58 protein-coding genes and 8 pseudogenes (1 of these 66 cut by a window edge) are annotated in these 57,671 nt (G+C 36.3%); 43 read left to right on the forward strand and 23 right to left on the reverse strand.

From position 1 onward, the window contains the following. The 11 genes from HMPREF0819_RS01925 to HMPREF0819_RS01970 all read left to right on the forward strand — a co-directional run. On the forward strand, window positions 1-1,440 hold a 1,440-nt coding region (locus HMPREF0819_RS01925; protein ID WP_004231552.1), incomplete at its 5' end, for an alpha/beta hydrolase family protein. After that, window positions 1,430-1,879, forward strand: coding sequence for a LytTR family DNA-binding domain-containing protein (locus HMPREF0819_RS01930; protein WP_004231556.1), 450 nt, complete (start codon window positions 1,430-1,432; stop codon window positions 1,877-1,879). The genes HMPREF0819_RS01925 and HMPREF0819_RS01930, both read left to right, overlap by 11 nt. Beyond that, window positions 1,876-2,322: a DUF3021 family protein gene (locus HMPREF0819_RS01935; RefSeq protein ID WP_004231559.1), complete on the forward strand. Its 447-nt coding sequence runs from the start codon at window positions 1,876-1,878 to the stop codon at window positions 2,320-2,322. Before HMPREF0819_RS01930 ends, HMPREF0819_RS01935 begins: the two co-directional genes overlap by 4 nt. A 287-nt stretch (window positions 2,323-2,609) precedes the next feature. Continuing rightward, window positions 2,610-3,443, forward strand: coding sequence for a 4Fe-4S binding protein (locus HMPREF0819_RS01940; RefSeq protein ID WP_004231572.1), 834 nt, complete (start codon window positions 2,610-2,612; stop codon window positions 3,441-3,443). A gap of 34 nt (window positions 3,444-3,477) precedes the next feature. Further along, window positions 3,478-4,146, forward strand: a complete 669-nt coding sequence (locus HMPREF0819_RS01945) for a DUF6796 family protein (protein WP_115264958.1) — start codon at window positions 3,478-3,480, stop codon at window positions 4,144-4,146. A 550-nt stretch (window positions 4,147-4,696) separates the two neighbouring features. Continuing rightward, window positions 4,697-4,882, forward strand: a complete 186-nt coding sequence (locus HMPREF0819_RS08595; RefSeq protein ID WP_211204373.1) for a helix-turn-helix domain-containing protein — start codon at window positions 4,697-4,699, stop codon at window positions 4,880-4,882. A 21-nt stretch (window positions 4,883-4,903) separates the two neighbouring features. Beyond that, complete coding sequence (locus HMPREF0819_RS01950) at window positions 4,904-5,608, forward strand: zinc ribbon domain-containing protein (protein ID WP_004231578.1); 705 nt, start codon at window positions 4,904-4,906, stop codon at window positions 5,606-5,608. 38 nt (window positions 5,609-5,646) lie between these two features. After that, window positions 5,647-6,966 carry an SPFH domain-containing protein gene (locus HMPREF0819_RS01955; RefSeq protein WP_044023270.1) on the forward strand — a complete coding sequence of 440 codons (1,320 nt, stop codon included), beginning with the start codon at window positions 5,647-5,649 and terminating at the stop codon, window positions 6,964-6,966. Window positions 6,967-6,968: 2 nt separating this feature from the next. Then, window positions 6,969-7,676 (forward strand): hypothetical protein, encoded by a 708-nt coding sequence (locus HMPREF0819_RS01960; RefSeq protein WP_004231587.1) that lies wholly within the window; start codon window positions 6,969-6,971, stop codon window positions 7,674-7,676. Between the two features lie 641 nt (window positions 7,677-8,317). Next, window positions 8,318-8,749 (forward strand): NUDIX hydrolase, encoded by a 432-nt coding sequence (locus HMPREF0819_RS01965; protein ID WP_004231588.1) that lies wholly within the window; start codon window positions 8,318-8,320, stop codon window positions 8,747-8,749. Between the two features lie 22 nt (window positions 8,750-8,771). Then, on the forward strand, window positions 8,772-9,278 hold the full coding sequence (locus tag HMPREF0819_RS01970) for a GNAT family N-acetyltransferase (RefSeq protein ID WP_004231589.1): 507 nt from the start codon (window positions 8,772-8,774) through the stop codon (window positions 9,276-9,278). On the opposite strand, the pseudogene HMPREF0819_RS01975 reads toward HMPREF0819_RS01970, so the two are convergent. Continuing rightward, window positions 9,271-9,543: pseudogene (locus tag HMPREF0819_RS01975) on the reverse strand (IS3 family transposase); the annotation flags it as partial. The gene HMPREF0819_RS01970 and the pseudogene HMPREF0819_RS01975 sit on opposite strands and share 8 nt — an antisense overlap. Window positions 9,544-9,718: 175 nt before the next feature. Here HMPREF0819_RS01975 and HMPREF0819_RS01980 point away from each other — a divergent pair. From HMPREF0819_RS01980 to HMPREF0819_RS02100, 27 genes and pseudogenes are all read left to right on the forward strand, one after another. Beyond that, window positions 9,719-9,925: a hypothetical protein gene (locus HMPREF0819_RS01980; protein ID WP_004231593.1), complete on the forward strand. Its 207-nt coding sequence runs from the start codon at window positions 9,719-9,721 to the stop codon at window positions 9,923-9,925. A 50-nt stretch (window positions 9,926-9,975) separates the two neighbouring features. Beyond that, window positions 9,976-10,647, forward strand: a complete 672-nt coding sequence (locus HMPREF0819_RS01985; RefSeq protein WP_004231594.1) for a methyltransferase family protein — start codon at window positions 9,976-9,978, stop codon at window positions 10,645-10,647. A gap of 168 nt (window positions 10,648-10,815) precedes the next feature. Further along, window positions 10,816-11,088 (forward strand): helix-turn-helix domain-containing protein, encoded by a 273-nt coding sequence (locus HMPREF0819_RS09015; protein ID WP_169308676.1) that lies wholly within the window; start codon window positions 10,816-10,818, stop codon window positions 11,086-11,088. Between the two features lie 2 nt (window positions 11,089-11,090). Next, entirely contained in the window at window positions 11,091-11,267 is a 177-nt protein-coding gene (locus HMPREF0819_RS09230) for a hypothetical protein (RefSeq protein WP_237393038.1), read from the forward strand. Between the two features lie 24 nt (window positions 11,268-11,291). Further along, entirely contained in the window at window positions 11,292-11,918 is a 627-nt protein-coding gene (locus HMPREF0819_RS01995) for an N-acetylmuramoyl-L-alanine amidase family protein (RefSeq protein ID WP_004231598.1), read from the forward strand. After that, window positions 11,896-12,048: a hypothetical protein gene (locus tag HMPREF0819_RS09235; RefSeq protein WP_004231599.1), complete on the forward strand. Its 153-nt coding sequence runs from the start codon at window positions 11,896-11,898 to the stop codon at window positions 12,046-12,048. Before HMPREF0819_RS01995 ends, HMPREF0819_RS09235 begins: the two co-directional genes overlap by 23 nt. A 198-nt stretch (window positions 12,049-12,246) precedes the next feature. Further along, window positions 12,247-12,693, forward strand: a complete 447-nt coding sequence (locus tag HMPREF0819_RS08870) for a hypothetical protein (RefSeq protein ID WP_004231601.1) — start codon at window positions 12,247-12,249, stop codon at window positions 12,691-12,693. A 2-nt stretch (window positions 12,694-12,695) separates the two neighbouring features. After that, window positions 12,696-12,878: a CPBP family glutamic-type intramembrane protease gene (locus HMPREF0819_RS09240; protein WP_004231603.1), complete on the forward strand. Its 183-nt coding sequence runs from the start codon at window positions 12,696-12,698 to the stop codon at window positions 12,876-12,878. Window positions 12,879-13,015: 137 nt separating this feature from the next. Next, window positions 13,016-14,341 (forward strand): MATE family efflux transporter, encoded by a 1,326-nt coding sequence (locus HMPREF0819_RS02005; protein ID WP_004231605.1) that lies wholly within the window; start codon window positions 13,016-13,018, stop codon window positions 14,339-14,341. 169 nt (window positions 14,342-14,510) lie between these two features. After that, window positions 14,511-15,013, forward strand: a pseudogene (locus tag HMPREF0819_RS09535) (DAK2 domain-containing protein). Between the two features lie 62 nt (window positions 15,014-15,075). Beyond that, window positions 15,076-15,438, forward strand: a complete 363-nt coding sequence (gene dhaM, locus HMPREF0819_RS02020; protein ID WP_115264959.1) for a dihydroxyacetone kinase phosphoryl donor subunit DhaM — start codon at window positions 15,076-15,078, stop codon at window positions 15,436-15,438. A gap of 124 nt (window positions 15,439-15,562) precedes the next feature. Continuing rightward, entirely contained in the window at window positions 15,563-16,249 is a 687-nt protein-coding gene (locus HMPREF0819_RS02025) for a LexA family transcriptional regulator (RefSeq protein ID WP_004231609.1), read from the forward strand. A 1-nt stretch (window position 16,250) separates the two neighbouring features. Next, entirely contained in the window at window positions 16,251-16,454 is a 204-nt protein-coding gene (locus HMPREF0819_RS02030) for a hypothetical protein (protein ID WP_004231610.1), read from the forward strand. Further along, on the forward strand, window positions 16,455-17,870 hold the full coding sequence (locus tag HMPREF0819_RS02035) for a Y-family DNA polymerase (protein ID WP_004231611.1): 1,416 nt from the start codon (window positions 16,455-16,457) through the stop codon (window positions 17,868-17,870). Between the two features lies 1 nt (window position 17,871). Next, entirely contained in the window at window positions 17,872-18,234 is a 363-nt protein-coding gene (locus HMPREF0819_RS02040) for a hypothetical protein (protein ID WP_004231612.1), read from the forward strand. Window positions 18,235-18,267: 33 nt separating this feature from the next. Beyond that, window positions 18,268-18,612: an AbiH family protein gene (locus HMPREF0819_RS02045; protein WP_004231613.1), complete on the forward strand. Its 345-nt coding sequence runs from the start codon at window positions 18,268-18,270 to the stop codon at window positions 18,610-18,612. 207 nt (window positions 18,613-18,819) lie between these two features. Then, window positions 18,820-19,047, forward strand: coding sequence for a hypothetical protein (locus tag HMPREF0819_RS08535; RefSeq protein ID WP_004231619.1), 228 nt, complete (start codon window positions 18,820-18,822; stop codon window positions 19,045-19,047). A 377-nt stretch (window positions 19,048-19,424) separates the two neighbouring features. Continuing rightward, window positions 19,425-22,102, forward strand: a pseudogene (locus HMPREF0819_RS02060) (DNA methyltransferase). Further along, the gene (locus HMPREF0819_RS02065; RefSeq protein WP_004231623.1) at window positions 22,095-24,062 is read left to right on the forward strand and encodes a DEAD/DEAH box helicase; all 1,968 of its coding nucleotides are present in this window, start codon (window positions 22,095-22,097) and stop codon (window positions 24,060-24,062) included. Before HMPREF0819_RS02060 ends, HMPREF0819_RS02065 begins: the two are co-directional and overlap by 8 nt. Next, entirely contained in the window at window positions 24,043-25,245 is a 1,203-nt protein-coding gene (locus HMPREF0819_RS02070) for a GIY-YIG nuclease family protein (RefSeq protein WP_004231625.1), read from the forward strand. The genes HMPREF0819_RS02065 and HMPREF0819_RS02070 overlap by 20 nt, the downstream gene beginning before the upstream one ends. Window positions 25,246-25,483: 238 nt before the next feature. Further along, the gene (locus tag HMPREF0819_RS02075; RefSeq protein WP_004231627.1) at window positions 25,484-26,182 is read left to right on the forward strand and encodes a GntR family transcriptional regulator; all 699 of its coding nucleotides are present in this window, start codon (window positions 25,484-25,486) and stop codon (window positions 26,180-26,182) included. Window positions 26,183-26,482: 300 nt separating this feature from the next. After that, window positions 26,483-26,815, forward strand: a complete 333-nt coding sequence (locus HMPREF0819_RS02080) for a putative DNA-binding protein (RefSeq protein WP_004231629.1) — start codon at window positions 26,483-26,485, stop codon at window positions 26,813-26,815. Window positions 26,816-26,861: 46 nt separating this feature from the next. After that, window positions 26,862-28,427, forward strand: a complete 1,566-nt coding sequence (gene ffh / locus HMPREF0819_RS02085; RefSeq protein ID WP_004231630.1) for a signal recognition particle protein — start codon at window positions 26,862-26,864, stop codon at window positions 28,425-28,427. A gap of 9 nt (window positions 28,428-28,436) precedes the next feature. Further along, window positions 28,437-28,580 (forward strand): annotated as a pseudogene (locus HMPREF0819_RS09540) (DUF3307 domain-containing protein); the annotation flags it as partial. 123 nt (window positions 28,581-28,703) lie between these two features. Then, window positions 28,704-28,925: pseudogene (locus HMPREF0819_RS09545) on the forward strand (DUF3307 domain-containing protein); the annotation flags it as partial. A gap of 251 nt (window positions 28,926-29,176) precedes the next feature. Beyond that, window positions 29,177-29,719 (forward strand): YqeG family HAD IIIA-type phosphatase, encoded by a 543-nt coding sequence (locus tag HMPREF0819_RS02095; protein ID WP_004231635.1) that lies wholly within the window; start codon window positions 29,177-29,179, stop codon window positions 29,717-29,719. A gap of 4 nt (window positions 29,720-29,723) precedes the next feature. Further along, on the forward strand, window positions 29,724-30,560 hold the full coding sequence (locus HMPREF0819_RS02100) for a VanW family protein (RefSeq protein ID WP_004231637.1): 837 nt from the start codon (window positions 29,724-29,726) through the stop codon (window positions 30,558-30,560). A gap of 103 nt (window positions 30,561-30,663) precedes the next feature. Here HMPREF0819_RS02100 and HMPREF0819_RS02105 read toward each other — a convergent pair whose 3' ends face one another. After that, window positions 30,664-31,350 (reverse strand): beta/alpha barrel domain-containing protein, encoded by a 687-nt coding sequence (locus HMPREF0819_RS02105; RefSeq protein WP_237393039.1) that lies wholly within the window; start codon window positions 31,348-31,350, stop codon window positions 30,664-30,666. 303 nt (window positions 31,351-31,653) lie between these two features. Then, window positions 31,654-31,791 carry a helix-turn-helix domain-containing protein gene (locus HMPREF0819_RS09245; RefSeq protein WP_237393040.1) on the reverse strand — a complete coding sequence of 46 codons (138 nt, stop codon included), beginning with the start codon at window positions 31,789-31,791 and terminating at the stop codon, window positions 31,654-31,656. A 351-nt stretch (window positions 31,792-32,142) separates the two neighbouring features. Here HMPREF0819_RS09245 and HMPREF0819_RS08890 point away from each other — a divergent pair, with 351 nt between their 5' ends. From HMPREF0819_RS08890 to xerS, 3 genes are all read left to right on the forward strand, one after another. After that, the gene (locus HMPREF0819_RS08890; RefSeq protein ID WP_004231642.1) at window positions 32,143-32,316 is read left to right on the forward strand and encodes a hypothetical protein; all 174 of its coding nucleotides are present in this window, start codon (window positions 32,143-32,145) and stop codon (window positions 32,314-32,316) included. Between the two features lie 22 nt (window positions 32,317-32,338). Beyond that, complete coding sequence (locus HMPREF0819_RS09445; RefSeq protein ID WP_004231643.1) at window positions 32,339-32,467, forward strand: hypothetical protein; 129 nt, start codon at window positions 32,339-32,341, stop codon at window positions 32,465-32,467. 704 nt (window positions 32,468-33,171) lie between these two features. Further along, window positions 33,172-34,242, forward strand: coding sequence for a tyrosine recombinase XerS (gene xerS / locus HMPREF0819_RS02115; RefSeq protein WP_004231646.1), 1,071 nt, complete (start codon window positions 33,172-33,174; stop codon window positions 34,240-34,242). Window positions 34,243-34,403: 161 nt separating this feature from the next. Here the strand turns inward: xerS and HMPREF0819_RS02120 are convergent, their stop codons facing one another. The 13 genes and pseudogenes from HMPREF0819_RS02120 to ylqF all read right to left on the reverse strand — a co-directional run bounded on the left by HMPREF0819_RS02120 (window position 34,404) and on the right by ylqF (window position 48,606). Beyond that, window positions 34,404-35,348, reverse strand: coding sequence for a sensor histidine kinase (locus HMPREF0819_RS02120; RefSeq protein ID WP_004231647.1), 945 nt, complete (start codon window positions 35,346-35,348; stop codon window positions 34,404-34,406). After that, window positions 35,345-36,007, reverse strand: coding sequence for a DNA-binding response regulator (locus tag HMPREF0819_RS02125; protein ID WP_004231649.1), 663 nt, complete (start codon window positions 36,005-36,007; stop codon window positions 35,345-35,347). The genes HMPREF0819_RS02120 and HMPREF0819_RS02125 overlap by 4 nt, the downstream gene beginning before the upstream one ends. A gap of 99 nt (window positions 36,008-36,106) precedes the next feature. Beyond that, window positions 36,107-38,092 (reverse strand): FtsX-like permease family protein, encoded by a 1,986-nt coding sequence (locus tag HMPREF0819_RS02130; protein ID WP_044023272.1) that lies wholly within the window; start codon window positions 38,090-38,092, stop codon window positions 36,107-36,109. A 1-nt stretch (window position 38,093) separates the two neighbouring features. Beyond that, window positions 38,094-38,846 (reverse strand): ABC transporter ATP-binding protein, encoded by a 753-nt coding sequence (locus HMPREF0819_RS02135; protein WP_004231653.1) that lies wholly within the window; start codon window positions 38,844-38,846, stop codon window positions 38,094-38,096. A gap of 432 nt (window positions 38,847-39,278) precedes the next feature. Beyond that, a complete protein-coding gene (locus HMPREF0819_RS02145) occupies window positions 39,279-40,103 on the reverse strand; it encodes a TIM barrel protein (RefSeq protein ID WP_004231655.1) in 825 nt (274 codons plus the stop codon). Window positions 40,104-40,130: 27 nt separating this feature from the next. Beyond that, a complete protein-coding gene (trmFO, locus tag HMPREF0819_RS02150; RefSeq protein ID WP_004231656.1) occupies window positions 40,131-41,468 on the reverse strand; it encodes a methylenetetrahydrofolate--tRNA-(uracil(54)-C(5))-methyltransferase (FADH(2)-oxidizing) TrmFO in 1,338 nt (445 codons plus the stop codon). A 185-nt stretch (window positions 41,469-41,653) separates the two neighbouring features. Further along, a pseudogene (locus HMPREF0819_RS02155) lies at window positions 41,654-42,376 on the reverse strand (DUF3307 domain-containing protein). Window positions 42,377-42,390: 14 nt separating this feature from the next. Continuing rightward, a pseudogene (locus HMPREF0819_RS02160) lies at window positions 42,391-43,040 on the reverse strand (SatD family protein). Window positions 43,041-43,179: 139 nt separating this feature from the next. After that, window positions 43,180-45,318 (reverse strand): type I DNA topoisomerase, encoded by a 2,139-nt coding sequence (topA, locus tag HMPREF0819_RS02165; protein ID WP_004231665.1) that lies wholly within the window; start codon window positions 45,316-45,318, stop codon window positions 43,180-43,182. A 204-nt stretch (window positions 45,319-45,522) separates the two neighbouring features. Then, a complete protein-coding gene (dprA, locus tag HMPREF0819_RS02170; RefSeq protein ID WP_004231667.1) occupies window positions 45,523-46,365 on the reverse strand; it encodes a DNA-processing protein DprA in 843 nt (280 codons plus the stop codon). Window positions 46,366-46,434: 69 nt separating this feature from the next. Next, complete coding sequence (locus tag HMPREF0819_RS02175) at window positions 46,435-46,986, reverse strand: sugar O-acetyltransferase (protein WP_004231676.1); 552 nt, start codon at window positions 46,984-46,986, stop codon at window positions 46,435-46,437. Next, complete coding sequence (locus HMPREF0819_RS02180) at window positions 46,986-47,765, reverse strand: ribonuclease HII (RefSeq protein WP_004231679.1); 780 nt, start codon at window positions 47,763-47,765, stop codon at window positions 46,986-46,988. Before HMPREF0819_RS02180 ends, HMPREF0819_RS02175 begins: the two co-directional genes overlap by 1 nt. Further along, window positions 47,752-48,606, reverse strand: a complete 855-nt coding sequence (ylqF, locus tag HMPREF0819_RS02185) for a ribosome biogenesis GTPase YlqF (protein ID WP_004231681.1) — start codon at window positions 48,604-48,606, stop codon at window positions 47,752-47,754. Before ylqF ends, HMPREF0819_RS02180 begins: the two co-directional genes overlap by 14 nt. A gap of 213 nt (window positions 48,607-48,819) precedes the next feature. On the opposite strand from ylqF, the gene HMPREF0819_RS02190 reads away from it, so the two are divergent. Beyond that, the gene (locus HMPREF0819_RS02190) at window positions 48,820-49,227 is read left to right on the forward strand and encodes a DUF4231 domain-containing protein (protein WP_004231682.1); all 408 of its coding nucleotides are present in this window, start codon (window positions 48,820-48,822) and stop codon (window positions 49,225-49,227) included. 206 nt (window positions 49,228-49,433) lie between these two features. On the opposite strand, the pseudogene HMPREF0819_RS02200 reads toward HMPREF0819_RS02190, so the two are convergent. The 4 genes and pseudogenes from HMPREF0819_RS02200 to HMPREF0819_RS02215 form a co-directional block, all read right to left on the reverse strand. Beyond that, a pseudogene (locus tag HMPREF0819_RS02200) lies at window positions 49,434-49,755 on the reverse strand (hypothetical protein). A gap of 276 nt (window positions 49,756-50,031) precedes the next feature. Further along, the gene (locus HMPREF0819_RS02205; RefSeq protein ID WP_004231688.1) at window positions 50,032-51,570 is read right to left on the reverse strand and encodes an ABC-F family ATP-binding cassette domain-containing protein; all 1,539 of its coding nucleotides are present in this window, start codon (window positions 51,568-51,570) and stop codon (window positions 50,032-50,034) included. A gap of 159 nt (window positions 51,571-51,729) precedes the next feature. Next, window positions 51,730-52,287: an ECF transporter S component gene (locus HMPREF0819_RS02210; protein ID WP_004231690.1), complete on the reverse strand. Its 558-nt coding sequence runs from the start codon at window positions 52,285-52,287 to the stop codon at window positions 51,730-51,732. After that, window positions 52,284-53,144 (reverse strand): pyridoxamine kinase, encoded by an 861-nt coding sequence (locus HMPREF0819_RS02215; RefSeq protein WP_044023274.1) that lies wholly within the window; start codon window positions 53,142-53,144, stop codon window positions 52,284-52,286. Before HMPREF0819_RS02215 ends, HMPREF0819_RS02210 begins: the two co-directional genes overlap by 4 nt. Before the next feature lie 137 nt (window positions 53,145-53,281). Here HMPREF0819_RS02215 and HMPREF0819_RS02220 point away from each other — a divergent pair, with 137 nt between their 5' ends. After that, the gene (locus tag HMPREF0819_RS02220; protein WP_004231693.1) at window positions 53,282-54,547 is read left to right on the forward strand and encodes an aminotransferase-like domain-containing protein; all 1,266 of its coding nucleotides are present in this window, start codon (window positions 53,282-53,284) and stop codon (window positions 54,545-54,547) included. A gap of 42 nt (window positions 54,548-54,589) precedes the next feature. On the opposite strand, the gene dapA is transcribed toward HMPREF0819_RS02220, so the two are convergent. The 3 genes from dapA to cls form a co-directional block, all read right to left on the reverse strand. Beyond that, the gene (gene dapA, locus HMPREF0819_RS02225) at window positions 54,590-55,525 is read right to left on the reverse strand and encodes a 4-hydroxy-tetrahydrodipicolinate synthase (RefSeq protein WP_004231695.1); all 936 of its coding nucleotides are present in this window, start codon (window positions 55,523-55,525) and stop codon (window positions 54,590-54,592) included. A gap of 85 nt (window positions 55,526-55,610) precedes the next feature. Next, window positions 55,611-56,687, reverse strand: coding sequence for an aspartate-semialdehyde dehydrogenase (locus HMPREF0819_RS02230; RefSeq protein ID WP_004231696.1), 1,077 nt, complete (start codon window positions 56,685-56,687; stop codon window positions 55,611-55,613). Window positions 56,688-57,051: 364 nt separating this feature from the next. Continuing rightward, window positions 57,052-57,671 carry the 3' portion of a cardiolipin synthase gene (gene cls, locus HMPREF0819_RS02235; protein WP_004231698.1) on the reverse strand. 979 nt of this gene lie beyond the right edge of the window, so 620 of the gene's 1,599 nt are visible here — the last part of the coding sequence; its start codon lies beyond the right edge, outside the window; its stop codon occupies window positions 57,052-57,054.

Consider the following 57,671-nt stretch of genomic DNA (forward strand, 5'->3'; position numbering starts at 1 on the left):
TTAATAAATCTCAAAGGAAAAATAACAGGAGAAAATGGTATGAATATCTTATTATTAATTGCATTTTTGCTAACAGAAATCGGACTTGTAACATTTACATTGACAGAGCAAAGACAGAAAAAACAGTGGCATTTTAATCGCCTTTATGCGAATGTACTGGAACTTTCACTTTACCTAGTATTTGCCTGTTTTCCAGGGATAGATTTTAGTTTTCGTTATAAGGGCTTACTGATTATCTTATTGGTGCGAATTCTTATAAAAGCGATTTTCACTTTTATAAATCGTAACAAGACAGGACGAAAAAGTATTGCCTCTACAGTGATCAGTGCATTACTTGCCATGTGTCTTCTTGGCACAGCGATGCTGCCTGCCTTTTTGTTCGCAGATTACAAAGGAAGAGAAGTCACCGGGTCCTATAAGATTGCTCAGACGGAAGCGATTCTCGTAGACGAATCCAGAGAAGAGACATTCGAAAATGACGGATCGAAAAGAGAAGTTCCAGTACATTTTTATTACCCGGAAGATGCCGGGGATGGAGAAACATTTCCGCTTGTGATTTTTTCCCATGGGGCATTTGGATACTATCAGAGCAACAGTTCTACTTACATGGAGCTGGCGTCCCATGGATATGTGGTTGTTAGTCTGGATCATCCTTACCATTCATTTTTCTGTAAGGATACGGATGGAAAGATTATCACCGTGAATCAGGAATTTATGAATGATGTCATGAAGGTAAATGAAGACGCAATTCCTGAATCAGAAATTATTAGTCTTTCTAGTACATGGCTGAAACTTCGCACGGAAGATATTTCCTTCGTCATTGACTCGATTGAACATTATAATAAAGATGGAAAACTGGATGAATCATGGTTTGTAAAAGTTAATCAGGACATGATCCTTAAGGCTCTTGATATGGTTGATACAGATAAGATTGGACTTATGGGTCATTCTCTTGGAGGAGCATCTTCCGTAGAGCTTGGCCGTGTAAGAGATGATATCGATGCTGTTATCGATCTTGATGGAACCATGCTTAGTGAACAGAAAGGCGTCGTAGAATGTGAACCCTACGAATTTGAGGGTATCAGGTATCATGAGAAGTACATTTTAGACGAAACGCCGTATCCGGTTCCATTATTTGCCATGGATAGTGTTCTTCACCATGAGTCGAGAGTTGGTGCGAAAGCCATTGATATGCCTTATGCGAATAACACTGTTCTTGAGAATGCCGTAGAAGGATATGAAACCTATATTGTAGATACCGCCCATATGAACTTTACAGATCTTCCTTTATTCGCACCATTTCTTGGAAAGATGTTAGGAACAGGAACGATCGATGCGGGAAAATGTGTTGACATCATGAATGATTTAGTCCTTAAATTCTATGATGCAAAGTTAAAAGATATGGGGACATTTGAAGTAAAGGATTGTTATGGAAATTAAAATAAGCAGAATACCGGAAAATGAACCGGAACATCTCTATATTATGTGTCACGAGGTGACAAGCGAAGTGAGAGAAATCATACATTTTGTAAAGTCCCTGCAAGGGACCATAACAGGAGATCTGGAAGATAAACAGTACGAGATCCAGGTGCCGGATATCCTGTACGTAGAAGCTGTAGATAACCGAACTTATATATATACATCAAAGCATGTGTATTCCAGTCGATTAAAACTTTATGAGCTGGAAAACCTTCTTCAGGACAGATCCTTTTCTAGGATCTCCAAGTCAGTTATCGTAAATTTATTGAAGATCCGCTCTATGAAACCGGCACTTAATGGACGTTTCTGTGCTACTTTGATGAATGGAGAAGACGTGATCATTTCAAGAAAATACGTGCAAGAGTTTAAAGAGAAGATTCGAGGGGGTGGAAAAAGATGAGTTTGAAAGAGTTTGCACTGGATCGGATCAAAGAATTTTTTATCATTACTACTTTGGTTAATATCGTAATGTTCGTATTAGGAACAATCTATCAGCGCGGACAGCTTTTTTCATACGAGGTTCTTTTACTGCCGCCACTTTATGGATTCTTCGGAACCTTACCGTCCTGGATTACTTACTCCAGGCGCGAATTGCAGGCAAAGCAGCTTTTCATCCGAAAGATTTTTCAGGTTCTGGCATTGGAGATTCTAATGATCCTCATCATTTTCCCTGGAGAGATGTTGTGTAAAGAAAATCTGGGTATGATTCTGTCTTTAGCTATAAGTATCATGGTTGTATATTTTCTGGTACTCTTGATTTCCTGGCTGCTGGACAAAAAACGTGCGGATCAGATGATGAAAGATTTGGAAATGTATCAGCATCTTGCGGAGGATAATAGTTAAATATGGATATTGCAATTAGAAGGGTCCAAAAAGAAGATCTGAAGGGGTGTGTATCAGCACTAGAAAATTCAACTCTTTCAGATGCATACTTTCAAACGGAAGAAAGCAGGGTAAATGCGGTGTAAGAAGCAATTGATATAAGATTACGGTAAAGTCAAAGAATGAGGATTCAAAAGTTCCGGTATGTCCTCCGGAAAAAGAAATGGCAATTATGGATGCATTGAAGCACTTTGGAATAATTTGATGGTGAGATAAATTCTGATATATACAGCTTAGGAGAATAATCAATGAGAGCGAAGATTCGTAAATATATAGTGCCAATAATAATGCTTATCATATTTGAAACGGTAGCAATATCATTGTGGCTTTCAAAAGATAATATTTTTTATTTGTTTAATTTTAGCTATATAGGTATTTCAATTGCTTTAGGAATAGGTCTGATGACAGCTAAAAACAAATATGGAAGGCGTGTAACACAGCTTCTAGTTGGAATGTATATGCTTATATATTTGGGCGTTATCAGTAACGAAAATATGCAAATAGAAGGATTTTGGCATTATCTATTTACGGGTGTTTTCGAGGCAGCAACTATTCATTATGCTGTTGCTAAGATTTTCGGTCCTCTTGTATTCGGAAGAGGTTGGTGTGGTTATGCTTGCTGGACAGCAATGATACTTGATTTTCTTCCTTATAAACAACCTATTAGTCATGAGAGAAAGAAAATAGGGTGGTTAAGATATGTTATGTTTGCCATTTCTCTCATATTTGTGTCTACATTATTTTTAGCAAATGTAGAAAATATAGAGAGAATAATGTTTGTGGCTTTTATTGTTGGCAATGTATTGTATTACGTATCTGGAATTGTATTGGCAGTTGTTTTCAAAGATAATCGTGCTTTCTGCAAATACTTGTGCCCAATTACAGTATTTTTAAAGCCAATGAGTTATTTTGCACTGTTCAGAGTTAAGTGTAATAAAGATAAATGCATTTCCTGTGGTAAATGTAAAAAAGTATGTCCAATGGATGTTGATGTTACGGATAATTCACGAAAGCGTAAAAATGGAACAGAATGTATTTTATGCTTAGAGTGCAAGAAAAGTTGTCCTAAAGGTGCACTATAAAATTTGAATTTGTATGAATGGAGATGATTTTTCTATGATAGAAAAAGATTTATCAAATAAGAGATTACTATTGATTGGTCTTATTGCTGCTATTATTACTGTGCTAGGCGGTGAACTGCCAATCGGGTGGTATAAAATGCCCGAAACTGACGGTACGCTAATGGCTCAATTGGGTGGCTATGGAAATGTATCTACATTTCAGCTTGCCTGTGGCGTTTTTTTTGGTGGAATAGGGATAGCACTTCAGTCATTTGGATTCGAGGCATTATCACATATCATAGGTAAAGACGGTCAAAATCCTAAAACAAGCAAAATGATTCATATCGGAGCATTGGCTTGCGGTTTTTTAGGTCCGGTAGTACATATACTCTGCATTGCACTTATGTATGTGTGCAGAGGAAATGATATAGATGAAATAATGAACTTTGCATTGTTTATTGTTGCGCCTATCTGTATAGTATTTATGCCTGTTTATATGGCTATGATGGTTGTTATGTTTATTGCTATTTTCAGAAAAAAGACGGTTTTGCCAAGGTGTGCGGCGTTTCTAAATCCGGCAATAATAATGATGGCTGTAAATATTATTACATTTTTCGGCGGAAATAATGAAATTGCTCATTCGTTACAAATGGCTAATATGGGGCTTGGCTCAGTAATTACATTCGGCGGATTTTTTCTGTTGTGTAAAAAACAGATTCAATAATTAAACTGACAAATCCCAGTTTAATCGCTCATCCGGATCAAATCGGAGGTTGAGATTTACCCTCTGGATGCTATAATACACCCAAGCCAATTGATATTATCCGCAGGGGACAATCCCGTGTTATCACGGCTGATAACATTTTGATAACAATAGTCGTGATACTTGGGATAATATGAATACCACAAATAATCAGAAGAACAGGAATACATATCTTCTAAACAAAACTGTTTAAGAAATGAGTCCTGTTGTAGAGATGGAGTAATTGAATACTATATCCAGTTATTATTTAATGGCGGACAGCTGCTTGAGCTGTCTGCCATTCTCTTTATTGTTCGTACTATTCGTTTTTTGATGACGGATGCATGGCGGCAGGGATTTCTCCCCGTCGCCGTTTTCTGTTTCATGTTTTTTCGCAAGAAATTGCGAACTATTGATTACAATTTGTCAAAAATTATTGATATATAGCGCATGATGTGATATGATATTTTTGTAAAATATTATGTAAACGGAGGGTTGACTTCTGAAGATCAGTTATAAAAAATTGTGGATATTGTTAATCAAAAAAGAAATCTCTCCCGTTACAATGAGGCGAGACCTTAGTATTGCAACAGGAACTATGACAAAATTGCGCAAAAACGAGGAAGTTGCATTATCCGTACTTTTGCGTATATGTGAATATTTAGATTGCAACATCGGCGATATATGCGATGCTGTCAGAGTAGAAAATAATATTTGATTTAGATAGAGAGGTAAGAGTATGGCGTTTTGCATGAATTGCGGTCAACAACTACCAGAAGGTGCAAAATTCTGCTCTAATTGTGGAACTGCGACGGGAGAGGCTAAATCCGAGACAGCACAGCGAAAAACTGTATATGACGGAGAATTACATAAATGCCCGAATTGTGGTGAGCTCATTAACGCTTTTGTTACCATTTGTCCCGCTTGTAATTATGAACTTCGAGGGGCCAAGGCATCTTCCATTGTGAAAGAATTTGCTGATAAATTGGAGCAAATCGAGCAAACGAGAGAATCGCAAAAATCACATTCGTTTATTGGCAAGCTATATGGTAGTGATGGGCAGTTGAATAAAACCGATGAACAAAAGATTAGTTTGATACGGAGTTTTTCAATCCCCAACACCAAAGAAGATATTTTTGAGTTTATGATTTTAGCAGCTTCAAACCTTGATTTGAAATTATACGGTCTTGGTGACAAGGGAGTTATTACAGCTTCACAGAGAGCTGTATCTGATGCTTGGTTGGCAAAGTTTGAGCAGGCATATGCGAAAGCGAGTTTTGCATTTGCAGCCTCTCCTGACTTTTTAGGAATAAAAGATATTTATGACAAAAAAATCAAGCAATTAAAAAGAAAGAAATTGGAATTTCCTATGTTGATACTTGGAATGCTTGCTCTTGCTTTTTTACCTTGGTTGCTGTTAGTTCTAATTCTCCGATTGCTCTAATTCTCCGATAATCTGTGTATATAAAAGGAGCAAAAGACATGGCTTTATTTAATAAAAACAATTACAGAGGCGGTTTTATGGACGCGATACGCTGTGATGAGCCATCCTATCTTATTTGGAAATGGCATCCTGTTGGATCTCAGGGCGGAAATAACAACCGGGAAAACGCAATTCGTTGGGGCTCGTCTCTGCGTGTAAAAGATGGTGAAGTCGCCGTGTTTGTTTACAAGCAGAAAGACGGTACTATGCAGGATTTTATTGTAGGTCCGTTTGATGAAATTATTAAAACGAAGAACTTTCCTATTTTGGCAAGCATTGTAGGTCTTGCATACGAAGGCGGTACGCCTTTTCAGGCGGAAGTATATTTTATTAACCTTGCTCGTATTATTCAGGTAAAATTTGGCGTGCCTTTCTTTAATGTGTATGATCCAAGATTTTCTGATTTTGGTGTGCCTGTTGCAGTTAGAGGAACAATAAGTTTTAACATCAAAGATTACCTTGAATTTATCAAGTTACATAGGCTAAATTCTTTTAATCTTGATGATTTTCAAAAGCAGATTCGTGATGCTACTATACGGTATGTTAAAGATGCCGTTGCTAATGCCCCTGCAGCTCACAACATTCCTCTTGTGCAGATCGAAACAAAAACTGCGCAGATTAATGATGCCATTGAATATGATCTCAGCGAGCGATTGAATGAAGATTTCGGTGTAAATGTTTCTGGCGTTGATATCGGTGCCATTGAAGTTGACAAGTCTAGTGAAAGTTACCGCCAGCTTATGGCTGTCACAAAGGATATTGCCGCCGCAAAAGTCAAAGCAGAGACTGAAGATTACGTTGAAAGAATGCGTATCCAACGTGAAGAAGGTCAGTATGCGATGCACAAGCAGACACAATCTGCAAACATCGGAGCATTTCAGGTTGAAAAGCAGACCGAAGTTGGCATTGCCGGTGCTGAGGCTCTTGGGCATATGGGCGAGAACGGAGCTGGCGGCATTGAGCTCGGTGGAAACGGCGGCGGTTTCAATCCTGCTGCAATGATGGCGGGAATGGCACTCGGTGGAGCTGTCGGTCAGAGTATCGCAGGAACAATGAATAATGCTATGGCGGGAATGAATCAACCGCAAAGTGGCGTTACTCCGCCTCCGATTCCTACGGTGGCATATCATGTTGCAATAAATGGGCAGGCTGCTGGACCATTTGACGTGAATGCTCTTGCGCAAATGGCATCCGTAGGGCAATTCAACGCTGATAGTCTGGTTTGGAAAGCCGGTATGGCAGAGTGGGTTAAAGCCGGAACTGTTGATGAACTGAAAAATGTTTTGGCAAGTATTCCTCCTGTGATACCCGCTGAGTAAACATGAACATTCATACCGACTTGATAAAAAGTAAGCGTTTTACATCGTCGATTGAACCAAGTGTTCTTAAGCATTCTCAAGAGTATAGGGTACTTGCAACACTGCGTTATCTGTTTCCGACACAATTCGAATCAATGAATATTGGCGAAACTCCTGACCTTCAAGATTTGGAGAATAGCGTAGGCATTGAAGTTACCTCTGCTGTAAAAGAGGATGATATGATAGCATCTCGTATCTTTTCTGAATTGTGTCAAGGTGAGCCGGAGGAAATAGAGAAACGCAAAGAAATAATCAAGAAATGTGGTTATTCGTGCTCTTTGCTAAAAGGCGAAAAGTATGCAATCAGTTCGTCTGGAACATCTGATGAAGAAAAACTCTTTTTTCAGGATAGCATACGAAAAAAAGTTAAAAAACTTCCTCGGTACCGAACAAAATTTACGACAGTTGGTCTTGCGATTCTTTTGCCGGAAATTCCAACATCTTACGTAGAAGCGCATTTATCTAAATGGATTTCTGATTCGTTCAAAGGCATTGGAAACTCTTTTGATTTCATTTATGTGATTTCTCATCGCTTTTGTATATATTACGATGTACAGACAAATGGCATAGAGAAGCATACACTCACGCAGGACGAAAGCAACCTTCTTTCCACGATAGGCAGAATGACTGCAGAAGGAGAACTGTCCTTAATGGACAAAGAATGGTTGTAAACATTTGGGTTTATAAAAGTCGTAGGGAAATTACTATTAATGTGGTGATAGCAATACGGTGATAGCAAAATGATAGCAGAAGTTAGGATACCCTATGTATATAGGATAATCTGAAACAATGCGAGTCAAATCGAGTCACATTCCCTAAACAAAGTCGTTTAAGGTCGGCTTTGTGTTTGCGAGTGGGAGTAGTACTAGATTTTTAGCGACAAAGTCGCAATAAAAATCTTTAGTACTACCCCTGCGATAGCTGTCTCATCGCAAGGAGCAAAAGCAACGATGTAATGAAGTAACAGCGAACCGCTGGAGGTAAAGAAAGCTAGTCAGATTAGACTAGCTTTTTTAGTTTTAAAATCCAAGTACAAGAGTGTTGATGCATTCCCTCTGCAATAGTGGCCTAAGAGCAAGGAGTGGAAACGACGCAGCGATTAGCTAGCCACGAACTACTGGGAGTTTAAATGATGCAACCACTTAGAAGTAAAACTTCTAGGTGGTTTTTATGTTTTCCACTGCAGGAAAATTTCTTGTATGATATAATGTTTTAACGATTTTGTATTGTTTATTTTCGCTTTTTAAAGGAGGGTTGAGATGGAACTGTGGGATGCTTATGATGCGCATCTGAATAATATCGATGTCAAACTTTGGTTCGTGGAGAGAAGATTCCAAAAGGGCTTTATCATTTGGTTAGTGAGATTATCGTTAGACACCAAGATGGGATGTATCTGCTGACGCAAAGGGATGAACGGAAAAATTTTGGTGGCATGTGGGAAGCAACTGTAGGTGGTTCAGCCCTCAAAGGCGAAAGTCCTCTGGACTGTGCAAAGCGAGAATTATATGAAGAAACGGGTATTTCATCAGAAGATTTCATTGAAGTCGGTCGAATTTTACACAAAGACTATCAGACTTATTACGTTGAGTATCTATGCTTAACAAACATTGATAAGACTGATATTGTTTTACAAGATGGTGAAACCTCGGCTTTCAAATGGCTTACCTCTGATGAATTACGTCAGATGCCTAGAGACGAATTAACCACGCAGCGAATACAAAATTTTATTGAGGATTTGCGATAAAACTTTATCACATGGAGGAAAGATGATAATACGAAAAACAGAAGAAAAAGATTTGCCACGTCTTATGGAATTGTATGCTCGTGCAAGAGAATTTATGGCTAAAAATGGAAATCCCAATCAGTGGGGTCTGACCAATTGGCCACCAAAGGATTTAATCTGTGATGATATAAAAACTGGTAGAAGTTACGTTTGTGTAAACGATGAGGAACGAGTTGTAGGAACCTTTGTTTACGTTTATGGGGAAGACATTGAACCAACTTATCAAGTCATTTCAGATGGACAGTGGATTGGAGATAACACATATGGTGTTATTCACCGATTAGCTGGTGATGGTTCGGAAAGAGGTATCGGTGCTTTCTGTATTAATTGGGCACTTAATCAAGATGAGCATCTTCGTATTGACACCCACCAAGATAATGTTATCATGCAAAGACTTTTGCAGAAATTAGGATTTTCACATTGTGGCACGATTTTTATAGGAGATAATCGTGATTCAGATTCACGTTTAGCCTACGAAAAACTTATTTAACAAACAAGCAGGCTCGTTGTACTGACCCCAAAAAGTTGGACAACTGAAAGGATTTAGTTCTGTACTGCACAGGGCTAAGTCCTTTTAGTTTGACTTTAATTCGTTTGTTATTGTAATAGTTAATGCAAGTAATAATAGCTTGTTTTAGCTCATCGAGTGACTTAAATGTCTTTTCAAAACCATAAAACATTTCTGATTTTAAGATTCCAAAAAAAGATTCCATCATGCCATTATCTGAGCTATTTTCCTTACGGGACATGGATGGACAAATTCATTTGAATCCCTTGTCAATTTTTAATATTTGCCTTGTCTTTTTATCGATTTGCGCAGTGAATGTCACTTTTGAACGATTTCCAAATGGCGCTTTGAAATGGTTTAAAGAAGTTTCAAAAAGGGCATTTTAAATCGATGCAATCTGCCGTGCTTGTTGCCACTACGATTTGCATGTTTTGACAGATGAACAACAAGCAAAACTTCATTTAGAGTATGGCGAAAAAGATTTTGATTTAGGTATTTCGAAAAAAGCTTTTAAAAAATATTTGCCAAAAGTTGATGTGATTATCCGAAAAGGGTATCCTCATTGTGGTTATTTTTCAGCTAATACTAAGGCTTACATTGAAGAGTTAGAAGCATTTATGAGCGATTAAATCATGCTATAATGATACTGTAATAATAACTGTAAAAAAGGAGTTGTCAGATGTCAAAAAAACTCTTTATTCAAGCTATTGCGAAATTTTTATTAGGATTTTTACTGGTCTTTTTACTTTTATTTTTGCCTGCTGGAACCCTAAAGTATTGGAACGCTTGGCTATTATTGGCGATTCTTTTTATTCCGATGTTCTTGGTAGGGCTTGTTATGATGATTGTGAATCCAGTTTTACTTCAAAAACGTTTAGATGCCAAGGAAAGTGAGAAAGAGCAGCAGCAGGTAATTAAGTTCAGTGCGTTGATGTTTATAGCGGCTTTCTTGTCAGCTGGCTTTAGTTTTCGTTTTCATTGGCTACGCTTATCACCTAGTATCAGTTATATTGCAGCAGTTATTTTTCTATTAGCTTATTGCATATATGCTGAGGTTTTACGTGAAAATACTTATCTAGCTCGAACAATCGGTGTAGATGAGGGGCAAAAGGTGATTGATACAGGATTATATGGTGTGATTCGTCACCCGATGTACACGGCAACTATACTTTTGTTTTTATCAATGGGATTGGTTTTAGGCTCACTACTTTCTTTTATTATTTTGCTCTGCTATTTTCCGCTAATCATCAAGCGCATTCGCAATGAAGAAGCAGTACTAGAAAAAGATTTAGAAGGCTATTTGGCATATGAGAAGAAAGTCCAGTACAGATTATTTCCATTTATTTGGTAAGTCATTTCTTTTGAAATGGCTTTTTTAATAAGCAAAAGTCGTTTGATTAATCAAAGTAAGACTTTGCAAAGCTGCAAATTCCGAAAAATAGCCAAAAATTACTTTCCACACTTCAAAAAATGGAGTCATATGGTTACTGTTCTATTTTTTATGGGAAAGGGATACAACATGGAAAATCATTTAGGAAAATGCTTTAACCTTTTGAGGGAGTCAAAAGGTTTATCACAAAAGGAAATAGCCGGGGAAGTTATTTCGATTGCACAATTATCACGCTTTGAGCGTGCTGTCAGCAACATAAACACTGATACACTTTATCATTGTTTAGAGAATATGAATGTTTCTATTGCCGAATTTCAATGCGTTTGTCTCAATTATTCGCAAAATCAAAGACTACTTTTTCAGGATGAAGTGGCTAAAGCTTATCTTGAAAAAATATATTGACCTTGAAACATTACTTGGTTAAATGTAATCAGCAAGAAAAGGTTGCTAAAAAAGATGTTCAATTTTTGGTTGACTATCTGTTTTCTGTTGATGAACGGGGGCGTTATGAAGGTGTTCACTATTATGCCTTTGATTCAACTGAAACAGTTGATGGTGTGACTAAGAAAGTTACTAACTAGCGTTACTTTGGTAAAGACGGCGTCATGGCGCGTGGTCTTGTCAAAATTGGTGAAGATTACCGATACTATGATGAAAATGGTAACCAAGTTAAAGTTCAACTTGTCAAAGACAAAGATGGCAACACTCCTTACTTCAAAGGTGATTCAGGTGCAATGGTTGCAGGTGAATTCACCCTCATCAATGGCGGATGGTATTACTTTAATGAAGATGGTGTAGCAGTTAAAGGTACCCAAACAATTAACGGTCAACAATTGTACTTTGACGAAAATGGTGTCCAGGCTAAGGGCATTTTCGTAACAAACGAAGACGGTACACGTAGTTACTATGATGCTAAATCAGGTGAAAAATTCGTTGGTGATTTCTTCTCAACAGGTGATAATCACTGGTATTACGCTAATGAAAATGGTAACTTGACAGCTGGTTCACAAGTTATTCGTGGTCAAAAACTTTACTTTGCTGAAGACGGTCTTCAAGCTAAAGGTATCTTTGTAACTGATGCAGAAGGAAATCGTCACTTTTACGATCCAGATTTAGGTGTTCTTGCCACAAATAAATTTATCGCTGATGGTGACGATTGGTATTACTTCGACGAAAATGGTCAAGTAGTAACTGGTGACCAAGAAATTAATGGTCCATACATTGCACTTTGATGAAAACGGTGTACAAACCAAAGGCGGCTTTGCAGCAGACGCTAACAGAAACGAACATTACTATGACGCTAAATCAGGCGACAGGGTAGATGACTCAGAACTTACTATTGCAGCCAAAGCAGAAGCTTAACTACACATTTTATGGCTTTGGTATTTCAATACTAAGCATCAGTATAGTTTTTAAAATGCAATAACTCCATAATAAAAAGAAAGTCTACTAGGTTTGGTATTTAAATACTAAATCTTAGTAGGCTTTTTTATGCTGTGTTTTATGTGATCTTGTTGTATGATTTTTGCAGATTAAATATGAGGAGAAGAAAAGAAGGATATGTTCTTAAAATATGTCAAAGCAAATTTAATCCCGCTGATTATCGAGATTCTATTTATCATTTCGTATTATATTGTTCCGAAAGATGATTTTATTTATATGAATGCCTTTTTTATGTTTTGTTGTTTGTTTATTTATTTTCTTATCTCTAAGGACCTCAATCTGAAAGAATTGTTTTTGAGTTTTAGAAGTGGTAAGAAGTATTGGATTCAGGTTTTGCTTACTTTTTTAGGATTTATGCTGGCTTTTATTATTACGACGATTTTGGAAGGCATTTTTCCTGGACTTGAGACTGGGACTATTAATCTAAGAAGAGATGCTTGGCTAACCTTAGGTGTATTTGCCATTTCAACAATTTTATTTCCCGCAATTACTGAAGAGACATTTTATCGAAAAAATTTGATTCTCTTTGATAGCCAAAAACAGTTATTATTACAACGATTCTAAGTATGTTTTTATATGCCTGTGAGCATTCGCTAGCGCCGTGGGGAATATTTCTGACTATGATTTGGGCACTGCCGTTGAGTTTTTCTTATATTAAAACTAGAAATATTTATGTTGTTATGACGGCGCATTTTCTTGGAAATCTTCTCGGAAATGGAGTAGACGTGATATTAACTCTGATTCATTGACTGTAGTCTAACAAAAGCACCTCTAGCTAAATAGCTAGAGGGCGTTTGTTTATGTTCTAAATGCCTAAGATAATAGTGCAGACTTTATGCAAACGCTTGTGATATAATTCAATTATCACATTTTACGGAGAATACTCATGGAAAAGAGAGAAAGATTTTTAAAAGAGGCAATGATGATTGCCGTACCAGTAGCGCTACAGGCGATGCTTCAGTCATCGTTTTCAATGATTGACCAGCTGATGGTTGGACAGCTTGGCAAAACAGCTATAGCAGCCGTAGAAGTCGGTGGAAAGCCACAATTTGTCTTTGCTTTTGTCAGTGGAGCTATTGCCACGGTTACAGGTATCATGGTTTCCCAGTACATGGGGAAAAATAACCAGAAAAAGATTAATACCAGTATGTCTGTCAATCTATTAGTGATGCTAGTATTAGCAGCTTTCACCATGGGTCTTTGTTTGTTGTTACCAGGTGAGTTGGCAGGAATCTTCACCAAGGATACTAGCGTTATTCAGGCTGCAAGACCTTACGTGCAACTGTTAGCTTGGGTTTATCCGCTATCTGGGATTTCCTCGTTGTTAGCAGTTCAATTACGCTGTCGAAATCGGGCAAAATATCCCCTTTACATTAGTGCGGTTGCGGCTGTGGTCAATACTGTATTGAACTATACCTTGATTTTCGGGCATTTTGGAGTTAGTCCAATGGGGGTTAAAGGTGCTGCACTTGCTAGTTTATCATCTCAAGTGGTGAATCTGCTCTTGATGGTTTATTTTTACCAAAAAATGTGTCGATTTACTTTTGACTTACATCTACCAAAAGCAGAGATTTTGCAATATATTTTCATGCTGTCACCGATTGTTGTTAATGAGTTATTGTGGACTTTAGGGCAAAATGTCAATACTTACATTTATGGGCATATGGGAACGAGCGAACTCGCTGGTATGTCTCTAACTGGTCCAATCCAAGGGCTTTTTATCGGAGCTTTATCAGGTTTATCTCAAGCAGCGGGAATCTTGATTGGTCGACGTCTTGGTAAGCACGACTACGAAAGCGCCTATCGAGATTCAAAAAGGCTTTGTTTGTATGGATTTGTTGGTTCTTTGATTTTATCTGTGATTCTTATTTTGGGAGAACGATTCTATATCGGTTTGTATAATGTTGGCGATGATGTTAGTCTAGTGGGCACACAGTTGCTGCTGGCTTTTGCCTTTTTAGCACCTGTTAAAGTGCAAAATATGATTTTAGGCGGAGGCATTATTAGAAGTGGTGGTAGAACCAAGTACATTATGATAATTGATATTATTGGGACATGGTGTATCGGTGTGCCTCTAGGAGTTTTGACTGGTTTAGTTTTAAAACTTCCGATTGTTTGGGTGTATTTTATCCTTTCTCAAGAAGAACTTTTCCGTTTTATCGTTTCAGTCTTTATGTTCCGCAGTAAAAAATGGATGAATACGATTCATTAAATGAGAGCTATTTTTACGAAAAATATATCTTTTTCAGTTTTTCTTTTAGAATTTTGATTAAAAAGGTTTTCTAATTAAAAGCGAAGAGAACGATAGCGTTTTCTATATAGCAGTGTTTAGGGTATAAAGGGGTGCTTATATGAAATTAGAGACTGCAAAAAGATGACTCATCTTGTTTTATGAAAAAAATCAGGAAAATGAGAAGGTTTTAGCTGAATTAGATTCTTTCATGGGTGGTGATGGGGACCATGGTGAAAACATGCTGCGCAGTATGACAGCCGTTGTCAATGAAGTTGAACCGAGAGAATTTGAATCAACAGTTGATTTATTTAAAAATACGATAATGCTTCTTTTGACAAAAGTCGGAGGTGTCTCCGGAACCTTATACGGCTCAGCATTTTTTGGAATTGCGCACGTTGAAAAGAAGATAGTACGCTTTACCAAGATATTAAAGAAGGTCTAGAAATGATTCAAAGACGTGGCCAAGCAAAAGTTGGTGATAAAACCATGGTCGATGTTTGGGCACCTGTCGTAGATGATTTAAAAGAAAATCAGCTAACACCTGAACGTATCGACGAGTACATTTTAGCGACAGCTCTTTTACGAGCTGCAAAAGGACGTCAAGCACTGCTTTTAGATGGTTCATCTGGTCTTGTTGATCCTGGTTCATAGTCATCAGGTTTGTTATGTAAAGCGCTAATAGAAGCGGAAGAAGTCGAACATGGCCAACAAAATTGGTATTGTTATTGCATCACATTCAAAACATTGCTAAAGGAACATCAGAATTCATCTCTCAGGTTGCTTCAAATGTGCCCATTACATTTGCTGGAGGAACGGACGATGATAGAATCGGAACAAGTTTTAAACGCATCAAAGACGCTATTGACGAAAATGAAGGTGAACTTCTTTTAGGATTTTGTGACCTTAGTTCTTCAACAATGAACCTTGAAATGGCCGCTGAAATGTCTGACAAGGACGTGCTTTTACAAAAAGTGCCAATCGTTGAAGGTGCTTATACAGCGGGCGCTTTATTACATGCTGGTCTTCCTTTCGAAGCTGTCCTTGAACAATTACAAGAACTTGAAATCGACAAGTAAGCATAAATTATAATCGTATCATTTTAAAGTGGACATCAGTCCACTTTTTTTATATAATGAAGTCAGTTATATAACTGACTGAAAAATCAGCAGTTATTATCTAAGATAAAAAGAGGTGAGTTTGATGTATTATCCTGAAAAATTGAAAAATCGTCGTTTGGAGCTTGGATTAAAACAGACTGAGTTAGCAAAGCAATTAGGCATTTCAAAGCAATCTTACTTTGCTTGGGAGAAAGGAACATCACAGCCGACAAAGGCTAATTTGCTAAAGTTAGAAGAACTTTTGCAGGTGCCACATGGTTATTTTAGTGAGCTTGAAATCGCCACTTTGTACAAGCAATTAACTGACCAAAACCAAGAACATGCATTGACTTACGTTAGAGATTTGCTGGAACAACAAGCAAAAGTTGTCTCAATCGTTCAAGAGCCACGTTTTGCCTATAAGGTTTACGAGCGTTTGTCAGCTGGTGTCGGGACTAATATCTATGACGATATGGACTATGATACGGTTTATTTTGATAAAGACTTGGCACATGACTTTGCATCATGGATTGACGGAGATTCTATGGAGCCTACTTATCACAATGGCTCTGTGGCTCTCATTCGTGAGACTGGGTTTGACTACGACGGTGCGGTTTATGCGGTCGTTTGGAACTCACAGACTTACATCAAAAAGGTCTATCGTGAGGAAAATGGGCTGCGCTTAGTGTCAATCAATAAAGATTACGATGATAAGTTTGCGCCATATGATGAAAATCCACGTATTGTTGGAAAAATTGTCGGCAACTTCATGCCAATCATAGGAGGATAAGATGCATTTAAAAGATATTTTAGATTTGGATTCATATGATTTAGCACCAGATAGCAAGGTCGAAATTTTTGATATGGATGATTTTGCGGATTCTGTCATGTATCAGCGTTTTACTAGGGTTTATTTACCAGAGGATAAAGAGAGTGAACTCTCACCTTATGCTTTCTTGGTTAATGATTCGATTTTGATCACCATGGAGGCTTAGATGGGCTATTTTGATTATTCACGAGAGCCGCGTTCTGATATCGCCTTTGTGGATATGAAGTCCTTTTATGCTAGTGTGGAGTGCGTGGACCGTGGCTTGCATCCTTTGAAAACTTCGCTTTGCGTTATGAGCCGAGCTGAAAATGCCAGTGGCTTGATTTTAGCGTCTTCACCGACATTTAAGAAAGTCTTTGGAACGTCAAATGTCAGCCGAGCTTATGATTTGCCGTTTGATGTTCACACGCGCAAGTTTTCTTATTACAATGCCAAACGTCAAGGTTTGCCTACGACGCCTGAATATGTCGCTTACATCGAAAATTGGGCAAAGGCGACTTGGATTGTACCACCGCGAATGGACCGTTACATTGAGAAAAATCTAGAAATTCAGCATATCTTTCAAAACTATGGCAGCATCGAAGATATCTTACCTTACTCGATTGACGAAGGTTTTATTGATTTAACTTCATCGTTGAACTATTTTATCCCAGATAAGACCCTAGGGAAGAAAGAAAAGCTGGATAAGGTTTCTGCTATGATTCAGCGAGAAATTTGGCAAAAGACAGGCATCTACTCAACGGTTGGCATGTCAAATGCCAATCCATTGCTTGCAAAGCTTGCTCTTGATAATGAAGCCAAGCACAATCAGAACATGCGTGCCAATTGGTCTTACGAGGATGTTGAAACCAAGGTTTGGGCGATTCCTAAGATGACTGACTTCTGGGGGATTGGCAGCCGTATGGAAAAACGTCTTAATAAGCTTGGCATTTTTACCATCAAAGAACTCGCTAATTTCAATCCCGATATTCTCAAAAAAGAACTTGGTATCGTGGGGGTCGACCTCTTCTTTCATGCTAACGGCATTGATGAAAGCAACGTTCACCAGCCCTACAAGCCTAAGTCTAAGAGCATTGGCAATTCTCAGGTTTTGCCACGCGATTATCGTAAGAAGGCTGATATCGAGTTAGTTTTTAGGGAAATGGCAGAGCAGGTTGCCATTCGCCTGAGAAGAGCTCACAAGAAGGCGACAACTGTGTCGATTTATGTCGGCTTTTCAAAGCAAGAGAAAAAGCACCGCATTCAGGCGCAAATGAAAATCGAGCCTAGCAATAACACCAAGCAACTGACTGAGCACGTTTTAACTTTGCTGCGCAAAAAATACGATTCAGGTGCAGTTAGACATATCGCGGTATCTTATTCAGGCTTAGTCGATGAATCCTACAGTACGTTTTCCTTATTTGATGACATTGAAAAAATAGAAAAAGAAGAAAGGCTCCAATCAGCTATCGATGCTATTCGTGACCAGTTTGGCTTTACGACTATTCAAAAGGCTAATGCTCTGCAGGAAGCCTCACGCAGTTTAGAGCGCAGCAAATTGGTCGGAGGGCATTCAGCAGGAGGATTGGATGGATTAAGTTAAGATGATTGACCGCAGTTATTTACCATTTCAAGCGGCGCGGGAGCACTACGACAGAGGCATGGAAAAATGGATGGGCTTTTTCTTATCAGAACACACCAGCTCACTAAAAGCTGACAAAACCAAAGAACTCCTACACACCAACCTTACTAAAGCCCAAAAAGCGCTGCTCCTCAGCCAACTCTACACCAGCCAGCTCACTGGTGTTTTTACAACCGCAAAAGACAAAGACCACAGCCAACAACTCAGGGGCAAAATCACCGAAATCACCCCACAAGAAATCACCATCAAAACAAAGTCCCACTACCACCTCATCAAAACCAAGGACATCCTAGCAATCGGCGTCGAAGTCGATGGAGTGGTTTAAATTTTATACTAAAGGAGAAGAATAACGAAAGATATGACAGAAGCAAGTCAATTAATTGTATTAGGAAATGGATTCGATTTACATTGTGGCTTAAAAAGCTCTTACAAAGATTTTTTATACTATGTGCTAACACAAAAATATCATTTTTCGATTGATAGTGATGATAGAAATCAAGCAATAAATCAAGCTTTTGATAAATTTTTAAAAAGATTAAAAGATGTTTTTGAGAGATTTAGGATTGACAATAATTTTGTAAGTTACACAGAGAAGAGTATGGATGAAATTTTTTCTGATATTAATATCTGGTATTTAATTCTATTTAATGAACATTTAGCGAAGATTACAAGAATAAAGCCCAAAATTTCTTGCAAAGTATAGTTATGGACGGGGATTTTCCATCGAGTTATAGTGTTTTTTCATTTAATTATACTAATTCGTGTTCTGGTAATCCTGGCATTCAAGTAGCTTTTCGTAATGTTCACGGAGCATTGAATCATACTTCGGATGAAAGTAAGATTATTTTTGGAATAGATAACATCTCTTCAGATTCGAGTGCAGAAGATATTGGCTAAATCTTACCGTACCATGAGATTATATACTGAATTAGAAAATGACAAAGCTTTTGGGGATAAAACCGATAATATTTTCACTAAAGATATGGACGTTATTAAATTTTATGGTCACTCTTTAGCAAGAGCTGATTACAGCTATTTTCAGTATATTTTTGACATGTATGATTTGTATAATTCTGATGTCAAATTGATTTTTTACTATTCAAAAATTGAAGGACGAACAGTAGAAAAAGTAAGGTAAGAACAATACCGCAATATAACGAAATTAATAGAATAATACGGTGAGACTTTAGATAACAAAGCTCATGGAAGAAATCTTTTAACAAGACTAATTCAAACAGGAAGATTGAAGATAGTTGGATTGGAAGACGACAATAATAAAATGCAAGAAGAATAATCAAAGCTACCCTACCTAGTTTTATAAAGAAACTGGATAGGGTATTTTTTATTTGAATGGTCAAGATAACGGTTCCGTGCGTAGTAGAAAATGGTATAATATACCTAATGCATTATTTTATATATGTTAAAAGAAATTGTTTTTATAATTAAGAACAAACACTTAGACTAGGTTACACAATAACCAGAAATATTTTATTTAATGATAGGATAAACAAGTAAATGTCAATTACAGAATACGAAGATAAGATTAAAGATATTGTCGAGAATGGTGATTATTCTCAATTTATATATGATTTTCTATCAATTTATGATAAAATCTCAAAAGCAACAATTACTAAGCTACGCAAAGGTAGCAATAATTTATCAAAGTTACCAGGCGAGGTGCATTTAAAAAATAAGCTATATTTTAAAGAAACTGATGGAAAAGTTTTGCAAGCTTATTCTGATTTAGAAGATAAGATAAGTGAGCTTAAATCTAAACCACGTTATATTATAGTTACAGATTATAAACAATTACTGGCTAAAGATACCCAAAATAGTGACTCTTTAGATATCAAGTTTAAAGAACTTCCTCAGTATTTTGATTTTTTCTTAGCTTGGAACGGAATTGAAAAAGCAGATTTTGAGAAAGAAAATCCTGCTGATTTAAAGGCTGCTGAACGTTTCGCAAAATTGTTTGATGAAATTTTAAAAAACAATGAGAATGTTGATCGTCATGGTTTGAACCTTTTTTTGATTAGGATTTTATTTTGTCTTTTTGCTGAAGATACGAATATATTTAAACCTAATTTATTTACTAACTTTTTAAAGCAATTTACTACGGAAGACGGTTCGGATATGAATGAACGGATATCTGAATTATTCTCTTTTTTAGATGATAAAGATAGAATTGGAGAGATTCCTGCTTATTTAAAAGATTTTCCATATGTAAATGGTTCTCTATTTTCAGAAGAACATGTTAATTTAAATTTCAGCAGTAAAGCAAGAGATTTGATTATTGAGGCTGGCGAATTAATTGGTTGGTCAAAAGTTAATCCAGATATTTTAGGTTCCATGCTTCAAGCAGTTGCAACTGGAGATAAAAGAAGTCATTTAGGAATGCATTATACCAGTGTTCCTAATATTATGAAGGTTATTAAACCTTTATTTTTAGATGATTTAAGAGAGAATTTTGAAAGAGCTAAAGGTGACGAGGAGAAGCTAAACAAACTTCTTAATCGAATTGGTAATATCAAATTTATGGATCCGGCGTGTGGATCAGGTAATTTCTTGATCATTACCTATAAGGAACTTCGACAATTAGAAATTGATATTTTGAAAGAATTAAATAGTATGGGAATTGCTACTATGTATGTTCCATCAGTTACACTTGGTCAATTTTACGGAATTGAAATCGAAGACTTTGCATGTGATGTAACGCGATTATCTTTATGGATTGCAGAACACCAAATGAATGTTCAACTTCATAAAGAAATTCATGATGCAGTTCGACCAACGTTGCCATTGCAGAAAGCGGGTGCAATTGTTTGTGGTAACGCCCTAAAAATTGATTGGAACGAAGTTTTACCTCATGAAAAAGATGACGAGGTGTATTTGTTTGGTAATCCTCCATATCTGGGATCAAAAAAACAAAATAAGTATCAAAAACTTGATATTGAGCACTTATTAAAAAATGTAAAAGGCCATAGAATGCTGGACTATATTTCAGGGTGGTTTCTATTAGCAAGTAGATTTATTAACTCATCGCCTAAAGTACAATCTGGGTTCGTTTCCACAAATTCGATTACTCAAGGAGAACAAGTCGGTAAATTGTGGCCAGAAATTTTTAATTATAAAGTTGATATTAGTTTTGCATACAGATCCTTTAAGTGGAATAACAATGCAAAAAGTAATGCTGGTGTAGTGGTAGTTATTATTGGATTAAAACACAGTTCGATTAATAAAAAAAGAAATTATTTAGCAATAATAGTTATAGAATTGTTGAAAATATTAGTCCATACTTAACGAATGCTTCTAATTTAACAGTGAAAAATATAAGTACTCCTATTTTTTTAAAACAAAAGATGCATTTTGGAAATATGCCAAATGATGGTGGAGGATTAATTGTAGATCGTTCAGATCTTAAACGGTTTGAAGAAGAAGGATTGAAAAAGTATTTTAAAAAATATGTTGGATCACAAGAGCTAATTAATTCTACCCATAGATATTGTATTTGGTTACCTTTTAAAGAAAAAAATGAATATGTTAAAGAAGCGCTTCTGCATCCATTAATTAGACAAAGAGTAGAAATTTCAGAAGAGCATAGGTTGAATAGCAAAGACAAAGGTGCGCAAAAACTTGCTAAATTTCCGTGGAAATTTAGAGATACTAATACCTTTAAAAAAAATGCTATTATTATTCCAAGTGTTAGTTCAGAAAAACGAATGTATGTGCCAATGGGGATAGTTGATTCAGATACTATAATATCAAATCTAGCTATGGCAATTTATGATGCACCGCTATGGTTATTGGGACTTTTGGAGTCTAGGATGCATATGATTTGGTTAGGGGCGGTAGGCGGAAGGCTAGGAACGGGATTTAGATATTCTATGGGAATTGTCTATAACACTTTTCCAGTACCAGAATTATCTCAACGTCGTAAAAATGAAATTGAAGATTTAACGTTAAATATTTTAGATATTCGTGATGAAGAAGGTGGGACACTAGCTGAATTATATGGTTCACCACTTGCAGAAAAGGATCCTAAACCGATGAATCCACGTTTACTTAAGGCGCACCAAGAATTAGATGCTGTTATTGATCGAGCATATAAAGCAAGTGGTTTTAAAGATGACAATGAACGATTATCATTATTACTAGATATGTATAGTAAGAAGGTAAATGAACTTGATGAATGATAAAAACGTAGTGTCGGTAGCGTATCACCATACTGGCAAAAGTACTAATACTAACGATTTGGGAATGCGTGCTATGCAGGCGCGTGTTTATGAAAAGAGAAAATCTCAATACCTTTTGGTTAAAGCGCCACCAGCTTCTGGTAAGTCACGCGCTTTAATGTTTGTTGCTTTGGATAAGTTGGCTAATCAGGGTGTAAAAAAAGTGATTGTTGCTGTACCCGAACGCTCAATAGGTCGGTCTTTTAAGAGTACAGATTTAACGACTTATGGATTTTATGAAGATTGGATTGTTGATCCATATTATGACTTAACTTCAGGGGGCTCTAATGGTAGTAATGTTAAGCGTTTTGCTGAATTTCTAAATGATCCAGATGCCAAAGTATTAATTTGTACTCATGCAACTTTACGTTTTGCATACGAAGAAATTGATGACGATGCTAAGTTTGATAATACAATGCTCGCCATTGATGAATTTCACCATGTATCGGCTGCTGATAATTCAGTTTTAGGAACTGCACTTAAAAATATTATGCATAATTCTAATGCACATATTTTAGCAATGACGGGTTCCTATTTCCGTGGAGATTCACAACCTATTTTAACGAATGAAGATGAGCGTCGATTTAATAAAGTTAATTATTCATATTATGAGCAATTAGATGGCTATCAGTATTTGAAGTCTTTTGGTATCGATTATAAGTTCTACCAAGGAACTTATTTAGATGCTTTGGAAAAGGCTATTGATACAGATAAGAAAACAATTATTCATATTCCAAGTGTTAATTCTGCTGAGTCTACTAAGGATAAATACGAGGAAGTTGGTCACATTCAAGATGCTATTGGGGAGTTCCAAGAAAAAGACCCAGAAACAGGAATTGATTACGTTAAGCGTAAGAGCGATGGCAAAATTTTAAAAGTGGCTGATTTAGTAACAGAAGAAGGCCGTGATAGAGTACAAGCTTATTTACGTGATATGGGTTCAGCAGATGATTTAGATATCATCATTGCCTTAGGAATGGCCAAAGAAGGCTTTGATTGGCCATGGGCAGAGTATGCTTTAACAATCGGCTATCGTGGATCTTTGACTGAAATTGTTCAGATTATTGGTCGAGTAACTCGTGATAGTGATAATAAGAGCCATGCACAATTTACGAATTTGATTGCACAACCAGATGCCAAAAATGATGATGTTATGATAGCAGTAAATACAATTCTTAAAGCAATTACAGCATCTCTTTTGATGGAACAAGTTTTAGCACCAGAATTGAAGTTAAAATCAACACGAAGTAGTTCTTCAATAGATATTGATGGTGGTTTAGACAACGATGTTATTGTTGTTAAAGGATTAAAAGAGCCATCGACTAAGCGTGTTAGAGATATCATTGAAAATGATCTGCCTGATTTAAAGGCTGCTATCTTACAGGATACTAAGGTACAAGAAGCGATTGCATCTAAAGCAGGTTCAGATGTTATTAACAAGGTGTTAATTCCAAAGGTTATTATGGAACAAAATCCTGATTTGACTGATGAAGAGTTAGAAGAAATTCGTCAATATACAATTGCTGAAATGGCTCTTAAACAAGCAGAAATACAGTCAACTACTAATGAAGTGGGTGATGACAAGAAGTTTTTGCGAATGGCAGATAAATTTATTAACGTTGACGAATTAGATATTAATTTAATTGAACAAATCAATCCATTTCAACGTGCTTATGAGGTTATGTCAAGTAATATCGATAGCAAAACTTTACGTTTAATTCAACAGACAATTGATGCTAAAAAAGCAGATATTTCTGTAGAAGAACTTCCAGTTCTTTATCCCCAAATTAAGCGATTTATCGCTGATAATAAACGTTATCCTAGTAAGGAATCAAGCGACGAACTTGAAGTTAAATATGCTTATGCGCTGGCTAAACTTCGTGATTTAAGAATGCGGAGGAATGCAAGAAATGGCAAATAGAGAGTATCGAACTGTAGACGATATTTTTAATGATCCTGATTTAGAAGAATTATTAAAACCGATTGAAAAAAATACTAAAAAATCTGTGGTAATTGATCCTGATGTAAGAGAGTTACAAGAAATAGAAAATTGGTATAAAGAAAATGGACGCAAGCCAGAGAAAAGTCGTGTAGATTTAAAAGAAAGAAGCTTATTTAACAAATTGAATAGGTTAATTGGAAGTTATGATAAGTTAAAAGACTTTGATACTTATGGTTTGTTAGTCCAAGAAAGTCCTGATGTGTATGATCAATTGGCAGATGAAGTAAAACAAGATGTTAATACTAAGAGTTTTAATTCATTAGATGATATATTGAACGATGATTCAGTCTTGTTTAGTGGATTAGATGAAAATAATAGTTTTAATGTAAATCTTTTTAACACTGAAAAGGTGACTAGAAAACAAGAAAATAATCCAGAAAAACGGGCTCAACGTCAGAAAATGGATGATTTCGGACAATATAGTACTAAGTTTAAGCAAGTACAAAAAGAACTTGCAAGTGGGAAACGCCAGCTAGTTTCTTTTAAAGATTATGCTATACTTTTACATCATTATTATGTTTTAAAGGGGCAACTGATATATATAGACGCCTTTGGTGAGGAAGAGTCTAAAAATAATAAAAATGGAGTTTACAACGATAAACGCGTACATGTGGTTTATGAAAATGGTACGGAAAGTAATGTTTTATATCGAGGATTAGCTGCATCACTTTATGGTCGTGGTGGTAAAATGGTTACAGATGTTGAAACTGGTACAATTGAGTTGACTGCTGATGACTACCCTACAGGATATATATATATATTAAAATCGTTGAGTAAAGATCCACAAATTTCTAATATTAAATCTTTATACAAAGTCGGTTTTACAGCTGGAAGTGTCAAGAAAAGGATAGCTAATGCTGAAAATGAATCTACTTATTTGTATGCGCCAGTGAAACTTATTGAACAGATTCAAATAATTAATTTGAATCCTGAAGTTCTAGAAACTGCTATTCACCATGCATTAACTGACTATCGCTTAGAAGTAGAGATTAAGGCGCCTAATGGGAAAAATATTACTCCAAGAGAATGGTTTGTGATAGATTTACCTAAAATAGAAGATATTATAAACCATATTGTTGCTAGATTGCAGAGTGAACAGTAGGCTATTAGGGAAAGTACTAATTACTAGTTTAGTACTTTTTTAGTATCTCCCTCTCCAATTCTTCCAGCGCTAGCTAATTTTCTTCATACTCATAAAAAATTCAAACAAACATTGTTCTTTCATAATCTTCTTTACAGCCCCGCCATTTTCCAAAAGAAATAATACCGAGACTAAAAACTTCCTTGATTTTATGCTAAAATAGAGCTAAGTTATTTAGAACAGAACGGGAGTAGAGGTTATGATTCCAGCGTATATTAGAATTCATGATGCGTTAAAGAAAAAGATTGACGATGGTTTTTGGAAGATTGGTCAGCGTTTGCCGAGTGAGCGTGATTTGGCGGATGATTATGAGGTGAGTCGTATGACGCTTCGTCAGGCGATTACGCTTTTGGTGGAAGAAGGGATTCTTGAGCGCCGTGTGGGTAGTGGGACTTATGTGGCTAGCCATCGTGTGCAAGAGAAGATGCGCGGGACAACGAGTTTCACAGAGATTGTGCGTTCACAAGGCAAGATCCCGTCATCTCAGGTGGTTTCTTATCAGCGTAAGCCTGCCAATGAGACTGAGATTGAGCAGTTGCAACTGAAACCTAGCGATTATGTGGTTCGCATGGAGCGCGTGCGTTATGCGGATAACATGCCGCTTGTTTTTGAGGTAGCGTCAATTCCAGAGAAGTTGATTCGTGAGTTTAAGCATGAGGACATTGCGGAGCATTTCTTCCAGACTTTGACGGATAATGGTTATGAGATTGGTAAGAGTCAGCAAACCATTTATGCCAGAAATGCGAGTGAGCGCGTGGCTAACTACCTTAAGGTTCCGAAAAATCATGCCGTACTGGCTTTGACACAGGTCTCATATTTCACAGACGGCAGACCATTTGAGTACGTACACAGTCAGTATGTCGGCGACCGCTTCGAATTTTATTTGGAGAATAATTAAAATAAGAGAGCAAGTTTTCTTGCTCTCTTTTGTCATCAAATATAAAAAGGTTGAGAACCCTCGGGGATTTTCCTTGAAAAAATCAAGGCGGCAGCACCTCTACCTAGTACAACTGCACTCTTTGGATAAATCGTCACCGATTTAAACTCAGTCTCAACCTTGCTTTATTGTATCATTTTAGAGAAAGTTACACTAATTTTTGCTTCTAAACTGATATCGCTTACGACTTTTATGACTTATTGGGTGTGATTAACCAATTCTGACTATTAAAATTAGGCAAAATATGGTAAAATAAAGGCTATGGAAATTGAAAAAACCAATCGTATGAATGCTCTTTTTGAGTTTTATGCTGCGCTTTTGACAGATAAGCAGATGAATTATATTGAACTGTATTATGCGGATGACTATAGCTTGGCTGAGATTGCTGAGGAATTTGGGGTTAGCCGTCAGGCAGTTTATGACAATATCAAACGAACTGAAAAGATTTTAGAAGCTTATGAGATGAAGCTGCACATGTATTCGGACTATATTGTTCGTAGTCAGATTTTTGATGAGATTTTGGATAAATACCCATCAGATGATTTCTTAAAAGAAAAGATTGCCATTTTGAGCAGTATTGATAACCGAGATTAATTTACTGATAATTGATAATTTATAGATTTAGGTAGGAGAATTTATTATGGCTTTTGAAAGTTTGACAGAACGCCTGCAAGGGGTTTTTAAAAATATTCGTGGAAAGAAAAAGCTATCTGAAAAAGATGTTCAAGAAGTAACCAAAGAGATTCGCTTAGCTTTGCTTGAAGCTGACGTTGCTCTTCCGGTCGTTAAGACATTTATCAAACGCGTTCGCGAACGTGCTGTTGGTCATGAAATCATCGATACGCTTGACCCAACACAACAAATCGTTAAAATCGTTAATGAAGAATTAACAGAAATCCTTGGTTCTGAAACAGCTGAGCTTGAAAAATCACCTAAAATTCCTACAATCATTATGATGGTCGGTCTTCAAGGTGCTGGTAAAACGACATTTGCTGGTAAATTGGCTAACAAGCTGATTAAAGAAGAAAAAGCTCGTCCAATGATGATTGCGGCTGATATCTATCGTCCAGCAGCTATCGACCAATTGAAGACTCTTGGTAGCCAAATCAACGTTCCAGTCTTTGATATGGGAACTGACCACTCAGCCGTTGAAATCGTAACACACGGTCTTGCACAAGCCAAAGAAAACCACAATGACTACGTTATCATCGATACAGCTGGTCGTCTGCAAATCGATGAAGCTTTGATGCAAGAACTTCGTGATGTTAAAGCTCTCGCTAAACCAAATGAAATTCTTTTGGTTGTTGATAGTATGATTGGTCAAGAAGCTGCCAATGTCGCTGACGAATTCAACAAACAATTGGATATCACAGGGATTGTCTTGACTAAGATTGATGGTGATACACGTGGTGGTGCGGCGCTTTCTATCCGCGAAATCACTGGTAAACCAATCAAATTCACTGGTACTGGTGAAAAAATCACTGATATCGAAACCTTCCACCCAGACCGTATGTCAAGCCGTATCCTCGGCATGGGTGATTTGCTCACATTGATTGAAAAAGCAAGTCAAGAATACGATGAAAAACGTTCAATGGAACTCGCTGAAAAAATGCGTGAAAACACCTTTGACTTTAACGATTTCATCGAACAACTTGACCAAGTGCAAAATATGGGTCCAATGGAAGATCTTCTTAAGATGATTCCTGGTATGGCTAATAACCCTGCACTTAAAAACTTCAAAGTCGATGAAAAAGCTGTCGCTCGTAAACGTGCAATCGTCTCATCAATGACACCTGAAGAACGTGAAAATCCTGATTTGCTAACACCTAGCCGCCGTCGTCGTATTGCAGCTGGTTCAGGTAACAGCTTTGTCGATGTCAACAAATTCATCAAAGATTTCAACCAAGCAAAACAAATGATGCAAGGTGTCATGTCTGGTGACATGGAAAAAATGATGAAGAAAATGGGTATCAACCCAAATAACCTTCCTAAAAACATGCCAAATGGCATGGATATGTCATCACTTGAAGGCATGATGGGCGAAAATGGTATGCCAGACCTTTCAGCTCTTGGTGGAGATATGGACCTTAGCCAAATGATGGGTGGCGGCCTCAAAGGAAAAGTCGGTTCCTTTGCCATGAAGCAAGTCATGAAACGCCAAGCCAACAAAATGAAAAAAGCTAAGAAAAAACGCGGGAAGAAGTAAGAACTTCATATGCTAATCGACTATGCTAAATTTTTCTTAGCCCCCAAATTCACAAACGGTAGGTGGCCAGCTTACCTCTTTACGGTCGATCAATTCTGTCATTACCTAGCCATTATCGGAATCTATCTAGCTATCTCACCTCAGCAAACCCAGCTGATCCTCAATCCCAATTGGCTTATTCTGGCATTATTTTTCTTAATCATTACAAAGCCTATCAATATCATTTTCAAGCTCTATTTTGAATGCTACCAAGTAGAGCTTGAAGATACCAGCAGCATCTCAGGTGCTGGCGCCATGGTGGGAAATTTAGAAAGGCTCATCATCGGAATCTTTCTCATTCTCGGGCAGTATGCGGCTATAGCTCTCGTTTTTACCGCAAAATCCATTGCCCGTTACGATATGATTTCCAAAAATCAAGGCTTTGCAGAATATTACCTCATCGGATCCTTATTTAGCATGATCAGTGTCTTGGTAACCTACGCATTATTAATCTTTTAATATTCAAAATGAGGTCGGTCTTTAAAGATATTCCAACCTCGTTTTTCATATTTATACAAGCTCCCAATAATAGTGGCTATTCTTTCTGAATCGGTTTATCTAAAAATCGAGAAAACGGAATCCTAAGCATAACAAATGGATGGTAAACATCCTTTTCTTTACTTTAAACGGCATCTAAATAATATAGACAATTCTAATATTATCTGATAGACTATTAGAGTAATATTCCTATTTAGAAAGAATTTATCCAAATGCTGAAAGCATTATTTCCTTACAATTATGTTGAAGATGTCTTTGTGATCGATTATCAGAAATTATACGATAAAGGCTTTAGGGCAATCATCTTCGATATTGATCAAACACTCGTTCAACATGGTGAAGAAGCAACACCAGAGGTAGAAGCCCTATTCAAAACACTCCAGATTATTGGCTTTAAGACCTTCATCTTATCAAATAATAGTCCAGAGCGGATTGAAGCATTTTTGACCAATATCAATGATACTGGATTTATCGGACTGGCAGACAAGCCCAGACCTGACCAGTACCTAAGCGCTATTAAACAACTTAGCTTGCCTAAGGAATGCATTATCTTTATCGGTGATCAAATTTTTACGGATGTCTTAGGAGCTAATCGTGTTGGTATAGCAAGCATCCTAGTGAAATTTTTGCGACACCCTCACGAAATCAATATCGGAAAAAAGCGCAAGCTAGAATCGCTTTTTCTTAAAGTATATGTTAAGAGCAAGCGTTACTATAATCGCTTAGGCACTATCACCAAGGTAAGGGAGCATTAAAAATATGGTATTTTGGAATAAAGATTTATTGTTTAGTGAAATAAGCCCAACGACGTATAAAATTTCGGTATATAAGGAAATCTTAAAACGCCACCTCAAGAATGCTAGGGAAAAGAAAGTTTTTGCCACAACAAAATCTGATCAATTACTCCCCAATGTTGTCTCAGTTCACCAATCCAACCTTATCAAAAAAGGACCTGGTATTGACCCAGAACTACAATATAATAAAGCCCATAATATCGATATTGCTTCACGAACCATGGATAAAATTATTATGGAACCTGGAGAGGAGTTCTCTTTTTGGCATCTTGTCGGCAAGATCAATGAGAAAAAAGGCTATATGGATGGTCGTGTCATCATTGGCGATAGTGTAGAAGCTGAAACAGGTGGGGGACTTTGTAACTTAGCAAATACGCTCAATTTACTGATTTTACATAGCCCTCTTGAAATTACAGAACTAAATACACACTCAGATGCCTTAGCTGCAGACTTTGATCATCGTGTCCCATTTGCTAATGGGACATCAGTTGCTTATAATTATGTTGATTACCGATTCAAAAACTCAACTGACCAAACAATTCAGATCTGTATGTCTGTCCAAGGTGAGACACTAGAAGCAGAATTACGTAGCGAGAAACCGTTTGATAACCGTTACGAACTGTTAGAAGAAGATCATCATGTTATTCGCAAAAACGATAAATATTATCGTCGCTCACAAATTTATCGTCAAACTATCGATAAAAAATCTGAAGAAGTAACTGCTAAAGAATTAATTTGGGATAATAAATCACAAATTATGTTTGATCCAAAACTTATCCCTGCAGAAATGATTCGATCATAATTCAAAAGAAGACCTAATACCTAGAATTCAAGGTATTAGGTCTTCTTTTTGTCTTTTAAAACTTGGGGAACTCAAGGCATTTTACGGCAGTAACAAAACATAATCAGTTGGCCATATAGTCACAGACGATATCAATTTGCTCAGCAAAATCATCGCCAAATTTCTTCTCAAAGAAGGCACTCCCGATTGTAAAAGCCCAGGGTTTAATCTCTTTGATATGGTCCAATTTTTCAAAACTATCGACGCTACCAGCCAAACAAACTGGTGCATCAACTGATTCTACAACAGTCTTGTTTAGCAATTCTGCATCACCAGTATAGCGATAACCCAATAAATCAAATCCAAATACGCCCTTAGCCAAATACTGATTTGCTTCATCAATGAAACTATCGATTGAACCTTCCAAAACAGATGGACGTCCTGTAATCTTACCTAAAAATGGCATATACTTCATCTTATTTTCCTGGCAAAATATGTTTATTTTGTCGCTGAAAATAGTACCCATCAAAATATCACAGCAACATTCATGCGCTAATTTTGCACCCTCTAAGCCTTCCTCCTCACTGTAGGCGACAACCTCTAAAAACGTAGTTTTACCACAAGCTTTCATGTAGCTAAATAGCTTTTTCATTTCCTCTAAGGGAAGTGGCTCCTCTTTAAACCCCCAATATTGAGCTTTTGAGTTTTTACATTGATCAAAAATCTCTGCAGCATTTAAGATCGTTAGGTCGTTATGTGTCAGCATAACAATTAATTCAGAATGTTCCACAATAAATACAAACCCTTTCAAAATAAATCATAATCAATTATAATACTATGTAATATTTCTATCAATATAACTCTTGGAAATTTCCTGACAATTTTCAAATTAAAATAATGGGTAGAATTTATTTACAATCAGGAGAAACTTGGGTTAAGGATTAATAAATTTTCTACTAATCTCCAAAGTGGAATTACCCACTACAGGAATTATAGAGCCATTTTCGGTGGCTTTCTTTACGTCACAGAGTTTATTGAGGCAGTTGTGATATGGGCCTTTTTCTTTATTTTTAGGTTGTTTTTTAATATCGTGTGGGTAAACGCCAACATACTTTTAAAATAAGCTTGAAAATCGGCTATGTGAAGTGTAGCCAACGGCGATAACCACCTCTTTGATTTCAAGTTGAGTTGTCATTAAGAGCTGCTCTGCTAGTGCCATACGACGTTGTTGGATATATTCGGTTATTGTCATATGGTATTTGGTTTTAAAGGCAGTTTTGAGCTATGGGTGATTTAGTAGCATCTTTAAAGAAAATGAAATTTCTTGATAGTTTAATCATACCTTTGTCAGTCATGTTTCGATTTTTTTATACGCTAAAAGAAGATTATCAGCAGATCAAAGAAGCTATGTATTTACAAGGTTTAGTGACCAATCATTTTTTCATCATCCTTTACGCATGATAGAATACCGGTTTGTTCCCCTCTTGATGTGTTTGTCCCGAACAGCAGATAACATGTCTATTTCAGCGATGACCAGAGGAATAGCTATTGGTCAAGCAAGGTCTAGTATTTCAAGACCTCGTTTGAGTTGACTTGACTATTTTTGGATGCTGTTTATGTTGGTTATCCTAGTTTTGATGATTTGGAGTTAAATGATGCTAAAATTCAAACTTTTTCACTTACTTATGATAATTCCATTTTAGAAGATATCAATCTCAGTTTTAAACCAGGAGAAATTTCTGTTTTAACAGGGCAGTTCAGGTTGCGGGAAAAGTAGTCTTTTAAAGGTTATTAATGGAGTGATTCTTTATTTTCAAACAGCTAAGTTATCTGGTGATATGACTTATGATGGAAAAAGTTTGCTTGACCGTGATATTTTTACTTTATCAGGTGGTGAAAAAACAGCGTTTGCTTTTGTCCATGGCTAAAGTATCTGATAAACCAATCATTATCTTAGATGAACCTAAAAGTGGCTTGTGTTGAGGATAAATGATTAACATGATTGATATTTTACAGCAAATGGTACAAAACAAAAAAATAATAATTATAGTTACTCATGATTACGAGTTAATCAAGAATTGTAAAGGCAAAATCATCGAATTTGTCTAATAAAAAAGAACTCCGCATTTGAAAATGTGGAGTTTGTATATTTGTATCCGTTTACACTGGCTAAAAAACACAAAAAGGATAAAATAGAAGGTGTTTTTAGATAACAATATGACAGTTTTCCTAAAAAAGTAATCAAAAAGTCTATTTATTAGTAAATAATAATGAAAATTTATTGAAAATCACCTAAAAGAAGATAAAAATAGGGATTTATGTAAAAAATGATGAATATCAAAATTCAGATTGAGATTTTCCTGTGTAATTGATTTATCACTTAAAAAAGAAAAATCTTTTTTCGAAAAAAGATTTTTTTAAATAAGGGAATTGAAGAACAAGTAGTCACTAAAAAATCTAATCAGTGAAAAAAGCATAAAATCAAGTATTCAAGACAAATATAAAAAAACCAATATAAAGTACTTGTTTCTAAAATTTCTCATTACATCTTTCCGAAAAACTGTAATTTTCTTGAAAAACAAATCAGTCTATGATAAACTACTATTATAAAGATATCTGTGGAGATTTTTAGATGAAACGTGAAAAATTACTTGAAAAAATTGATGAATTAAAAAAAATAATGCCCTGGTATGTCCTTGACTATTACCAATCAAAACTATCTGTGCCATATAGTTTTACAACCTTGTACGAATATCTTAAGGAATACAGACGATTTTTTGAATGGATTCTTGAATCAGGAATTTCAAATGCTAAAAAAATTGCTGATGTTGAGTTAACGACTTTAGAGCATTTGTCTAAAAAAGATATGGAATCCTTCGTTCTCTATTTGCGTGAACGACCTTCGCTAAATACCTATTCAACCAAGCAAGGGGTCTCACAGACCACAATCAATCGGACGTTATCAGCGCTTTCAAGCCTTTTTAAATATCTAACAGAAGAGGTCGAGGATGAAAATGGTGACCCCTACTTCTATCGAAATGTCATGAAAAAGATTGCAACTAAGAAGAAGAAAGAAACTTTAGCTGCTCGTGCTGAAAACATCAAAGGAAAGCTATTTTTGGGAGATGAGACGATAGCGTTTATCGAGTATATTGACAAAGAATATCAGAATAAGCTCTCTCACCGTGCCCTCTCCTCCTTCCAGAAAAATAAGGAGCGAGATTTAGCTATTATTGCTCTTCTTCTTGCTTCTGGTGTCCGTCTTTCTGAAGCAGTTAATCTTGATTTAAAAGATTTAAACCTCAATATGATGGTTATTGAAGTCACTCGTAAAGGTGGAAAACGAGACTCTGTTAACGTTGCTGCTTTTGCTAAACCATATCTCGAAGAATATTTAAAAATTCGTGCACCTCGTTATAAAGCAGAAAAACAAGATCAAGCACTATTTTTAACAGAATACCGTGGTGTTCCAAATCGTATTGATGCATCAAGTATTGAAAAATTAGTAGCTAAATACTCACAAGACTTTAAAGTTCGAGTGACACCCCACAAGCTACGTCACACTTTGGCAACAAGATTATATGGGGCTACTAAATCACAAGTACTCGTCAGCCACCAATTGGGACATGCAACTACTCAAGTTACCGACTTATATACCCATATTGTCAATGATGAGCAGAAAAATGCTTTGGACAAATTATAATATTAAACCTGGTCAATCAAAGACCAGGTGTTTTTACAGAAAATAAAACTAGAATCCATGGTTTACATAAATAAAAATATGTATTTTATTGTCACCTTTTAAAATTACTTTCCCCCTAAACATTTTGATAAAAATAAAAGCAAGACAAAATAGTCTTGCTTTTATTTTTGAGGTGTAATGAAAACTTGAGTTCCTTGCTCGATTTGACTTTTGATAGAAATATTTAAATTAAGACTATCTAAGACTTGTTTTGTCATGTAAAGACCAAGACCAGTTGCTTTTTGATGTTCGTGACCATTAAAACCAGTAAAGCCTTCTTCAAAAATTCGTGGCAGATCTTCTTCTAGTATGCCAATACCATTGTCTGATATTTCAATACAACCTTTAGTTATTTGAATAGAAATCTTTCCGCCATCTTTTGAATACTTAATGGCATTATCAATAAGCTGTGTCAGAGCAAAATTTATCCATTTACGATCTGAGTTAAGTTGCCAATCACCATTAACTTCTACTGAAAGATGCTTTAGTAGGCAAGAAACACGGTATTTTTTTACAATTTCAGTTACACAATCTTTAACTGAAATTTTTTCAAAACGGAAATCATCTTTATTCTGATTAAACTTCAAATAGTTTAACAAAGTGTCTAAATAATTCTGGAGTCGATTTAGTTGTTGTTCAACCTCTTTTTCTTGGAGTTGATTTGTTTGAGCCATAAGAGATAATGCTGACAAAGGAACCTTCATCTGATGTGACCACATTTTAATCAGATTTTGGATGTTTTCGATTTGTGTTTTAAGATTTAAAACTTCAGTAGCCTGTTCTTCTTTTTGCTTAAAAATAATGTTTTTAAATGCTTCTTCAGATGGCAAGTTAAAGTCATCTAATTCTTTTGCATAAATAAATTGTTGTAAAATCACTTGTTTTTTCTTAAATTTACAGTATTGTCGTATACTGATGAAAATTAGTATTGTAATATTAAAGCTAAAACTGACTTCGAAATATGCAAGTGGCAAATGAAATAGGAAAAATGTTATTAGAAAAAGACTTGCTAATATAGCATAAGTCAAATACCAAATACTATATTCTTTAAAATATTTTTGAATCATTTTAGAAGGTACCCTACTCCTCTCACGGTATGGATGCGATCAAAGCCAATTGGCTGCACTTTTTTACGTAGGCGTGTCATATTCACACTCAAAGTATTTTGGTCGATAAAACTTTCGTTCTCCCACAGTTTTTCTAGCAATTCTTCTTTTGGGACGACTTGATTTTGACGTTCAAACAAGATACTTAGGATTTTATTTTCTGTTGGAGAAAGATTAATTTGCTCGCTTCCATTTGACAAAATACCATCACGTGACAGTGAAAACTCATCAAGTTGATAGTTATCAGAAGTGAACTGGTATGCTCTACGCAAAAATGCTGAAATCTTGGCATCCAAAATAGTTAGAGAGAATGGTTTAGAGATAAAGTCATCTCCTCCCATGTTAAGTGCCATGACAGTATCCATCTCATCATCGCTTGAAGAGATAAAAATAAGAGGTAAAGTCATGGTTTTACGGATTTCGGTCGTCCAGTAAAAGCCATTAAAGTAAGGCAGTGTAATATCCATCAAAATAAGATCTGGTTTTATTTCTTCAACCTCTTGCTTAATAGCACGAAAATTGTTGACACTAAAAACGTCATAGGATTTAGCCAAGTGCCGCTTTAGCAAAGTTACAATGGTTTGATCGTCTTCGACAATATAAATTTTTCCTTGTTTCATATTTTCAATTGTAGCAAAAAATGGTCATTACGACCATTTTCAGCTGAACTTTCTCATCAAAATTTTTTGGAGTTTTTATTTAAAAGAGTAGTTTTATGATTAGCGCTCGATTGCTTTGTAGTATGTTCGACTAGTAAATTTATAGATTAAGAAGTAAACGATAATGAGGCCTAGTATTGTAATACCACTCACAATAATCATACTTGAGCCAGTTACACCAAAGAGTAAGAGCATTTGTTTTAACATTGTTAACGCAAAGATAAAGTGCACAATTGCAATTCCAAGTGGCATGAAGAAAACAAGTAAGGTTTGTGAATTGATAGCTTTTTTCACAGCTTCTTTACTCATACCGACTTCTTGTAAAATCTTGTATGATTTTTTATCTTCGATTCCTTCTGTTAATTGTTTATAGTAGATGATTAGGGCTGCACCAAGTAAGAAACTAAGCCCAAGTAGGAAGCCTGTAAAGAGGAAGCCTCCAGTAATAGCATACATTTCATTTCTGAAGTTTTCTTTTGTTTCAATAATACCTTGAACTTCTTGATGAACGTCATCGTCAGGCAATACCATATCTTTAGAGATTTGGTTAACTTCATTTTTTGTCAAATCACCATAGGCAATCAAGTTCTCTTGCATTGGCATACGATGCGCCTCAAAAAGGTTCTCAACTTCTGTTAATTCTGAATCACTACTAAAGATGATGACACATGGATTATAAGAATTTCCGAATTCTGGGAATGTTGCTGACTTGAAGTTTTTAACATTTTTAAATGTCTTATCAAATAGAGTTAATTCCTCAAGCTGACTATCTCCTTTTTGTTTGTAAAAAGCGATTTGACCGTCTTTTAGTATCGGAGTATTATTCCCTAGCGCTCTGAAATCATCTTGTGTTGTCATATAAACAGATCCAAATGCATTGACATTAGGGTGTTTAACATCATTATCTGTAAGTTTCATTGACTTTCCTGTCGGAACAGAGAAAGCTGCCAAATCGGATTGATAAGTTAGAAAATCATCATTTGATTTTCCGAGTTTATCACTAACTTGTCTTTTGAGAATATCAGTGAAATCGCCCTCAGTGAGTGTTTTTGAATCGTCATTTGAGTTAATGTAATTAGTCAACGTAATCTGTGTTTGTTCAGGGAACAAGGTATCAAGTTGATTTTGTCCACTGACGTACAATGACGTTGTTGTCGCAATCGCTACAAAAGACATGATGGCAAGTAACGTGATATTAGCAAGACCAACTGCATTTTGTTTCATTCTGAAAATCATTTGTGAAGTTGTTACAAAATGTTCAGGCGTGTAAAAATATTTTTTATTTTTGCGACGATGTTTTAGGTACCATGCCATAAAACTAATGTAAAAGAGATAGGTACCAATAATGACTAAAACTACTGCGATAAAGAAACGATATACGACTACTAGCGCAGCTATTTTTTCAGAAGTTACTGATAGATAATAACCAGAACCGAGGCAAATAAGGCTGAGTAATGCAAAAATGATATTGCCTCGAGGTTCTTTTTCACCTTTTTCTTGGCGTTTAAACAAACTAAGAGGTGATGAACGATGAATGGTGATGAGGTTTACGATTTCTAGCAGTACAAAAATTACCGCAAATGCAACGATATTTAGGATAAATGCTACAGGTGATAAAGACAAAATGAGCTTATCATAATGTAACAGGTTGACAAAGATGAGGTAGAAAAGCTGAGAAAAGATTGCGGACAGCACACTACCTAGTATGATAATAGCAACAAATGACAGAATTAATTCAATCGTTGATACTAAGTTAACCTGCTTATGATTCATCCCTAAGATGTTATATAGACCAAATTCTTTACTTCTCTGCTTCAGCAAGAAATTGTAACTATAAACTTCCATGATGATTGTGAAAATCATTAGGACAATAATTGCAAGACCAAGAACGGAATTGCTATACTGCATGTCATCAGAGATTGGACTGTAAAGAATCAATAGTGTAGAACAATCTAGAATAAATAGTACAATACTTGCTAGTAAGAATGGGGCAAAGATGTTAAATGATTTTTTAAGGTTTGACCAAGCTAATTTAGCATAGAACATCTTACTCACCTCCTAGAAGGGCTGCCATCGCAAGTGAAATGTCTTTACTGAATTCTTGATTGGTTTTATTTCCACGGTAAATTTGGTGGAAAATACGACCGTCTTTGATGAACAACACACGTTTGGCATGACTTGCTGCATTTGCTGAGTGAGTTACCATAAGAAGTGCTTGTCCATCGTTATTGATTTCTTCAAAAAGATTTAGAATATCTTCTGAATTTTTGTAATCTAGCGCTGCTGTTGGTTCATCAGCTAAAAGAAGTTGCGCATTGGCTATCAAACTACGAGCAATAGCAACACGTTGTTTTTGACCACCAGATAGTTCAAATGGACGTTTTTCAAGCAGCTCTTCTATGTGTAATTTAGGAGCGAGTACTGCAATGCGTTTTTCCATTTCTTGATAGTTAACACGCCCAAGTACTAAAGGTAAAAAGATATTATCCTTAACAGATAATGTATCCAGCAAATTAAAATCTTGGAAAACAAATCCTAAGTTTTTTAAGCGAAAGTCGGCTAAGTTACTTTCTTTTATTTTTGTAATTTCTTGACCATTTAGGAAAACTGATCCGTTTGTTGGCTTTTCAAGTGTTGCCAAAATATTTAGTAAGGTTGTTTTACCTGATCCGGATTCTCCCATGATTGCGATGAATTCTTTTTCATCAACCTTAAAATCAACGTCTTGCAGTGCGCGCGTCGCTTCTTTTGAAAAGCGCGTGCGAAAAACTTTCTCTAAGTGATTGATTTCTAGTAACATAATTTCTCCTTTGTTTCATTATATCTTTTTTGTTTTAGTAACTCTACTTCTGCTTTTATTTTTCAAGTCTTTTTTTGGTGGTCTTCTACCACTCCAGTACCAAAGTGCTAAGCTAGCTAGTCCTCCTACGATGATTGATAGAATTGTTATTAAACTATAGCATTCAATCATAATAATCTCCTTCTTCTACCTTTTAATGCTAAGTGCATAGAAAATGATATAAATGATGGAACCCAAAAAGAGCAACATAAGCCAAACAATAAAAGTATTCCATAAAATGATGTGTTTTTTGATACTATCAGCCATACTGCTACTCCTTCCTTCTTGACATCTTTATTTTATCGAAAACAAAGGCTCTTATTCTTACACTTTCAGGGAGAAAACTTACAAAAATGTAAGAAAAAGTCCAAGACTTTAATAGTCCTGGACTTGTCATTGTAGCTGACTAGCGATTTTTTTGAGGTAGTCGTGACTTTCTAGTTGCTCAACTGGGTTTGTCAGATCTTTTAGATTAATTTCATATATGCTACTTGCCTTTTCATTAAAGAATGGCAGAGCTTTCGCCCAATCAACTTTTCCATGCCCGAGCGTCAAGCTGTCATGTGTTTTTCCAAATGAATCTACTAAATGATAATGAACAATGTTATTTTTCAAGACTTTTAGAGATTCTTGCAGGGCTTTGTTGTCACCACGAAGAAAGATAAAGGCATGAGAAATATCATAAGCAAGTTGATAGCCCTTTTTAGCAATAATTTGGTCTAATTCTGGATTACCATATGAATATAGTATTGAAATACCATTTTCAAAAATAATACGACCATGCCCAATCTTGCAAAGATAATCCATGCGAGAAAATAAGTACTCTCTTGCTTTTTCAATGCTTTTAAACGGTTCTAACAAATCTTTTTCTCGAAGTTCGTATGAACCATGAATTAAAACTTTACAATCATATTTTTCAGCGATTTCTAACAATTTTTCTGTTGAAAAATCAATAAAATCAACTAATTCAGTGTTATTTGAAGGGTGTGCGACAAGTTCTAAAAAGCGTCCATGATATTTCATAGGATGATGAAGTACGATGGTTTTAACACCAGACTTTCTTACGGTTTGAACAGCATTTTCAAGTTGTTTAAGCCCTTCAGGCGTAAAATCATTTTCACTTGTGAAAAATTCAAAAACATCTGGCTGATATTTCAAACGTGTCATCATTTGCTCTGGATTGCAACTTGCTTTTAGTCCCAATTGAATTGGAAACATTGTGCACCTCCTCTTTGATTACTAGGTTTAAACGTTAAGGTATTCTTCTAAGTCTTTCAAAGCACGTTCAGCAACTTTTTCGTAACGTTCTTTTTTATCACGGATACGTGGTCCTTCAAGCTCTTTAACGATTCCAAAGTTAACGTTCATTGGTTGGAAATGTTTGCTTTCAGCATGAGTGATGTAGTGAGGCAATGCACCGATAGCTGTTGTTTGAGGGAAGATAACTGGTTCTTCACCCTTGAAACGACGCACAGCATTGATACCAGCTACAAGACCTGAGGCAGCAGATTCTACATAACCTTCAACACCTGTCATTTGTCCAGCGAAGAAAAGATTTGGATTTTGACGTGTAGCAAATGTTTCTGTCAAAAGATTTGGAGAATCCATGTATGAGTTACGGTGCATAACGCCGTAACGAACAAATTCAGCATTTTCTAGACCTGGAATCATGCGGAAAACACGTTTTTGTTCACCCCATTTGAGGTGTGTTTGGAAACCAACGATATTAAATAGGCTACCAGCAGCGTTATCTTGGCGTAGTTGAACAACGGCATATGGTGTTTTAAATTCACCGTCACGTGGACCTTTGTAGTCATCTGGATATTCGAGCCCAACTGGTTTCATAGGGCCATAAAGCATTGTTTTGATGCCGCGTTTAGCCATCACTTCAATTGGCATACAACCTTCGAAGTATTTTTCTTTTTCAAATGAATTTAGCGGAGCTTCTTCAGCATTGACAAGAGCTTCGTGGAAAGCCATGAATTCTTCTTTTGTCATTGGGCAGTTAAGGTAAGCAGCTTCCCCTTTGTCATAACGTGATTTAAGGTAAACTTTATCCATGTCGATAGAACTTTTATCAACAATTGGTGCTGCCGCATCGTAGAAATAGAAGCCATCGCCGCCGTTTAATTCGTGGATTTTTGCAGCCAAGGCATCTGAAGTAAGTGGACCACTGGCGATGACTGTGATAGCATCGTCGGGGATTTCAGTGATTTCTTCACGGATAACTTCGATAAGTGGGTGGTTTGTAACTTCATCAGTTACCATTTGTGAAAATCCGTCACGGTCGACAGCAAGAGCACCACCAGCAGGCACACGGGTGCTTTCAGCAGCTTTCATGATAACAGAATCCAAGCGACGCATTTCTTCTTTCAAAAGACCAACAGCATTTGTTAAACTGTCACCACGAAGTGAATTTGAGCAGACAAGTTCAGCGAATTTATCAGTTTTATGCTGAGGAGTTGGTTTAACGCCACGCATTTCGTAAAGTTTAACTGGAATACCACGCTTAGCGATCTGATAAGCGGCTTCAGAACCAGCTAAACCAGCTCCAATAACGTTAATGTATGATGATTGAGACAATATACTAATACCTCCAAAACGACGCCAAAATGGCTAACTAAGCCAATCTAACATCGCTTCCAGACACGGGGATTTCCCATATCTGAATCTTTCTATTTTTAATACTTGACTATCATAACATAAAATCATTGAAATACAAACAAATATTTAAAATGTAAAACATAATTAAAGTTATGTAAAAAAGGCTAAAACAAACAAATCAAGTAGCCAGCAAAACACTTAAAATACTAAATAGTAATCCAATCAAATAATATTCTGCAAATGTTGGACTTTCTGAAATTTTGTTATAACGTACAATAGATTTTGCTGTAAAAACTAAGCCTATTGAGGCGAATTGATTAAAAATGATACAAATACTCATTACAATTCGTTCTAATAGTCCGATAGTAGCTCCTGCTCCTGGAATAGTATCCATTTTTTGATTGTCTTTTGGCTGATATTTTTGGAAGAAAATCTTAAAAAAGACATTAGTAGGTTTTGTAATCAATACAAGAAACAAAATCATATTGAGCATCTGTCCTATTTGTTCACTCGCTATGAGATTTACCACAGGGTTATTTTTCACTAGAAAAAGAATAATTGCTATATGAAGCATCTGGTCCAAAAGAAAAGTTACCATATTGCTTAAGCGTAACCAGTTAGAGATATAAGATTTGCCAAAATCAATAAGAGCATGACTAAAGAGAATAATCAAGCTAATCATCCAGAGGTTTGGTAAAAAAACAAGTCACAAGAATTAGCGGGAACGCAACGCCAAATAAGTGAATCATTAGATATTTCCTACCCGTATTTTTACGGTCTGCGACAGTTTGATTTTGAAGTTGAAAATCCGATAAAAAGTGACAAATCAATAGTAAAGTCAGTGTAGGATTTTGGATTAAATAGTGTGAAAGTCCTGTAATTGGCATTAATCTAGCTCCTCTCAGATGTGTTTTAGTGCCTGTAGTGCAGTATTTCGAGCACATAAGTATATTTTGATGTTGCTGCTTTTTAAGCGTTTTGAAAGAGCGCTAGTTGATAATTCTAGACGTTTTGCTAATTGTTTTTGGTCAAAGTGCTCATCATATATTCCCATACTTAGAAGTTCTTTTAAAACCATTTCCTGACTTGATCGCCAGTCAGATTTGATAGCTTCGCTGCTTGCAATTAAGGTGTTGATGATACTAATTTTCTCTTCGTTGTCAGAATAAACAGCGATTTGTGTGTTACCGTAGTCATTTTTTTGGTGAATATAATTAATTGCTTTTCTAGCATGCCAGTAAGCTGGACCATCGGCACCAATACTTAGTTCTGGGTTGATGTCTGTTAAAATTTTTCCTAAACCAATTCCAAAACGCACTTGATAAGGCTGCATAGCTAGATTAATACGGTCAATGATTTGAAATAGTGGAGCATCAAGGCTAAGTAATCCTTGAAATTCATCACCAAGTGTAATAGAGAATTTGGATACTAAAACGGCTTGATATTCATTATTTAAATCATTTAAGCAAGTTTCTAACGTTTTTTGAACTTGATAGCAGTTATTAATTTTTTTGAATCAATAATATCGCCAATTACTGCAAAATAATTCATAGGGCACCTCTCTTATAGGTCTATTATAATAGACTTATCAAAAAAGTCTGTTATAACGGAAATTTTTCAAAAAGTGCATTATAATGACAACAAAAATGCATAGAAAAACCTTGCAAAAGGAATTGCAAGGTTGATTGTTTTATTTAACTTTTGCTTCTTCGTAGTCGCATTCTTCATTGCTGCAGACGACTTGTTTACCGCCGCCACGGATTTTCTTCTCAACAAGGAATTGACCACATTTTGGACAAGAACGTCCGACAGGTTTGTCCCATGAAGTGAATTCACATTCTGGGTATTTGTCACAACCATAGAAGATACGGTTACGTTTTGTTTTGCGTTCGATAACTTGACCTTCACCACAAGTTGGACAAGTAACACCAATCTCTTTCGTGATAGCTTTCGTGTTGTGACACTCAGGGAAATTACTACAAGCGTAGAATTTTCCGTAGCGCCCAAGTTTAATAACCATTGGATGTCCGCAAACATCGCAATCAAAACCAGCTGGTTCATCTTTGATTTGAATTTTTTCGATTTCTGTTTCGGCTTTTGCTAGTTCTTTTTCAAATGGTTTATAGAAAGCGTCAATAACTTTTTGCCATTGTTCTTTACCTTCTTCGACTTCATCAAGCTTACCTTCCATATCGGCTGTAAATTTGACATCAACGATATCAGGGAAGAATTCAACGATTAGATTATTGACAATTTCACCGAGTTCAGTTGGCTCAAAACGTTTTGAAACCAAGCGAACATAGTAACGTCTTTGGATGACATCAAGTGTTGGCGCGTATGTTGATGGACGACCGACTCCATTTTCTTCCAATGTTTTGATAAGAGTTGCTTCAGAATAACGTGCTGGTGGCTGAGTGAAGTGTTGTTCGGGATTTGTAGAAACTTTCTTAACAACATCACCTTCAACCATATCAGGTAGCATTTTATTTTTATCTGAGTCATTGTAAACGGCTAAATAACCGTCAAATTTGACTTTACTACCATTTGCTGTAAAGCTTACACCATTTTGTTCTAAATTAACTTTCATGGTATCAAAGACAGCTGCAGTCATTTGACTTGCAACAAATCGATTCCAAATCAGTGTGTAAAGTTTTAATTGGTCTTTATCTAGGTGTTTGGCAATTGATTCTGGTGTCAAATTAACATTTGAAGGACGAATTGCTTCGTGGGCGTCTTGTGCACCAGATGCATTTTTCACGCGGCTACCGTGCTTAGAATAGTTTTCGCCGAAACGTTCAGTAATAAAGCTTGCAGCATCATTTTGGGCGACAGGACTGATACGTGTAGAGTCAGTACGCATGTAAGTAATCAAACCTTGTGTACCACTCTTACCGAGGCTGATACCTTCATATAATTGTTGAGCGACCATCATTGTCTTACGTGTACGGAAGTTGATTTTGTTAGCAGCATCTTGTTGAAGAGATGATGTTGTATATGGAAGTGGTGCATTACGACGACGTTCTTTCTTTTCAACTTTGGCTACATTAAACTCATCACTAGTAAGTCGGGCAAGAACTTTTTGAACATCTTCGTTAGTATTAAGTTTTAATTTTTTGCCGTCAATGCCATAAAAAGCAGCTTGGAATTTTTTAGTACCTTTTTTGAAGAATCCATCAATTGTCCAGTATTCTTCAGGTTTAAAGGCTTTGATTTCATTTTCACGGTCAATAATTAATTTCAGTGCTACAGATTGTACACGACCAGCAGAAAGACCTTTTTTAACTTTTTTCCAAAGCAGTGGTGAAATAGAATAACCCACAATACGGTCTAGTACACGACGTGCTTGTTGAGCATCTACCAAGTCCATATCGATTTGACGTGGTTCGACAAAGGCATTTTTGACAGCATCTTTTGTAATTTCATTGAAAACAACACGGTTTTTGTCGTTTTCATCAAGACCTAAAATATGTGCCAAATGCCATGAAATAGCTTCTCCTTCGCGGTCCGGGTCACTTGCAAGATATACTTTTTTAGATTTTTTAGCTTCTTTTTTCAAATCATTAATCAAAGGACCTTTACCACGAATATTGATGTATTGAGGTTCATAGTTGTTCTCAAAATCAATAGACATGCTAGATTTTTTCAAATCGCGGATATGACCAACTGAAGCGACAACTTTATAGTTGCGTCCTAGATATTTCTCAATTGTTTTTGCTTTAGCTGGTGATTCCACAATAACCAAGTTTTTCTTGGCAGCTGTTTTTTTCTTTGTTGTTTTTTTACTAGTTTTTTTAACAGCTGTTTGGGCTTTTGTAGTAGTCGTTGCCATAAGCTCACTTCCTATCAGTAATAAACTTATAACATGATACCCCGCTTTTTAAAAACTGTCAATAAAAAAGTTATATTTAATAGAAAAGATTTTGAAAAAATTGAAGAAAAAAATGCTCCCAACCTTTGCTATGACAGCATTTAGCTAATTATCTGAAAAATCCATATTTGTCTACAAAAAAGCACCGAATAAGGTGCTTAATAATTATAATTGGTATTCTGAGAGGACATCCATGCCTGATGTAATGCATTTTGCACCTTCCTTTATCAGGTGATGGCAACCGTCGGATTTTCCATCCAAGATATTTCCTGGAATTGCAAAAACATCTCGTCCTTCTTCCAGCGCTCTCTCACAAGTAATTAAACTACCTGAACGCATTTTTGCTTCTGCTACAATAACACCTTGAGACAATCCCGCAATGATGCGATTGCGTTCTGGAAAGTGGAATTTTAGTGGAGCCTCTCCTACTGCATACTCACTTAGAATTAGGTGATTTTTACCTAGATATTCTTGCAATAGCTTGTTTTCTTTAGGGTAATGAACATCTAATCCACAGCCGATAACAGCTATAGTTGCTCCGCCATTTTTTAACGCTGAAATGTGTGCACTTGTGTCAATTCCACGCGCCAACCCGCTAACAATAACAAACTGATTTCCGAGTTCACTAACAATCTTTTGAACAGATTTTGTTCCTGTTTGAGAGGCTGTCCTCGCTCCTACTACTGCCATTTTCAGACGTTTAAGCAACTCTACGTTGCCTTGGTAAAAGAGCAAAACAGGTGGATTATAGCAATTCTTCAATTCTATTGGATATTCATCGTCTAGTATTGAAATACTAGGATACTGATTAAAAATTAGGCGCAATGATTTACTATCAAGAGATTTGTATTTTTCCATGAAAAGAATTGGATTCTTACACTTTGAAGCTACAGCCATATCTCGCAAGGACAAAGATTTTTCTTGTTTACTCTGATAATCTAAAAGGGCTAAAATATTAAGATTAGTCAGTCCTGCTTGTTTTAATTTAAATAATTCAAAATTGTTCATTTTATACCTCACTACTTTATTATTCGAAAAAAAGTCCTGAAAACAGGACTTTGTGAGATATTTTTGATACTAATCTAATGTTTTTATGATTTTTGCAGGATTACCAGCAATAACGACGTTATCACCGAACGATTTTGTAACGACAGAACCTGCTCCTACGACGACATTATCACCTAGCGTAACACCAGGTAAGATTGTAACGCCTCCTCCAAGCCACACGTTGTCTCCAATAGTAATTGGTGCGCCATATTCTAGACCAGAGATCCGTTCCTTGGCATCGAGCGGATGTAGAGGAGTCAGAAGTTGACAGTTCGGACCAAACATAGCATTGTCGCCAATATGAATCTCGCAGACATCTAACATTGTACAATTATAGTTTGCAAAGAAATTTTCGCCGATATAGATATTTGTTCCATAGTCACAAACAAAACGCTGTTCCATCAAGAGATTTTTTCCAGTAGCGCCGAACAGATTTTTAATAATCTCTTTTCGCTTGTCACGGTCGTCTTCGTTATTAAAAAGTGAAATTTGTTTACGAGCGTGTAAACGCATAGCTACAAGTTCACTATCTCCAGCGTCATACAATTGACCAGCGAGCATTTTTTCTTTTTCGCTTAGCATTAGCTCTCCTTTAACATAGACTTGATTGGTTCAAATGTTTTACGGTGAATAGGTGTAATTCCGAGTTTTTTGAGCCCTTCAAGATGGTCTTTTGTTCCATAGCCCACATTTTTTTCAAAAGCGTAGCCAGGGTACTCTTTGGCATAATCAGCCATCATGCGGTCACGTGTTACTTTAGCAACAATAGATGCGGCAGCAATTGACAAAGAGTTGGCATCACCTTTAATCAGAGATTCTTGCGGAATATCTGTATCTAAATGCATAGCATCAATGAGAAGATAGTCTGGTCTTGTAACCTCTCCCTTTAATTGTTCAATTGCCTGTAACATACCGACTTTAGTTGCTTCGTAGATATTGATATCATCAATGACGTTGTTATCAATAACACCAATTCCCACTCCTAAAGCACGCGCAAGTACTTCTTCATAGATTTCTTCGTGATGCTTTTTAGGAATTTTTTTAGAATCGTTAAGATGCTTGATTTTACAATTTTTAGGAAGAATAACACAAGCTGTCACTACTGGTCCTGCTAGCGGGCCTCGACCAACTTCATCAATTCCGCCAATAGCTTGATAGCCTTGCTTGTAAAGTTCTTTTTCATAGCGCAGCATATTTTCCAAACGCAAATCTTCGTCAATATCAGCTTGAATGGCTTTTTTTCGCTGTGCTATCACTTTTTGAACTCCTGAACGGCTATCTGATTCGTAATCAAGCCAACGACTGTCATCAAGGCTATCGATAGCTGCTAGTGCTTCTTTTACTTCTTTAACGGTCGCCATTTTCGATTTCTCCTACGACATCTAAAGTGTAACGACCGAGTTTACCTTCACGTACGTCTTTAACGAACAAAGCATAGAAACGGTCGTAGTCATCACGGAAACCTAGTTTTTGTGTCATTGCCATGATAATTTCAGGTGCTTCTTCTTCTAGGTCGATTCCTTTATAACGCTCACTTAAACGTTCTGGATAGTGTTCTTTGAAGAAATTAAGCCCGAAGATAGTTACTTCATCCATTGGTAATAGTTGGTCTTTAATCGCACCTGTAAGAGCAAGTTTTAAACCAACGACTTCGTCTTCAAATTTTGGCCAAAGAATCCCAGGTGTGTCAAGGATTTCTAGGTCTTTATTAGATTTTAGCCACTGTTGTCCTTTAGTAACGCCTGGTTTATTACCAACGACAGCAATTTTCTTACCAGCCAAACGGTTCATCAGTGTAGATTTGCCAGCATTTGGAATTCCAATAATCATAGTACGTAGTGTTTCTTTTTGAATACCACGTTCACGTAATTTGGCTAGTTTATCAGCCATTAATGATTTTGCGGCTTCAGTCACTAATTTAACTGTTGATTGTTCTTTTGAATTAACAGCTAGTGTTTTAATTCCTTGGCTCTCAAAATATTTGTGCCATTCTTTTGTGCGATTACTGTCAGCGAGATCTGCTTTATTTAAAATCATTAGTTTTGGTTTATCACCAACAATTTTTGTTAGCATTGGGTTTTGACTTGAAAGTGGTAAACGTGCATCCACTAAAATAGTCACGAAATCAACGTGTTTAATATTTTCCTGAACTTGTCGACGGGCTTTTGACATATGCCCTGGAAACCATTGAATAGTTGCCATAAATTTTCTCTCCTTGATTAACGAATCTATATTTAGTATTTGACTATTATTTTCTATTCACAATTGTGAAAATCTATCACGTAATATTATATCATAAGTCTTTTTATTATGGGGAAAAGCCGAGAACTTACAGTACTCCTCCATTCTTGACTATCATATCTTAAGGCGATACAATGATATCAAATACGAAAAGACTTATCTCAAGGAGATTATATGATTGATTGTAACGAAATGTCAGTAGAAACATATGTAACAGAACGTTTAGAAAAAGCTATCGATACATATAGCAAAAAAGCAAAATTCCATCGTGCATGGTTTATTGTATTTAAGGTTATTCAAATCATTGCACTTGCCCTAATTCCGATTTTAGCCAGTTTACCTATTCCTTGTTTTAAACTTTTGACTGTGATTATTTCGTCTATTGTACTTGTTCTTGAGGCGCTTATTGCTCTTTCAAGTCATAAAGAAAAATGGCAACTTTATCAAGAAACATCAAAAATGATTACTTCAGAAAAATTTGCTTTTCAAACTAAAGCTGGTCTTTATCAAAACAAAGATGATGATAATTGCTTTTCACTTCTTGTTGAACGTTGTGAAGCTATGATTAAGTATCGTGATTAAAAAGGACCCCGTGTTTCATAAACATGGGGTCCTTTTTTTGATGCAAAAATAGTATTGGAACACTTAGCATCAAAAAATAATAAGGTAAAAAATGCCAATACGATGTCCTATGTGGATCTAAGTAGGTGACTATTAAAATAAATAAGCACCAAGATATCCAAAGTATGGTTACTAATTTACGCTTTTTCAGAATAAAATCTTTGAGTTTATTTTTCAATAACCTGATACTCCTTATTAAATCTCTTCTCAGAAATAATACGATGGTTGGTGCAATCAAGATAATCTCCTAATAGCCAATCTGATACATGCCATAACCAGTAAAGCCTCCGCCAAGACTTCCAACTGCACCAAGTTTAAAGTTTCTTGCTGTAGAAGGATTTAATCCTGCCATTAAAATACGTAAATGATTGTCTAGCCAATATAAATAATTCTTATCGAAAGCTTCCTTTACCCAATTTAGATAGCTTTCAACATTTTCTTTACTGATTTTCCAAACATCAGCCACTTTTCTTTATAAATTACTTTCATACTTCTCCTTTAACTCCCTTATAACTAAAAAATGAGTGCCACTACTAGGCGTGTCAAAATAGTAATGACTAATAGTTTTTGAATACAATATTTGGTATCAGCGGACCAATCTGTCATTTGGACAATACAAACACATAGTTTTAAAATTAGGCATGGAATTGTACGACATTAGTATACCAGATTTTTTTACTAATTGACGCAAATGTCGTAAACGGTCATTTTTTTGTCGCGAACGGTAAAAAAACAAGAGCCTTCAGCAAGACTCTTGTTTTTATTTTACATTAGTTCGTTAAAATCCCAAACTTCTGTCCAACCTTCATAGAAGTCAGGTTCGTGGCAAACCATCAAAATACTTCCTTTGTATGCTTTCAAAGCGCGTTTAAGCTCTTCTTTGGCATCAACATCCAAGTGATTGGTTGGTTCATCGAGGACAAGAACGTTATTTTCACGATTCATAAGCAGACAGAAACGGACTTTAGCTTGCTCACCACCTGAAAGTACTTGAATTTGACTTTCAATATGTTTTGATGTTAAACCGCAACGAGCAAGAGCGGCACGTACTTCTGCTTGGTTTAAAGCAGGGAAAGCATCCCAGACAGCTTCAAGTGGTGTTTGGCGGTTACCAGCAGCAACTTCTTGCTCAAAGTAGCCGAGATCAATATAGTCACCACGTTCGACACTACCTGCTAATGGCGGAATGATTCCTAAAAGACTCTTAAGAAGAGTTGTTTTACCAATACCATTGGCACCGATGATAGCAACTTTTTGATTTCGTTCAAAAGTTAGGCTAAGTGGTTTTGTCAATGGACGGTCGTAACCAATTTCTAAATCTTGAGTTTGGAAGATGAATCGGCTTGGCGTACGAGATTCTTTGAATTCAAATGAAGGTTTAGGTTTTTCAGCCTGCAATTCAATGCGATCCATCTTGTCTAATTTTTTCTGACGTGACATAGCCATATTACGTGTTGCAACACGCGCTTTGTTACGGTTAACGAAATCTTGCAAGTCAGCAATTTCTTTTTGTTGACGTTCGTATGCTGCTTCAAGCTGCGCTTTTTTCATAGCATAAACAGATTGGAAATTGTCGTAATCACCAGTATAGCGAACCAAGTCATGATTTTCTACGTGATAAACGATATTAATAACATCATTTAAGAATGGAATATCGTGCGAAATCAAGACAAAAGCATTTTCATAGTTTTGAAGATAACGTTTCAACCATTCAATGTGCTCAGCATCAAGGTAGTTCGTTGGCTCATCAAGAAGCAAGATATCTGGTTTTTCAAGCAAAAGTTTTGCTAGTAGAACTTTTGTACGTTGACCGCCTGATAATTCGGTAACATCAGAATCCATCCCAAAATCCATAACACCAAGGGCACGTGCGACTTCGTCAATCTTGGCATCGAGCGTGTAAAAATCACGTGATTCTAGACGGTCTTGTAGTTCACCAACTTCTTCCATAAGTGCATCCATGTCAGCACCTTCATCTGCCATTGACATGTAAATATCATTGATACGAGCTTCTGTTTTGAATAGTTCGTCAAAAGCTGTGCGCAAGACGTCACGGACTGTCATACCAGCTTCAAGTACAGTGTGCTGATCAAGGTAACCTGCAGTTACATATTTTGACCATTCTACCTTTCCTTCATCAGGCTGTAAATGCCCAGTAACGATACTCATGAAGGTAGATTTCCCTTCACCATTTGCTCCGACAAGACCAATGTGTTCACCTTTTAATAATCGGAAAGACACATCTTCAAAAATTGTACGTTCACCAAAACCATGGCTTAAATGTTTAACTTCTAAAATACTCATTCTTTATTTACTTTCATTATTTTTTTGAAAAAATAGCAGAGCTTTATAGCCTGCTTCATACATAATCTTTTCAATTATAGCATGACTTTAAGAAGTAAAGCAATGACTTTATACCATTGAAAGCGCAAAATAAAAAGCTCTTGTCAAAGAGCTTTTTATTTATTCAGAAATGGTTTTGGTATGAGCGTGCTCATAATCAAAAACTTGTTTTAAAATTGGGTAAAGAATTGGAACTGAGATGACTGTCACTAATGCAGAGCCGAATGTTCCGCCAATTTTAACCAAAGCTGTCAAAAAGGCAACATTCAGTTGTAGACTACCAACCACACTGTTAATGATAGTATATTTAACCAAATTGCTGATGATTTTAGTAATAGCAGCTACAACACCAACGATAATAACGTTGTGTGCTTTAGTTTCAGAATGCATCAGCTTTTCAAAAACTAAATGAAGAACCAAGCATACTATCAAAGATTCTAAAATAGTAATCCAAACCTCAGCAGCGTACCCATTAATGACATCAAATAGTCCAAGACCAATTGAAGCTACCAAAGCTGCAATTTTTGAACCGAATAATAGTACAGCAACTACTACCAGTGCATTTCCAAAATGGACAAATTGTGCGCCCAGCGGAATTCTTAAGAATTGTACACTGATAAAAATCAAGGCTGAATAAAAACTAAGTTCAACAAGTTGACGTGTCGTAAGATTCTTCATACTTTTTCCTCCATTAATCGTTTGATGTTAAGCGCTAATTCTGGCAAAAATGGCTCGTAAGATAGTCCAAATCGCAAATCACGATTCAAGGCTAGAGTTCGTTCAAGTGCTTTATCAATAAAGTCTAGCGCAACTTCTGCCACATCATCTAAAGATAAGTCATGAAAATAACCAGCTCCGAGAATTGCAGTTATTAAATCGCCAGTTCCAAAAAAGTGGTACGGGTAAGCTTTTGAAAAATGGTAAGTAATGTTGCCACTCTCACAATTAAAATGTGCAAGGCCGATTTTATCATCTTCAAAAGAGATACCCGTTAAAATAATGTGTTTATTATTGTACTTCACTAATGCTTGACACAGCTGCTCGATATCTGTCTTTGAATAATTCTCACTCAAGTAAGGTAAGTCTGTTAACAAGCAAGCCTCAGTTAAATTAGGAGTAATAACGTCAGCGTCTTTGCAAAATTGCTTCATCTTTTCAACAAATGTTTCTTGATATCCAGCATATAAGCGACCATTATCTGCCATAATCGGGTCAACAAATCGTGGTAATTGGTGGGTAAGAGCATATTCAGCTAGTACTTCCAATTGCTTTTGTGTTTTAAAATACCCTGTAATGATACCTTGGCAAGGAAAATCTAAATTATTCCATTGTTTAACGAAGTCTTCAATCGCTTGCGTTAAGTCTGAAATGTGAATGTCACTAAATCCACCTGTATGAGATGATAAAAGAACGGTTGGCATCGGAATAACTTCGATTTGACACGATGATAGTACCGGCAAAGCGCTAGACAAAGCTACTTTTCCTAAACCAACAATATCGTTAGCAACGATTACAGATTTTGTGAGTTCTTCCATAATAAACAACTTTCTAATCTCATATAAAAAACAAATCAGCATGCTTGAAAAGGTTTTATATGAAAGTTTAAATATATTGTAAGAAAATTCAATTTATTATACAATAGGTATTATCTAAAACTGTATGGGGACAGAATATGGCAAGTAAATATCAAGAAATTATCACGTCACTCATTAATCAAATTGAAACTGGAAAGCTATCAAAAGGTGATAGAATTCCTTCCATTCGTAGCTTGAGCCGAACTTTTCACTGCAGCAAAGATACTGCTCTGCGTGCTTTGCTAGAGTTAAAATATCAAAATTATATTTATGCTGTTGAAAAAAGTGGCTATTATGTCCTTAAAAACAAACAACAGGAAGAAGCGCCCTTAAATCTCAGTTTAAGCGACTATAACAATATGGCGTATGAAGATTTTACGACTTGCTTAACAGAAACACTAGTTAATCGCGAAAATTATCTGTTTAACTACTACTATCACCAAGAAGGGCTTCAAGAGTTCATTGATTCATTGCAAAAATACTTAGAAAAAAGTGCTATTTATGCTAAGAAGGAAGATATTGTGGTCACTTCAGGGACTCAACAGGCGCTTTATATTCTATCGCAAGTGATTTTCCCAAATCAGAAAAAAACAATTTTGTTAGAACAACCGACCTATCATCGTATGATTGAATTAGTGCAATCGCTTAACCTTCCCTACCAGACGATTAAACGTCATTTTAATGGCATTGATTTAGATGAACTCGAAGAATTATTTAAAAATGGCGACATTAAATTTTTCTACACAATCTCTCGCTTTTCAAATCCACTTGGTCTATCTTATTCAAATGTTGAGAAACAAAAAATTGTTGAACTAGCAAAACGCTATGACGTTTATATCATCGAAGATGATTATATGGGTGATTTTGCAAAAAGCACTGATTTACCTTTGCATTATTACGATACTTCAGATCATATTATCTATCTAAAGTCATTTTCAATGACTATTTTTCCAGCTTTGCGTTTGGGGACTATTATCCTACCACGAACATTAACAAAAGCCTTCTTAAACCTCAAAAAAATGATTGACTACGATACAAATTTAATCATGCAAAAAGCTTTGTCACTTTATTTGGATAGTGGATTATTTGAAAAAAATGTCACTTATTTGAAGCAAGTATTTCAAAAACAAATTTCCAAATCTCGTGAAGTACTTGAACAATTTCCAAATTTCCAGCATTACAATACATCGTTTCATGGAGTTGTTCTTGAATTACCAGAAAATCATCACCTTGGTAGCCTTATTTTTGCTGAGAAAATCAATTATTTAGAAGATAATTATATCGATATGTGCGAAAAACGATTTATTCGAATTTCAAATGATGACAACCTTCAAAAAAATCTCGCTTTGATTGCTGACAAATAATATAAAAGCCACGGAAATTTTTCTGTGGCTTTTATATTCTAATTAATAATCTGGACGTAGGACACCTGTAACGGTTTCTTTAGTTGCTTTTACATCTCCGTCGATAACAACGTCAATGATACGTTTGGCATCTTCTGGTGAGCAGCATACAAGCGGCAAACGTAAAGGACCAGTTTCAAACCCAAGGTAATTGAGTACAGCTTTGACAGGAGCTGGACTAGGGTATGAGAATAGAGCATTAACTTTTGGTATGAATTGACGCTGAATAGCTGCTGCTTTCTTAATATCATTATTTTCGATGGCAGTAAGCATTTCATGCATTTCGTCGCCACTGACATGTGATGCTACGGAAATAACACCATCAGCACCAAGATTCATGGCATGGAAAGCATCTCCGTCTTCACCGGTGTAAATCAAGAAGTTTTCAGGTTTGTGCTCAATTAGGTAAGCCATATTAGCGAGGCTTGTGCATTCTTTAACACCAATGATATTTGGATGTTCAGCCAAACGAAGCAGTGTTTCAGGTGTCATTTCAACAACAACGCGACCAGGAATGTTGTAGATAATGATTGGAAGGTCACTAGCATCGGCGATAGCTTTAAAGTGTTGATACATTCCTTCTTGTGAGGGCTTGTTGTAATAAGGGACGATTGCAAGCCCTGCAGCAAAACCTCCAAAGGCGGCAACTTCACGCGCAAATTCGATTGAATCTCGTGTATCATTTGTACCTACACCTGCAATCAAAGGTACGCGACCTTTAACAATCTTTTGGACAGCTGCAAATAATTGCAATTCCTCGTCGTGAGTTAATGTTGGACTTTCTGCTGTTGTTCCTGCCAACAAAAGGGCATCTGTATGGTGTGTTAGCAAATGCTCGATGAGTTTTGGAAGAGCATCAAAATTAATTGAACCATCTGCGTTAAAAGGCGTAACCATCGCAGTAATAATTTTAACATCTTTTAAATCTTCAATAGACATAATAACCTCTCTCTTTGCCTAAGATTTCAATACGCAATACAAATATGTCTCAAACCAGCTTCATGAGAAACTGGCTTGAGAATCATTATTTAAGTTCGAATTTTAGCTCTTTTGTTGGATGAACAAGACCACGTTCGTGAAGTGTTTCAGCAATTTGAACTGAGTTCCATGCAGCACCTTTTAGAAGGTTATCAGAAACGACCCACATATGAATACCGTTTTCGACATCCAAATCTTTGCGGATACGTCCAACAAATGTTTCTCGTTTTCCAACAGCATTTGCAGCTTGAGGATAGACTTGGTTAGCTACATCGTCCTCTAGTACTGCACCTGGGAAGGCTGCGATAGCTGCTTTCACTTCTCCGATTGGAGCGATTTCTTTTGTTTCGATGTAAACTGATTCTGAATGTGAGAAAAGAACTGGCACACGAACACATGTTGCTGAAACAGGAAGTTCTGGTTCTTCCATGATTTTCTTAGTTTCGTTTGTCATCTTCATTTCTTCATAAGTGTAGTCATTATCAGTGAAGACATCGATTTGTGCAAGAGCATTAAATGCAATTGGGAAGTGTTTTTTATCACCGCCACATGGCAAAATATCTGCATGGACGTCTTTAGGAGCTACACCATCGTTGACTACTTCTTTAATTTCACGAAGTGTTTCATTAATAGCTGATTGGCCTGCTCCAGACACAGCTTGATAAGTTGATACAATGATACGACTCAAGCCCCATTTTTGACGAACCGGTTCTAAAGCAACCATCATTTGAATAGTTGAACAGTTTGGACAAGCAATGATACCATTATGAGCATCTAAAGCATGAGCATTAACTTCTGGCACAACAAGTGGTACATCAGGATTTTGACGGAAATAAGATGTGTTATCAACGACGACAGCACCTGCTTTAACAGCGTAGGGAGCGAATTTTGCTGAAACGGAACCTCCAGCAGAGAAAAGTGCGATATCAACACCTTCAAAAGAATCTTCTGTTGTTAACTCAACGGTAACATCTTGTCCCTTATACTTTAATATTTTCCCGGCAGAACGTGAAGATGACAAAAGACGTACTTTGTCAATAGGGAGTGTTGATTGTTCTAATTGTTGAATCATACGTGTTCCAACGGCACCTGTGGCGCCAACGATAGCGACTATGTAGCCCATTTCAATACCTCTTCCTGGAAAATAGTACAATCTATTCTCAATTTTCTAAAAATTTTATAGTAGCTACATTATACAATTTTTTAAAGTAAAAGAAAAGACTCAATTTTATGAAATTTTAAAATATTTAAAAGAATTTTTGCAATTTTTTGATAAACAAAAAATCCCTACCATTTTGGTAGGGATAGAGGCACTCAAGAAAGAGTGTGGCAAAAAGGTTCACACAGATTGCCAAAGTCCGCTCCTGCGTTTCTAGTCGAACTAGAATGACCTCCTCTTGCGCAAATAAACTCTCAAATCGAGTTAATTCGGCTCATCGCATGTAATTAGTATACCATAGAAAGTAAGATTTGCAAACACTTCTTCTCTACATCAATGGTGCGATGGTTTTGACAAGGAGTCCGATGACTTTTTCGTGTGCTGGGCGTTCATCAAGCATTTCTTGAGTGACACGTTCACTTATTCGCATTGTTTGGATGCAATCATCATAAATATCACGAATTGCAGCAACTTTGTATAAGTAGGTTGCACACTCAAAATGATGATACAAGCTACGATAATCAAGATTAATTGTCCCAACGACTGCTTTACTATCATCGCTGATAAAGACTTTAGCATGGATAAATCCTGGAGTGTAATAATAAATCTTGACACCTGAACGCATAAGTTTTCTAAAGTAAGTTTTAGCAAGCATATAAGGTACTTTTTTATCTGGAATACCTGGCATAATGATTCTAACGTCTACACCACGCTCCGCTGCGAAACAAAGCGCATGCTCCATTTCACTATCTAAAATCAAGTAAGGTGTCATAATATAGACATACTCTCTTGCGTGATTGAGAATGTCAATGTAGACATTTTCCCCGATTTTATCCGTGTCAAGTGGCGAGTCGCCATACGGTATAACATACCCCTTGGCTTTTCTCTCCTTGTCATGTTTAGCAAGATAAGGTTTGACAACCATCTGTCTTTCAGTGATTGACCACA

The sequence above is a fragment of the Streptococcus equinus ATCC 9812 genome (genome assembly GCF_000187265.1).
In the GTDB taxonomy this organism is placed as follows: Bacteria; Bacillota; Bacilli; order Lactobacillales; family Streptococcaceae; genus Streptococcus; species Streptococcus equinus.

What these genes read in the sequence shown, in the direction of transcription:
- HMPREF0819_RS09245 (WP_237393040.1), bottom strand. Translation starts at nt 31,791, where the DNA reads ATGACAATAACCGAATATATCCAACAACGTCGTATGGCACTAGCAGAG.
- HMPREF0819_RS02215 (WP_044023274.1), bottom strand. Translation starts at nt 53,144, where the DNA reads ATGGAAGAACTCACAAAATCTGTAATCGTTGCTAACGATATTGTTGGT.
- HMPREF0819_RS02210 (WP_004231690.1), bottom strand. Translation starts at nt 52,287, where the DNA reads ATGAAGAATCTTACGACACGTCAACTTGTTGAACTTAGTTTTTATTCA.
- HMPREF0819_RS02135 (WP_004231653.1), bottom strand. Translation starts at nt 38,846, where the DNA reads ATGTTACTAGAAATCAATCACTTAGAGAAAGTTTTTCGCACGCGCTTT.
- HMPREF0819_RS02095 (WP_004231635.1), top strand. Translation starts at nt 29,177, where the DNA reads ATGCTGAAAGCATTATTTCCTTACAATTATGTTGAAGATGTCTTTGTG.
- HMPREF0819_RS02075 (WP_004231627.1), top strand. Translation starts at nt 25,484, where the DNA reads ATGATTCCAGCGTATATTAGAATTCATGATGCGTTAAAGAAAAAGATT.
- HMPREF0819_RS09235 (WP_004231599.1), top strand. Translation starts at nt 11,896, where the DNA reads ATGGTCCATACATTGCACTTTGATGAAAACGGTGTACAAACCAAAGGC.
- HMPREF0819_RS02045 (WP_004231613.1), top strand. Translation starts at nt 18,268, where the DNA reads ATGACAGAAGCAAGTCAATTAATTGTATTAGGAAATGGATTCGATTTA.
- HMPREF0819_RS01930 (WP_004231556.1), top strand. Translation starts at nt 1,430, where the DNA reads ATGGAAATTAAAATAAGCAGAATACCGGAAAATGAACCGGAACATCTC.
- HMPREF0819_RS09015 (WP_169308676.1), top strand. Translation starts at nt 10,816, where the DNA reads ATGGAAAATCATTTAGGAAAATGCTTTAACCTTTTGAGGGAGTCAAAA.
- HMPREF0819_RS01950 (WP_004231578.1), top strand. Translation starts at nt 4,904, where the DNA reads ATGGCGTTTTGCATGAATTGCGGTCAACAACTACCAGAAGGTGCAAAA.
- ylqF (WP_004231681.1), bottom strand. Translation starts at nt 48,606, where the DNA reads ATGGCAACTATTCAATGGTTTCCAGGGCATATGTCAAAAGCCCGTCGA.
- HMPREF0819_RS02030 (WP_004231610.1), top strand. Translation starts at nt 16,251, where the DNA reads ATGCATTTAAAAGATATTTTAGATTTGGATTCATATGATTTAGCACCA.
- HMPREF0819_RS01945 (WP_115264958.1), top strand. Translation starts at nt 3,478, where the DNA reads ATGATAGAAAAAGATTTATCAAATAAGAGATTACTATTGATTGGTCTT.
- HMPREF0819_RS01935 (WP_004231559.1), top strand. Translation starts at nt 1,876, where the DNA reads ATGAGTTTGAAAGAGTTTGCACTGGATCGGATCAAAGAATTTTTTATC.
- xerS (WP_004231646.1), top strand. Translation starts at nt 33,172, where the DNA reads ATGAAACGTGAAAAATTACTTGAAAAAATTGATGAATTAAAAAAAATA.
- HMPREF0819_RS08870 (WP_004231601.1), top strand. Translation starts at nt 12,247, where the DNA reads ATGTTCTTAAAATATGTCAAAGCAAATTTAATCCCGCTGATTATCGAG.
- HMPREF0819_RS09240 (WP_004231603.1), top strand. Translation starts at nt 12,696, where the DNA reads ATGTTTTTATATGCCTGTGAGCATTCGCTAGCGCCGTGGGGAATATTT.
- HMPREF0819_RS02175 (WP_004231676.1), bottom strand. Translation starts at nt 46,986, where the DNA reads ATGCTAAGCGAAAAAGAAAAAATGCTCGCTGGTCAATTGTATGACGCT.
- dprA (WP_004231667.1), bottom strand. Translation starts at nt 46,365, where the DNA reads ATGAACAATTTTGAATTATTTAAATTAAAACAAGCAGGACTGACTAAT.
- HMPREF0819_RS02145 (WP_004231655.1), bottom strand. Translation starts at nt 40,103, where the DNA reads ATGTTTCCAATTCAATTGGGACTAAAAGCAAGTTGCAATCCAGAGCAA.
- HMPREF0819_RS02205 (WP_004231688.1), bottom strand. Translation starts at nt 51,570, where the DNA reads ATGAGTATTTTAGAAGTTAAACATTTAAGCCATGGTTTTGGTGAACGT.
- HMPREF0819_RS02035 (WP_004231611.1), top strand. Translation starts at nt 16,455, where the DNA reads ATGGGCTATTTTGATTATTCACGAGAGCCGCGTTCTGATATCGCCTTT.
- HMPREF0819_RS02040 (WP_004231612.1), top strand. Translation starts at nt 17,872, where the DNA reads ATGATTGACCGCAGTTATTTACCATTTCAAGCGGCGCGGGAGCACTAC.
- HMPREF0819_RS02125 (WP_004231649.1), bottom strand. Translation starts at nt 36,007, where the DNA reads ATGAAACAAGGAAAAATTTATATTGTCGAAGACGATCAAACCATTGTA.
- ffh (WP_004231630.1), top strand. Translation starts at nt 26,862, where the DNA reads ATGGCTTTTGAAAGTTTGACAGAACGCCTGCAAGGGGTTTTTAAAAAT.
- HMPREF0819_RS01970 (WP_004231589.1), top strand. Translation starts at nt 8,772, where the DNA reads ATGATAATACGAAAAACAGAAGAAAAAGATTTGCCACGTCTTATGGAA.
- HMPREF0819_RS02130 (WP_044023272.1), bottom strand. Translation starts at nt 38,092, where the DNA reads ATGTTCTATGCTAAATTAGCTTGGTCAAACCTTAAAAAATCATTTAAC.
- HMPREF0819_RS02065 (WP_004231623.1), top strand. Translation starts at nt 22,095, where the DNA reads ATGAATGATAAAAACGTAGTGTCGGTAGCGTATCACCATACTGGCAAA.
- topA (WP_004231665.1), bottom strand. Translation starts at nt 45,318, where the DNA reads ATGGCAACGACTACTACAAAAGCCCAAACAGCTGTTAAAAAAACTAGT.
- HMPREF0819_RS01955 (WP_044023270.1), top strand. Translation starts at nt 5,647, where the DNA reads ATGGCTTTATTTAATAAAAACAATTACAGAGGCGGTTTTATGGACGCG.
- dapA (WP_004231695.1), bottom strand. Translation starts at nt 55,525, where the DNA reads ATGTCTATTGAAGATTTAAAAGATGTTAAAATTATTACTGCGATGGTT.
- HMPREF0819_RS02100 (WP_004231637.1), top strand. Translation starts at nt 29,724, where the DNA reads ATGGTATTTTGGAATAAAGATTTATTGTTTAGTGAAATAAGCCCAACG.
- HMPREF0819_RS02120 (WP_004231647.1), bottom strand. Translation starts at nt 35,348, where the DNA reads ATGATTCAAAAATATTTTAAAGAATATAGTATTTGGTATTTGACTTAT.
- HMPREF0819_RS01960 (WP_004231587.1), top strand. Translation starts at nt 6,969, where the DNA reads ATGAACATTCATACCGACTTGATAAAAAGTAAGCGTTTTACATCGTCG.
- HMPREF0819_RS02005 (WP_004231605.1), top strand. Translation starts at nt 13,016, where the DNA reads ATGGAAAAGAGAGAAAGATTTTTAAAAGAGGCAATGATGATTGCCGTA.
- HMPREF0819_RS01940 (WP_004231572.1), top strand. Translation starts at nt 2,610, where the DNA reads ATGAGAGCGAAGATTCGTAAATATATAGTGCCAATAATAATGCTTATC.
- HMPREF0819_RS02220 (WP_004231693.1), top strand. Translation starts at nt 53,282, where the DNA reads ATGGCAAGTAAATATCAAGAAATTATCACGTCACTCATTAATCAAATT.
- HMPREF0819_RS02025 (WP_004231609.1), top strand. Translation starts at nt 15,563, where the DNA reads ATGTATTATCCTGAAAAATTGAAAAATCGTCGTTTGGAGCTTGGATTA.
- HMPREF0819_RS02070 (WP_004231625.1), top strand. Translation starts at nt 24,043, where the DNA reads ATGCAAGAAATGGCAAATAGAGAGTATCGAACTGTAGACGATATTTTT.
- HMPREF0819_RS02180 (WP_004231679.1), bottom strand. Translation starts at nt 47,765, where the DNA reads ATGGCGACCGTTAAAGAAGTAAAAGAAGCACTAGCAGCTATCGATAGC.
- HMPREF0819_RS02080 (WP_004231629.1), top strand. Translation starts at nt 26,483, where the DNA reads ATGGAAATTGAAAAAACCAATCGTATGAATGCTCTTTTTGAGTTTTAT.
- HMPREF0819_RS02190 (WP_004231682.1), top strand. Translation starts at nt 48,820, where the DNA reads ATGATTGATTGTAACGAAATGTCAGTAGAAACATATGTAACAGAACGT.
- HMPREF0819_RS01995 (WP_004231598.1), top strand. Translation starts at nt 11,292, where the DNA reads ATGGCGCGTGGTCTTGTCAAAATTGGTGAAGATTACCGATACTATGAT.
- HMPREF0819_RS08535 (WP_004231619.1), top strand. Translation starts at nt 18,820, where the DNA reads ATGAGATTATATACTGAATTAGAAAATGACAAAGCTTTTGGGGATAAA.
- HMPREF0819_RS02230 (WP_004231696.1), bottom strand. Translation starts at nt 56,687, where the DNA reads ATGGGCTACATAGTCGCTATCGTTGGCGCCACAGGTGCCGTTGGAACA.
- HMPREF0819_RS01985 (WP_004231594.1), top strand. Translation starts at nt 9,976, where the DNA reads ATGTCAAAAAAACTCTTTATTCAAGCTATTGCGAAATTTTTATTAGGA.